We start from the raw sequence: 55,583 nt of genomic DNA on the forward strand, positions 1-55,583 counted from the left end.
GCCGAGCGGATCCGTCCGTCCGACCCCGAGCGCGTCTCCGACATCCGCGACGCGGCGCGGCTGGTCCGGCGCGTCGCCCGCGGCTTGCGCCGGGCCCGCTGGGCCCGGCGCACCGACAAGCCCCCGCAGCCCCGTCCGATCCGCTCGCCCGCGCGCACGGCGCTGCTCGACGTGGACGCGAGCGCCTGGGACACCGCCGCCGACACGTCCGGCGGCACCCCCAACTCGCTCTTCCTCGCCGTCGCCGCGGGCATCGCGCACCGCGCCGGACTCGACTGGCCGGTGCGGATCGCGGTGCCCGTCGACGGCCGCACCGCCGCACCCGGGCTCCCCGGCGCCGGCAACGGGGTGACGATGACGGAGGTGGTGGTCGACGCATCCGACACCCCGGCGTCGATCCGCCACCACGCCCGGGAGGCGTACACCCGAAGTCGGGAGGGGGCACCGCACGGCCTGCCGGACGAGGCGCTGCAACTGCTGCCCGACCGGCTCGCCGCGCGTCTCGCCGCCGGGGCCGGTGAGCGGGACCTGCTGTGCTCCAACATCGGACCGCTGCCCGCGGTGCTCGACGGCTTCGGGCCGCACCGCACCACCGGCGTCGCGACCCGCGCCGTCCATCCGGGTCTCGCGACCGCCCGGGCCGCGACGTCCACCCGGCTCGCCGCATACCTGTGCCGTCAGGGCGAGCGTTACACCCTGGCCCTCGTCGCACTCGACGACGAGTGCTTCCCCACCCGGGCCGCCCTGCGTGCCCACACCGACGCCGAGCTCGCCGCCCACGGCCTGCACGGCCGGCACTGGTAACCGCGGCACCTATGACCGGCCGTCACGTACAGTTCGAGCATGGCGGCCGAGACCCTTGTCACAGTTTTCGACGGCGCCCTGCGGGGCACCCGCATCGGCGACCTCCTCGCCTGGCGCGGAGTCCCCTACGCGGCCCCTCCGGTCGGCCCGCTGCGACTGCGCGCCCCGCAGCCGGTGCAACCCTGGACCGGCGAACGCGACGCCACGCATTTCGGTGCCGCGGCGAGCCAGCACCCACGGGGCCTGACCATCGGCTTCCGGAAGCAGCAGCCCGCGAGCGAGGACTGCCTGACGCTCAACGTGCTGGCACCCGCGACGCCCGCCGCGGCGCCCCGGCCGGTGATGGTGTTCATCCACGGCGGCGCCTACACGCTGGGCACCACGGCGCTGCCGCTCTACAGCGGGGAATCGCTGGTACGCCGCGGTGACCTGATCTACGTGTCGATCAACTACCGGCTCGGCAGCCTCGGCTACCTCGACTTCACCGAATTCTCCACGGCCGAAAGGCCGTTCGACTCCAATCCGGGGCTACGCGACCAGGTTGCCGCCCTGGCGTGGGTGCGCCGCAACATCGCCGCGTTCGGCGGCGACCCCGACAACGTCACGATCTTCGGCGAGTCCGCCGGCGGCAATGCCGTGACCACGTTGCTCGCCACCCCCGCAGCCGAGGGACTGTTCGCCCGGGCTGTCGCCCAGAGTTCGGCACCGAACCTCGTCGTCGATGCCGATCATGCGGCCGAGTGGGCGCGACGTTTCGTCGAACTGCTCGGCGCAGAACGGGATTCCGCGGCCGAGGCGCTCGGATCCGCCACGCCGGTCGAGTTCGGCCGCGCCGCGCGGCGGCTCAGCGGGCGCATCCTGCATGAGACTCCGGGCCTGCACGCGTTCGGCCCCGTCGTCGACGGCGACTACCTCCCCACCAGCCCCATCGAGGCCTACGAAAGCGGTGCCGCCCATCGGGTTCCGCTCATCATCGGCACCAACGCCCGGGAGGGGACGCTGTTCCCGCGGGTCCTCGACGCGCTGCCGACCAATCAACTCCGCATCGAGCAGATGTTCGGGCTCACCGATCCCACGGCCCAGGAACGCATCGTCGCGGCCTATCCCGGCTACCCGGACGCCCGGGCGGCCGTCGACCTCGGCGGCGACCTCACGTTCTGGCATCCCTCGATCGAGATCGCCCAGGCCCACGCCCGCCACGCCCCCACCTACAGCTACCGGTTCGACTACGCACCGCCGCTGCTGCGCTGGACCGGGTTCCACGCCACCCACGCCTTCGAACTGCTCGCCGTGTTCGGACAGGCCGACACCGCCCTGGGGCGGGTGGTCACGGCCGCCGGTGGCCGGCGCGCGCTGCGCGCGGTGAGCGACTCGGTGCAGCGTCAGTGGCTGCACTTCGCACAGGAGGGAGAACCGCTGCCGTCGTGGCCGCGCTACGACGAACGCGACCGCGCCACCGTCGTCTTCGACGACCCGACGCACGTGGAGTACGACCCGTGGCGGGAGCGGCGACTGGCCTGGGCCGGGTACCGCGGCTACCGCGGAGTGGCGCTGCCGCAGGTGTGAGCGCTCACTTGACCACGGTCAGCAGGAACACCACGTCCTCGAGCGCGGTGACGCTGTGCCGGACGGTGGGCAGCACCAGGTAGTCGCCGGTCGAGCCCTTCCAGGAATCGTCCCCGGCGATCAGGGACAGGCGTCCGCTGAGCACCTGCAGCGACCCTTCGCCGGGGCCGTCGTGCTCGGCGAGTTCGTGTCCGGCGAGCAGTGCGACCATCGTCTGCCGCAGATGCCTGGCGTGCCCGCCGAAGATGGTCTGCGAGCTGCGGCCGCTGCTCGATGCCGCCGCCAGCTTCAGTTGCTGTCGCGCCAGAGCCGTGAGGGAAAGCTTGTCCATGGCTGCCCTTCCTGGTCGGGGTACGCCCTCGCAGTATGGCCCACCGGACGCGCCACCGGTCAGGTTCGCGTGTACCGGACGAAGCGGAACCCGATTCCGTCGCCGGATTCCTGCCGCTCACCGACGTCCACGGCCGCCCACTCGGAACCGAGCGGCGGAGCGAAGGCGTCCGCTCCGGTTTCCAGGTCCACCTCCGTGACGAGCAGCTGCGTCGCATGCGGCATCGCCTGCGCGTAGATCTGTCCACCACCCATGACGCAGACGTCACCGTCACCGGCGAGCGCCAGGGCCTCCGGTACGCCGTGGGCCACCTCGGCGCCCGCATCCGACCAGGCCGGGTCTCGGGTGACGACGATGTTGCGCCGGCCCGGCAGCGGCCGGAAGCGCGGCGGCAGCGACTCCCACGTCAACCGGCCCATGATCACCGGCTTCCCCCGCGTCGCGGCCCGGAAGTGCGCCATGTCCTCGGGGATGTGCCACGGGATCGCACCGTCGCGGCCGATGCCACCGGCGCGGTCCTGCGCCCAGATCAGGACGACGTCCCCCGTCGCCGTCATACCGCGACCGGGGCCTTGATCGGCGGGTGGTGCCGGTAACCGGTGACCTGCACGTCCTCGTACTCGTACTCGAAGATCGACCCGCGCCGGTTCAGCTCCAGGGTGGGGTACGGGTAGGGCTCGCGGCCGAGCTGCTCGGCGACCTGCTCGACGTGGTTGTCGTAGATGTGGCAGTCCCCGCCCGTCCACACGAACTCACCCGGCTCGAGGTCGGTCTGCTGAGCGACCATGTGGGTGAGCAGCGCGTAGCTGGCGATGTTGAACGGCACGCCGAGGAACAGGTCGGCGCTGCGCTGGTACAGCTGGCAGCTGAGCTTGCCGTCGGCGACGTGGAACTGGAAGAACGCATGGCACGGCGCGAGCGCCATCTTGTCGATCTCGCCGACGTTCCATGCGGAGACCACGATGCGCCGCGAGTCGGGGTCGGTGCGGATGGTGTCGATCGCCTTGGTGATCTGGTCGATGTGGCCGCCGTCGGGGGCCGGCCAGGACCGCCACTGCACCCCGTAGACGGGACCGAGCTCCCCGTCGGCGTCGGCCCACTCGTCCCAGATGGTCACGCCGTGCTCCTGCAGCCACTTGACGTTCGAGTCGCCGCGCAGGAACCACAGCAGCTCGTACACGATCGACTTCAGGTGCACCTTCTTCGTGGTGATCAGCGGAAAGCCCTGCGCGAGGTCGAAACGCATCTGGTGCCCGAACAGGCTGCGCGTACCGGTGCCCGTCCGGTCCGCCTTCGGCGTGCCGGTCTCGAGCACCAGGCGGAGAAGATCTTCGTACGGAGTGGGCACGGCAGTCACCACGACAGGCTATCGCCCGGGGCACCACGACAGGCTATCGCCCGGGGCACCACGACAGGCTATCGCCCGGGGCACCACGACAGGCTATCGCCCGGGGCACCACGACAGGCTATCGCCCGTGCGTGGTTGTGGTAGTCGGGGCAGCCCGAAGCACGCACGAGCGCGATAGCCTGACTCCATGCCCGAGCTACCCGAGGTGGAAGCCCTGGCCGTGTTCCTGCGCGAGCACGCCGTCGGTGCCGTCGTCGGCCGGATCGACGTGGCGGCGCTCAGCGTCCTGCAGACCGCCGACCCGCCGGTCACCGCGCTGCAGGGCCGCGACGTCACCGGCGTCTCCCGCTTCGGGAAGTTCCTCGCGGTCGACTGCTCCGGACTGTGGCTCGTCGTGCACCTGTCGCGCGCCGGGTGGCTGCGCTGGCAGGACAACCCGTCGCCGGCCCCGCCGAAGCTGGGCCGCGGCCCGCTCGCGCTGCGGGTACATCTGTTCACCCCCGAGGCCGCCACCCCCGCCTTCGACCTCACCGAGGCCGGCACCCGCAAACGTCTGGCCGTGTGGCTCGTCGACCGCCCGCAGCAGGTGCCCGGCCTCGCCGGGCTCGGTCCCGACGCGCTGGCCGTCACCGCCGACGAGCTGGCCGCGCGACTGGCCGGCAGCACCGCCCGCCTGAAGACCGCCCTCACCGACCAGCAGGTGCTCGCCGGGATCGGCAACGCCTACTCCGACGAGATCCTGCACGTCGCACGGCTGTCGCCGTTCGCGCCGGCGGGCCGGCTCGGCGACGAGCAACGACAGGCGCTGTACGACGCGATGCGCACGGTGCTGCTCGACGCCGTCAGCCGTTCCGTAGGGCAGGACGCCGCACGGCTCAAAGGTGAGAAGCGGTCGGGGATGCGGGTCCACGCCCGCACCGGGCTGCCCTGCCCGGAGTGCGGCGACACCGTCCGCGAGGTCGCCTACGCCGAACGCTCCTTCCAGTACTGCCCCACGTGTCAGACCGGCGGAAGGATCCTCGCGGACCGGCGGCTGTCGCGACTGGTCAAGTGAACGGTGCCGTGCGGACCCGTGCCGATCCGAACGGACACCACGGCGGTAACGTGCGGCTGTGACGGTTCTCGACGGTCTCCGCAGGTGCACCCGCACGCTCGACCCCGGCTACTTCGCGCTCGTGATGGCGACCGGCATCGTGTCGATCGGCATGCAGCTGCACGGCCTGACGACGGTGTCGGCGGCGTTGCTACTGGTGTCCGTCGTCGCCTACGTCGTCCTGCTCGCGCTGACCGGGTGGCGGCTCGTGCGATTCCGCGGTGAGATCCGCACCGACCTCACCGACGCGAGCCGCGCATTCGGTTTCTTCACGTTCGTCGCGGGCAGCAACGTGCTGGGGATCCGCCTGACCATGGACGGATGGCACTCGACGGCCGCGGTCCTGCTCGCCGGGGCGGCCGCGACGTGGCTCGTGCTCGGCTACGTCATCCCGTGGACGGCAGTGCTCGGCACCCGCCGGCGCCCGGTGATCGCCAAAGCCAACGGCAGCTGGTTCGTGTGGGTGGTCGCAGCCCAGTCGGTCGCACTCGCCGCGGCAACCCTCGAGCCGATCTACGACGACCTCCGCCGGCCGCTGTCGCTGGTAGCCGTGTTCGCGTGGTCGGTGGGTCTGTTCCTCTACGCCGCGGCGGGCGTGTTCGTCGCGGCACGGATGATGCAGTATCCGCTCCGGCCGGTGGACCTCACACCGTCGTACTGGGTGTCGATGGGCGCTGCAGCGATCACCGTGGTGGCCGGCTCACGCATCGTGGCCATGGAGTCGGCCCCGATGGTCGACGCCACCCGCGGACTCGTCGCCGGGCTGGTGGTGGTGTTCTGGGCGTTCGCGACGTGGCTGCTGCCCGCCCTCGTCGCCGCCGGGTGGTGGCGGCACCGCACCCACCGCATCCGGCTGCGCTACGAGCCGGGCCTGTGGTCGATCGTGTTCCCGCTCGGGATGTACGGCGTCGCCGGCGTCTACCTCGCCGAGGCCGACGAGCTGCCGTGGGTCGGGGTCGTCGGCAGGACGGAACTGTGGGTGGCCGTGACGGTGTGGGCGGCGGTGTTCGCGGCGATGCTCGTGCACCTGTGGCGCACGGTGCTGCGTCCGCGTCCGGCTACCGTGGGCCGGTGACCACCGAGGCCTTCGACGACGATCCGGTGCACGGCGTGCTGCATCGCCCCGGCAGCGTTCCACGCGGTGCGGTGGCCCTGACCCACGGGGCGGGTGGAAACTGCGACGCGGCGATCCTGCGGCAGCTGTGCGGCGCCTTCGCCGAGGCGGGGTTCCTCGCGTTGCGCTTCGACCTGCCGTTCCGGCGCCGACATTCGAAGGGCCCGCCGCAGCCGTCGCGGGCCGCGGAGGACCGGGCCGGGATCGCGGCGGCGGCCGCGGCGATGCGGGCCTGCGCCTCCGGTCCACTCGTGCTCGGCGGCGTCTCGTACGGCGGCCGGCAGACGTCGATGCTCGCGGCCGAGCAGCCCGGCGTCGCGGACGCGCTCGTCCTGCTGTCCTATCCGCTGCACCCGCCGGGCAAGCCCGAGAAGGCGCGCACCGAACACCTGCCCGCGCTCGCCGTGCCGACGGTGTTCACCCACGGTGACCGCGACCCGTTCGGCACCCTGGACGAGATGCGCGACGCGCTGCCGCTGATACCGGCGCCCGTCGCGCTGGTCCCGGTGACGGGCGCAGCCCACGATCTCGGCAAGGCGCGGACCGATCCGGCACCGTCGATCGTGCACGCCGTGTCCGGACTCCTCTCGGACACCTCGTCCCGGGCGTAGCCCCCACGGCCGCGCGCAACGCGTCGGCGGCCGGGTCTCGGGTGGATCCTCGACGACGGCGGTCTCTCGTATCCATCACGAGCCGCTGCAGCCGGGCAGTCGGTTCGGTCCTCCGAACCTCGGACGGGATGCAGAAGCCGGGCGCTAGAGTCGATCACGTCGGACGTGGGGAGCAGGGGAGGTGGGCGGTGCCTACGTCTCGGTTGCAGACCGGCATGAGGACCCTGCCCATCATCCTGGCCCTGTCCCTCGCCTTCACGATCACGGTCGTCGACCCGCTGGTGCTGAGCCTGAATCTGCCGCAGGTGAGCCGGGCCCTCGAGGTGCCACCGCAGTTCGTCGGATTGCTGGGCGGCATGGCGACGCTGGTGATGGCCGCAGCCGTCCTCGCCGCGGGCAATCTCGGCGACGCGTTCGGGCTTCGACGCTTGCTGATGTCGGGACTGGTCGTCGTCACGGTCGCCAACCTGCTCTCGATGCTCTCCCCCAGCTACGTCTTTCTGCTTGCGATGCGGGTCTTGGACGGATTGGGAATGACGGCGCTGCTCGGCGTGCCGCTGGCCCTGCTCAAGGCGTCCGTGACGGAAAAGCAGCGGCCGACGGCCATCGGCGTTTTCGTGGCCGTCGAGATGGTTCTCTGTGGGGTGCTCCCAGCGTTGGCGGGCTGGGCGGTGGCGGCCGTCGGCTGGCGAGTCGTGTTCCTGGTCGCACCGCTGCTCGCCGTGATCTCGTTTCTGCTGACGGCGAGGTACGTGCCGGAGACACCCGTGCAGCATCGCGCTCGGCTGGACGTGGCAGGCGTCGCCCTGGTCGGTACGGCGCTCCTGGCACTCGTCATCGGACTGGCCGCCGTGCAGAACGGCATGTTCCGGCCCGAGACATGGCTGCCGCTGGCTGTCAGCGTGGTCTCAGCCGTGCTTTTCGTTCGCCACGAACGCCGCACCCCCGAACCGGCACTGGACCTGGCTCTGTTCGGAAGCCGACCCTTCAGCGTGGCTCTGGCGGCGGCATTCACGTTGAATTTCCTCATGGCCGGGCTCGGCATCGTCCTGGGGCAGTTCGGCAGTGTGGTGCTCGCGCTCTCCCCGGAGACCATCGGCCTGTTGTTCCTCCCCGGCACGCTGCTGATCGCCGGTTTCGTGGTCTTGTCCGGGAACCTGGTGGGGAAGTTCTCGCCGAGACCGGTGATGGTCGTCGGCCTCCTGTTCATGGCAGCCGCCGGACTGCTGATGGCGGGCACAGTCGGCCCGACGATGGCATTGTGGTTGCTCGTCTCGGCCGTGTGGCTGTACAACCTCGGCTCGATGGTGACCTCCACATCGGTGTCCGAGACGGTGCTCTCCCAGGCGCCGAGCGGGCAGTCCGGAACGGTGGCTTCCGTGCAGTTGGCTTTCGGGATGACCGGCTATGCGTTCGGGCCCACCGTGTACCTGCTGCTCCTCGACGTGTTCTTCCAGCGCGAATGGCTGGCCGACGCCGAGGCACGCGGGCTGACGGCGACCCAGGGCGAGCAGGCCGTGGACGCCGCGCGCAGCGCGGTGGCGCAGAGCCTCGGTGGCGCCGGGTACGACCCGAACCTGCTGCGGCAGGTGGGCGGTCTCGATCTCGGAGCGGACTTGGCCGACGCGGTACGACTCACCATGCTGACTGTCAGCGTCCTGCCCGTCGCTGTGGCGGTGGCGGCCTTCGTGCTCATGTCCCGCCGCAGGAAGCCGACGGTGCGAAAGTGACTACCAGCACGTCCCTACGGGCCGGCTTACCGCGGTCGACGGGTCGGATCGGCGACACACCGTGCCAGGTGCAACGGTCGTCGCCCAGGAGGAAGGTGCCGGGTTCGCGCAGGGTCGTCGTCACGAGTCGATCGCCCTGCGGGCCGAACACCGAACTTTCGCCCCCGACGGCATTGTCGACGCCGATCAACAGGGAACCGACCAGCGTGACACCGTCGCGGTGCACGCCCTCGGGCGTGGGCCGGCCCTCGTTGTCTGCCGATGCGACCACGCGGAACGGATGCACCCAGACCGTCCATACGGAAGCGTCGTCGAGGACCGGCACGATCCGGCCCACCAGCTTCACCGTGCGCTCGAACAGCGGATCTGCGAGGAACACGGCCGTCAGCGGTTCGAACTGGCGGTCTCGTCCGAGGTAGAGAACGTTGGACTCGTCAGGCTGTGCGAATTCCCGGTGCGCCGTCGGCTCCAGTGCGCCGTCGGCCGCCCGGTACCGGAACCGACCGTAGCGCCGCAGCCGGTGCACGCCCTGTTCTGCCGCGTACGGGTCGGGCTCGAGCTCCTCCCAATGCGCGGAGAACCGAACCCAGGTCTCGGCGTCGGCACCGATGGATCGCCACAGGTCTGTCGCCGGCATCAGGAACGTACCCACGGAAGCGAGCGCTCGCCGTGCGGCGTCGACCGGGTCCGCGCCGGCGTCCGTACCCCCACGACATCCTCCCTCACCTACTCAGAGTCGGCCAGGACGCTCCACTGGCGCAACCTTCGCCGGTACAGACGACGCAGCCGCCCTCCGGAAAGGCACCGAACGACATCCATGGGGTCGAAGAGCGAACGCCACCGTCGGCACGGCGAGTGACCCCACGAAGCGACCTCCGCCCATCCGACAGGATCCCGGTCAGGGAGCCTGCCGGTCCCGGCGCAACCGATCGAGATCGTCCTGCACCCGCGCGCTCACCGTCACGGGATACGGCGACCCCGCCTCGTCGAGGGAACGAAGCGCCGCCGGAAGAGCGTCGATCTGCTGCCGTGCACGGCGTCGCGCCTCGTCGAGTCCGGCGTCGTACTGCGCCAGCCGCCGGCCGCTGCGCATCACGGGCACCAGCAACGGCTCACCCGGGAGGTCCTCGTCCGGCCGGCCGATGGTGTCGCCGGCGAACACGCCGCCGTCGGTCCGCCGGTACACCTGCTTGCGCCCGGGATGGAGCACTTTGCCGCTCGACAGCTTCGTACGTCCGACGCCGGCGTATTCGACCAGCTTGTACGCCATGTCGAGGGTCGGCGCGTCCTGGGCGATCGACAGCTGGGTGCCCACACCGAAGCCGTCTACGGGGCAACCGGCGTCCAGCAGTGCTGCGATGCTGTACTCGTCGAGGCCCGACGAGGCGAAGATCCGGACGTCGGGCAGCCCGGCCGCATCGAGCCGGGCGCGCGCGGCCTTCGACAGGGCACCCAGGTCACCGGAATCCAGCCGGATCGCGCGCACGTCGAACCGCTCCCCCAGCCGACCGGCCAGGTCGACGACGAGGTCCACACCGCGCAGGGTGTCGTAGGTGTCGACCAGCAGCGTCGTACCCGGATAGAGCCGGGCGAACGCCTCGAAGGCCTCGGCCTCGTCGTCGAAGGCCTGGACGAAGCTGTGCGCCATCGTGCCGAACGCCGGAATGCCGTACTCCCTGGCGGCGAGCAGATTCGACGTACCGGCGGCTCCCGCGAGGTATCCGGTGCGGGCGACGTGCAGCGCGGCGTCGGTGCCGTGCGCCCGGCGTGCGCCGAAGTCCACCACCAGGCGGCCCCGCGCGGCCTCGACGACGCGCGCGGCCTTGCTGGCGAGGACGCTCTGCAGGTGGATGCGGTTCAGCACGAACGTCTCGACGAGCTGCGCCTCAAGGATCGGTGCGACGACCTGCACGATCGGTTCGTTCGGGAAGACGACCGTGCCCTCCGGCACCGCCCACACGTCGCCGGTGAAGCGCACCGCGGCGAGCTGTCCGAGGAACTCGTCGGAGAACAATCCGAGTCCGCGCAGGTACCGCAGGTCGTCCTCCTCGAACCGGAACGCCTCCAGGAAGTCGAGCACATCGGGCAGGCCGGCGGCCACCACGTACGACCTTCCGGCCGGCAGCTTGCGGAAGAACGTCTCGAACACGGCCGTCTCCGACATGCCCCGGACCGCGTAGGCCTGGGCCATCGTGACCTCGTACAGGTCGGTGAACAGTGCGGCGCCCGGGAATCGCACGACGGCCGTCACCCGAGCCCGGCACGGGCGGGTGTGTTCTCCATACCCGAAATTCTCACACGCCGACGAGGCGCCGGCGGCAGGTTGCACCCGGTGCACGGGAAGGGACCGTCTTCGTCTGCACCTATGCTGACGGTGTGAGCACTACCGGTGACGCTACGAGCGACGGCACCGCCGTCGGTGACTCCAACGACGGCACCGCCGACATCGACGGACTGCTCGCCGAGATCCGGGACCGGCTGACCGACACCGTCACCACCCGCGCGAGCCTGCAGAGCCTGCTCGAGGCGGTGCTCGTCGTCGGGTCGGGCCTCGAACTCGACTCGATGCTCCAGCGCATCGTCTCCGCGGCCGTGACGCTGCTCGACGCCCGCTACGGCGCGCTGGGCGTGCGGGCTCCCGACGGCGGACTCTCGGAGTTCGTCTACGTGGGGATCACCCCCGAGGCGCGCGGTCGCATGGGCCATCTCCCGGAGGGCCGCGGCCTGCTCGGTCTGCTCATCAACGACCCGAGGCCGGTGCGTATCGCGGACCTGTCCCGGCATCCCGCATCGATCGGATTCCCTCCGGGGCATCCACCGATGAAGAGTTTCCTCGGCACTCCGATCATGGTGCGCGGCAAAGTGTTCGGCAGCATCTACCTCACCGAGAAGGTCGGTTCCCCGGCGTTCACCGAAGAGGACGAGGTGATCTTGAAGGTGCTCGCGACCTCCGCGGGCGTCGCGATCGACAACGCGCGCCTGTTCGAGGGGTCCGTCACCCGCGAACGCTGGCTCGAGGCGATGGCGGCGATCAACTCCCGGCTGCTGGTGGGCGGTTCGGTCGACGAGACTCTGGAACTGCTGGTCGACCGCGTGCGCGACCTCGCCCATACCGAAGGCAGCTACGTCGTGCTCGTCGACGGCGCCCAGGGCACGGTCCGGGCCGGCGCCGCACCCGGGCCGCCGTCGGCCGGCGCCCGTCTCGACCTCACCGATTCGCCTGTGCTCGAGGCGATCCGGACGCGCCGCACCCTGCTCACCGACAGTCTCGAGGGCGTTCCGGGCGCGTCGGGCGCCGAAGTCCGCGCCGTCATCCTGCCCTTGTCCGCCACCTCCGGTGCGAGCGGCGCCCTGATCGTGACCCGCGCGGCCCGATCCGACGCGTGGGACGACGAGGACGTCGTCCGGCTCGAATCCATGGCCGATCTCGTCACCGTCGCACTGGAGTTCGCCACGCAGCAACGCAAGAAGCGGTTGCTGGACGTGCTCGCGGACCGCGACCGTATCGCGCAGGATCTGCACGACAACGTGATCCAGCGGTTGTTCGCCACTGGAATGAGTCTGCAGAGCACGCTGGTGCCCGGCACCGACCCCGACCGGGTCACGAATATCGTCCAGCACGCCGTCGAGCAACTCGACCGCACCGTCCGCGAGATCCGCACCACCATCTTCGATCTGCACACCACCGGCGCCGCGGCGTCGACCAGCCTGCGGCGGCGGTTACTGGACGTGGTCGGCGACCTGACCGCCCAGTCGCCGGTGGCGCCGAACGTCCAGTTCTCCGGGCCGATAGACACTCTGGTTCCCGCCCGCATCCATCCGCACGCCGAAGCGGTGCTGCGGGAAGGACTCAGCAACGCGTTGCGTCACTCGCAGTCGGAGAAGATCTCCGTATCCGTCACAGCGGGAGACGAATTCACGATCGAGATCGTCGACGACGGAATCGGGCTGCCGGACGCCCCGCGCCGCAGCGGCCTCGCCAACCTCGACCGGCGTGCCCAGCAGTGCGGCGGGTGCTGCAGCATCGGCCCCGGCGCGACGGGCGGCACGCGCGTGGTGTGGCAGGCGCCGCTCTGACCTCTGCGTCAGACCTCGCGCTGCTTGCGCAACTCGGTGGCGAGCACCGCGGCCTGCGTGCGGCGCTGCATCCCGAGCTTCGCCAGCAGCCGCGAGACGTAGTTCTTGATCGTCTTCTCCGCCAGGAACAACCGCTCGGCGATTTCACGATTGGTCAGGCCTTCGCCGATCAGCTCGAACACCGCCCGTTCCTGGTCGGACAGTTCGGCGAGGGGATCCGCCGTGCGGGACGCGCGGATGCGTTCCATGAGCGCGGCCGTCGCCCGGCTGTCGAGCAGCGAGCCGCCGGCCGCGACGGTCCGGATCGCCGACACCAGGTCGGTACCGAGGATCTGCTTGAGCACGAACCCGGACGCGCCCGCCATGATCGCGTCGAACAGGGCCTCGTCGTCGGCGTAGGAGGTGAGCATGAGAGCGCGCAGCTCCGGCATGCGGGCCCGCAGCTTACGGCACAGTTCCACGCCGTTGCCGTCGGGCAGGCGCACGTCGAGGACCGCGACTTCGGCACCGCTGCCCGGGATGCGGGCCAGCGCCTCGCCGACCGACGCGGCCTCCCCGACGACCGTGAAGTCGGGCACACTGTCGAGCAGGTCGACCAACCCGCGCCGCACGATCTCGTGGTCGTCGACGAGAAATACCCGAGGCATCGTCCCTCACCTTTCCTGGCACCGGTGTTGCGGTGACCATGCTCGCACACCGCCTGCCCCGGGCCGTTCGACGGCAGTTTCGGGACCTTCGGCACATGCGCCCGGCGCAGCCCGCGGGCGATGCTCGGAACGTCGTCCCGATGAGCCGTGCGGGACGACCGACCAGGACGAGGAGGCTGCGATGTCCACGGTGCCCGACACCTGGTCCACGAGCGACACCGAGGTCATCGCGCGTGCCGTGATCGCGGCCCCCTCGATTCACGACACCCAGCCGTGGAATCTGCGACTCCCGGCGCGCACCGCCGAACTGGAGGAGCGGGCCGAGTTCGCAGCGCCCGGTTCGGACCCGCTGCGTCCGGACCGCCTCATCTCGTGCGGGGCCGCCGTCGCCAATCTCGAACTCGGCATCCGCGCGCTCGGCTGGAGCACCCGGACCCTGTTGCTACCGGAGCCGCAGCGGCCCGAGCTGATCGCGCGGATCGAGGCGGCGGCACCGGCCACGCCGTCGAGCACCGATCTGGGGTACTTCGCCGCGATCTCGCACCGGCGCAGCCACCGCGAGTCGTTCGCCCGGATCCCGGTGCCGGCCACCACCGTCGCCGACGTGATGACCGCCGCAGACATCCCTGGCGTCCGCGTCCGCCTGCTGGCATCGGACGAGGCGCCGGCCCTCGCCGACATGCTCACGTATTCGGCCGAGGCGATGCGCCGCAACCCGCACTACCAGCGCGAGATGTTCCGGTGGACGTCGCACTGGCATCCGGAGGGCAACGCCGAGGTGGTGACCGACTGGGGCGCCGATCTGGACGCCGGCGGAGCGGCCGGGCGGGCACTGATCACCACCGGCGTGCCGGACACCGCCGAGCTCGCGGCGGCCATCGACCGGGAGACCGTGCTCGTCTTCTCGGTGCAGTCCGCCGATCCGATCGACCTGGTGCGGGTGGGCATCGCATCCGAGCGGGCGTGGCTGGCGGCGGTCGATGCCCGGCTGTCCGCCTCCGTGCTCACCTATCCACTGCGCGTCGAGGACTCGGCGGCCAGGCTCGCCGAACGGATGGATCTCGACGGTCTTCCGCAACTGATCATGCGGATCGGGTTCTGATCAGACCGAACCGGGCGCCGCAGGGGGGCGCCGCGACCCACCAGAGAGGGAAAACATCATTGTGACAAGGGAACTCACGGACCTGCAGCTGCTCCGAGAGCTCGAGCCGATCGCCGAGGACAACGTCCACCGCCACCTGGCGACGGCGAAGGACTGGCATCCGCACGACTACGTTCCGTGGGACGAGGGCCGCAACTTCGCCGCCCTCGGCGGCACCGACTGGGATCCCACCCAGTCCGCGTTGTCCGACACCGCGCAGGCAGCGATGATCACCAACCTGCTCACCGAGGACAACCTGCCCTCCTACCACCGCGAGATCGCCGAGCACTTCAGCCTCGACGGGGCGTGGGGCACGTGGGTGGGGCGCTGGACGGCCGAGGAGAACAAGCACTCCGTCGTCATGCGGGACTACCTCGTGGTCACCCGGGGGGTGGACCCCGTCGCACTCGAGAACGCGCGCATGGCGCACATGACCACCGGGTTCGACCCGGGTTCGACATCGATGCTCGAGTCCGTGTCGTACGTGACCTTCCAGGAACTGGCGACCCGGGTCTCGCATCGCAACACCGGCAAGGCGTGCGGCGACCCGATCGCGGACCGCATGCTCGCCCGCGTCGCCGCGGACGAGAACCTGCACATGATGTTCTACCGCAACATCGTCGACGGCGCCCTCGACATGGCCCCCGACCAGACGCTGGACGCGATCATGAGCGTGCTGACCCGATTCCGGATGCCCGGTGCGTCGATGGCCAACTTCCGGCGCAACGCCGTCCTGATCGCCAAGGGCGGCATCTACGACCTGCGCCAGCACCTCGACGACGTGGTGCTCCCGGTGCTCCGCAAGTGGCGGGTGTTCGAGCGCACCGACTTCGGCGGCCGCGGCGAGCAGCTGCGCGAGGACCTCGACGTCTTCCTCGCCGATCTGCGGACGAAGGCCGAGCGGTTCGAGGAGGCCCGGGACCGCGCGCTCGCGCGCCAGGCCCGGCGGGGCGAACACGCAGGGGCGAGCGCATGACCAGCGTGCGCGAGCCCGGGACCGGAAACCCCCTGGCCGGAACCACGGACAGCAAGCTCTTCGGCTCGGTTCTGGACATGGCGCGCGCTGCGAAACGCGGCGACGTGTCCGGTTGGCTGACAGCCAAGAGCAGCACCCACCGCCCGGAGGACGTCGCCTACCTGAGCTCGGTGCTGCTGGGGGTCCTCATCGAGAACGACGCGGTCCGTCGCGGCATCCATCCGGCCGACGTCTGGCGCGAACTGCGTGAGCGTGGCCTCGACGACTTCGGCTGACTCGCGGTCCGGGTACGTTCCCGGCGGTCGCGCGCTGCGGTGCTTCCCGCGCGCGTGAGAACGCGCGCGGGAAGCACCCTGCCGCGCAACCACATGCGGCGCAGCCGGAACGGGAAGGCTACTTCTCGCCGTCGGGCCGGACGATCAGCACGGGGCAGTCGGCGGTCTGCATCAGCGCGTTGCTGGTCGACCCGAGCAGCAGGCCCTTGAAACCACCACGACCTCGGGAGCCGACGACGATCAGCTGGGCGCGTTCGGCGTACTCGCTCAGCACCCGCACCGGCCGGTCCCGCGCGACGACGCGTTCGACGACGACGTCCGGGTAGCGCTCCTGGAACCCGGCGAGGTTCTCGGCGAGCACGACCTCCTCGCCCGTCTGGATCCGGCTCCACTGCGGATCCTCGGGCACCGCGCCCAGGGAGGGCTGCACGCTCACGTCGCTCCACACGTTCACCGCGACGAGCGTGGCCTTGCGGGCGGACGCCTCGGCGAACGCCACCTCGACGGCGCGCACCGACGCCTCGGAACCGTCGACACCCACCACGACCGGGCCGTCGGAGGGCGGCGCCCCGTCGAGGGTGCGGCCGCGCACGATCGCGACCGGGCAGTGGGCGTGCGAGGCGAGACCGAGGGTGACGGAGCCGACGAGCAGCCCCTTGACCTCGCCGAGTCCGCGGGAGCCGAGCACGATGGTGTCGGCACGGTGTGAAACCTCGACGAGGGTGGGGACGATCTTGCCCTCGATCTGCTCGGTGGTGATCTCGACCGGGCCCTGCTCGTCGGCGATGCGCTTGGCGAGCACCTCGGCGCTGTCGAGCCGGGCCCGCGCCGTCTCCTTCATCTCCTCGTGGAAGCTCTCCGCGAGGTAGGGCTCGGAGTAGTAGAACGCGGGGATGTGCACGACGGTGACGATGCGCAGCGGCAACGCACGGGCCGCGGCGGCGCGGGTCGCCCAGATCACCGCGGTGGCGGCCGCGTCGGATCCGTCGACCGCGACGACGATCGGTTGGGTATCGGTCATAGGTGTCCCCTTTGTCGGCGGGCCGGCGGCCCGGTTCTCTCGGGCGTCAGTTGCAGATCTCCCGCAGCTGTTCGATCAGTCGGACCCGGCCGGCGGTGTCCTCCGCGATCGGGGTGACGGTGAGGGTGGTGACGCCGGCTTCGGCGAACGCGGCGACCCGCTCCCGGACGTAGCTCTCGGGGCCGATCAGCGAGACGGCCCGCACGAGGTCGTCCGGCACTGCCGCGGCCGCCTCCTCCTTGCGGCCGGCGAGGTACAGATCCTGGATGGTCTCCGCTTCCTTCGCGTAGCCGTAGCGGACGGCGAGATCGTTGTAGAAGTTCTTCCCCTTCGCACCCATGCCGCCGATGTACAACGCCAGGTGCGGGCGCACGAAGTCGAGGAGGAAGTCGACGTTGTCACCGATGGCGAGCGCGGCGCCGACGTAGACCTGCAGGTCGCCCAGCGAGGGATCGCGCTTGGCCTTGCCCCGCGCGAGGGATTCGCCCCAGACGTCGGCGGCCTTCTCCGGATGGAAGAAGATCGGCTCCCAGCCCTCGGCGATCTCGGCGGTCATCTCGACGTTCTTGGGGCCGATCGCGGCGATCAGGACGGGGATGCGTTCCCGCACCGGGTGGTTGATGAGCTTGAGCGGCTTGCCGAGCCCGGTGCCCTTCTCCGGCGGGAGCGGGATCTGGTAGTACTTGCCCTGGTACTGGACCTTCTCCCGGCGCCAGACCTGACGGCAGATGTCGACGAGTTCCCGGGTGCGGCCGAGGGGCGCGTCGTACTTGACGCCGTGGAATCCCTCGATGACCTGCGGGCCGGAGGCACCGATCCCCAGGACGAAGCGGCCGTCGGAGACGTAGTCCAGGCCCGCGGCGGTCATCGCGGTCAGACTCGGCGTGCGGGTGTAGATCTGGAAGATGCCCGAGGCCAGCTCGAGTCGTTCGGTCTTGGCCGCAAGGTAGCCGAGCTGACTGACCGCATCGAACGAGTACGCCTCCGGCACGAAGATGATGTCGAGGCCGGCCCGTTCCAGATCGGCCACCTCCGCCGCAGTCTCGGCGAAGCCGCCGCTGTAGTTCAGTCCCATCCCGATGCGCATCGGCATACCCCGTGATCCGTTGGTGCGTGCCCGGACGGGCACGCTCGTACCGTTTTCCCGGTACCCTACCGCCGGGGCGCGGCACCGATCCTCAGGACTCGTCGGGGCGCACGACCATCACGGGGCAGTGTGCGTCCCGGATCAGCGAGTTGCTGGTGGACCCGAGCAGCATGCCGGTGAATCCGCCACGTCCGCGGCTGCCGACCACCAGCAGTTGCGCCTTCTCGGACCAGGCGAGCAGGTGAGCGCGCGGCCCGTCGACGTACACTTCGCGGCGCACGTTCACGTCGGGGTAGCGATCGTGGAACCCGGCGAGGCGCTCGGCGAGCAGGGCCTGCTCGGATTCCGCGAACGCGTCGGGATCGATCGAGACCTCCACGGCCTCGTCGAACGTGCCGCGCCGCATGTCGCTCCACACGTGGACCGCGACGAGGTCGACGCCCCGCAGACCCGCCTCCTCGAACGCCGCGCGCACGGCCTTCTCGCTGAGCGTGCTGCCGTCGACCCCGACGACGATGGGCCGGGTGTCGGGCAGGGACTCCGGAGCCTCGCCCCGGACGACGACGACGGGGCACCGACCGTGGCTGGCCACGGCGACCGGGGTGGAGCCGAGCAGGGCCTCGCCCACCCGGCCGGTGCCGGAGGAGCCGAGCACGAGCATGCGCGCGTGAGCGGACAGGTCGATGAGCCAGCGGGCGCTGCCGGTGGCGGCGAGACGGGTGGTGATCTCGAGTGCCGGGGCGACGGTGCGGGCGACCTCCTCGGCCCGTTGCAGCAGCGTCTTGCCCTCGTCCTCGATCCATTCGAAGACCTGTGCGGTCTGGATGAACGGCGCCCCGCTGTACCCGCTGGGGGCGAAGTCCAGAGCGTGCACGATGTGCAGCGGGAGTCCGCGGTCGGCGGCGGTCGCAGCGGCCCACCGGACGGCGTCGTCGGAGGCCGGAGAGCCGTCGATCCCGACCACCACGGTGTTCGACCGCACCGACTCGTCGTGCGCGGGCTCGTGGTGCGTCTTGCTGCCGGGGAACTTCACGTCGGTCACCGCTCTCGTCGCAGGGATCGTCCTCGGGGTCGAGGTTAGCCCGCTCCCCCTGAGGCAGGAATGGTCTTTGGTCCTTCTCCGGGAAGTCCGGAGCCACTGGTCCGGCGGGGTGGATTCGGCCACAATCGTGAGGAGAGGAGGCGCATCATGTCCGGTGGACCGATCCGTGTGACGGATGCCGCGGCCCGCAAGGTCCGCGCGGCGGACGTGATGAGCACGCCGGTACTGGCGGTGACGGTGGACGCCACCTTGGAGCGGGCCGGGGAGGTGCTGGCGCGCAACGGTTTCACCACGCTTCCGGTGGTGGACGAGCACGGCAGCCTGTGCGGTCTGATCACCGAGGAGGCCCTGGCGGGAGCGCATCTGGCGCGGCTGTCGGTGTACGCCGATCTGCCCGAGCCGATCGTGAGCGCGATCCGCCGGCCGCTGACGGTGCGGGCGGTGGCGCTGCCGCCCGTCGCCCTCGACGCGGACGCGGAGTTGTTCGACATCGCGCGGGCGATGCTGCAGATGCGGCTGCGGTCCGTGCCGGTGGTGCGCGACGGCCGGCCGATCGGAATCGTCAGCTGGCGCAATATCCTTCCCCTGCTCGAGCGCTGAAGACCGGGAAGCGATCTGCGTCACATTAAATTGTCATCCGGGATGACAATTATCTAGTCTCGAGTCATGCAACTCACCCAGTTCACCGATCTCGGACTGAGAGTTGTCATGTACCTGGCGGCCACCGCGCCAGACAGCTCCCCCAGCACCAGACGCGTTGCCGAGCAACTGGAGTTGTCGTACGCCCACACCACCAAGGTGGTCGCACGACTGAGCGAACTCGGCGTCGTCACGACGCGCCGCGGCCGCGGCGGCGGACTGGCCATCACCGAGCTCGGCCGGTCCGCCACCGTCGGATGGCTCGCCCGGCAACTCGAAGGCGACGACGAGGTCGTCACCTGCGAGGGCGACAAGCCGTGTCCGCTGCGCGCCGGGTGCAGCCTCCGGGGCGCACTGCGGCGCGCCCAGGAGGCGTTCTACACCACCCTCGACGGTGTCACCGTCGCCGACCTCGCCCGCCCGCCCACCCGCACCGTCCTGCTCGAACTCACCCGCCCCGCCGTCTGACCGCCGGGTTCACAGCCCGTGAACCCGCCCAGCCCGATCGAAACGGAGTCCACGATGCCGCTCTCAGCCGAGTCCAAGGAAGTCGTCCGCGCCACCCTCCCCGCCGTGGGCGCCGCCATCGGCGACATCACCCCCCTGTTCTACAAGAAGATGTTCGCCGCGCACCCCGAACTCGAGCGGAACCTGTTCAACCGCGGCAACCAGAAGCAGGGCGAACAGCAGAAGGCCCTCGCCGGCTCCATCGCCGCGTTCGCGACCCTGCAGCTCGACCCCGATCCCGCCCGGGTCGAGGCCATCCTGTCGCGCATCGCGCACAAGCACGCCTCCCTCGGCATCAAGCCCGACGAGTACTGGATCGTCCACAAGCACCTGTTCGAAGCCATCGTGGAGGTGCTCGGCGAGGCCGTCACCCCCGAGGTCGCCGCGGCCTGGGACGAGCTGTACTGGCTGATGGCCAACACCCTCATCAAGCTCGAGGACGACCTGTACAAGGCCGCAGGCGTCGCACCGGGCGACGTGTGGCGCACCGTCCGGGTCGCCGAGCGCCGGCACCAGTCCGCCGACACCGTCTCGTTCGTCCTGACCTCGCTCGACGGCGCCCCGCTGCCCACTTTCCGCCCGGGCCAGTACCTCTCGGTGGGCGTCGAGCTCCCCGACGGTGCCCGCCAGATCCGCCAGTACAGCCTGACCAATGCGCCGTCGCAGGGGGACTGGCGCATCACCGTCAAGCGGATCCTGGCGACCTCCACCCCCGACGGCACGGTCGCGCCGGCCGGTGAAGTGTCGAACTTCCTGTACGACAACGTCTTCGAGGGTGACGACCTGCAGGTCACCACCCCGTTCGGCGACCTGGTGCTGCCCGACGACGGCGCTCCGCTGCTGCTGGCCTCCGCCGGCATCGGCTGCACCCCGATGATCGGCATGCTCGCGCATCTCGCGGAAACCGGTGATGGACGCAAGGTTTCGGTGCTGCACGCCGACCGCTCCGTCGCCAACCACGCACACCGGCAGGAGCTCGCGACCCTCGTCGAGCGCATCCCGTCCGCCGAGGTGCACCGCTGGTACGAGGATCTCGGCGCCCGCGAACCGCTCGAGACCGTGCGCGTGGGCCGGGCCGACGTGTCCGATCTGCCGCTCGACCCGAACACCAAGGCGTACCTGTGCGGTCCGCTGCCGTTCATGCTCTCGCTGCGCGAGGCCCTGATCGAGCGCAACGTGCCCGCCGAGAACATCCACTACGAGGTGTTCGGCCCGGACAGCTGGGCGCCCACCGCCTGAGTCCCGTCCGACCGTGCCCCGGCCCCGCAGCCGGGGCACGGTCGTCTCCACGATCCGGCGCTAGGCTCGCTCGCATGGACGACGTCGCGGTCCCCGCCCGTGCGGACACGCCCCGCGGTCCCGCCCGGATCGGACTGCTCGTGCTGCTCCTCGTCGCGCTCGCGGCCACGCTGCGGACCCCGGTGGAGCCCGCACCGGCCGACACCGCGCCCACCGAGTTCAGCGCCGCCCGCGCGACGGCGCACGTCGAGGCGGTGTCCTCGCAGCCGCGCCCGCCCGGCTCGGCCGGCCACGCCGCGGCGCGGGACTACCTGGTCGGTGTCCTCGACGGGCTCGGCTGGTCCGTCCGCGTCGACGACGGTGTCGGCTGGTCGGCGGCCGCCGTGCAGGGCACCCAGCGCGGCGGCCGGGTCGCCAACGTGGTCGCCACCCTGCCGGGCACCGACCCCACCGGTTCCGTCGTGCTCGCCGCGCACTACGACACGGTCGCCGGTTCCCCAGGCGCGGGCGACGACGGAATAGGGATCGCCACGGTGCTCGAGGCGGCCCGGGCCCTGTCCGCCGCCCCCCGTCCCCGGAACGACGTGACGGTGCTCGTCACCGACGGCGAGGAACGCGGCCTGCTCGGCGCCGAGGAGTACGCGAGGCGGCAACCGGCCGGCGCGCGGCCGACTGTGGTGCTCAACCACGAGGCCCGCGGGAACGGCGGCGTCCCCGTCACCTTCCGGATCTCCTCCCCCAACGCGGGTCTCGTGGATGTGCTGGCCGACGTGCCCGGCACGACCGCGGACTCGTTCACCCAGACGGCGTTCGAGCTGCTGCCCAACGACACCGACTTCCGTCGCCTCACCGAGGCCGGCCTGCACGCCGCGGACACCGCGGTCGCCGGTGGCGGCGCCTACTATCACAGCCCCCTCGACACCGCGGACCGGCTCGACACCGCGTCGCTGCAGCACATGGGCGACACGACCCTCGCTGCGGCGCAGCGATTCTCGTCCATCGACCTGGCGGAACTCGGTTCCGGCGGCGACGACGTCGTCGTCACCCTGGCCTGGGGACCGGTGCACTACCCCCGCTGGCTCGAGATCGCGCTGACCGCGCTGCTCGCGGTCGCCACCGGGGTTCTCGTGGCCCGGCGGATCCGGGACGGCACCGCCTCGGCGGGCCGTCTCGCGGCATCGGGCGTGATCTCGATCGCCGTGGCGACCGCGGCGGCGGGCGCGGCGTTCGTCCCGTGGTGGCTCGCGCTGCGGATCGCCCCCGGGCAGGCCTCGGCGGTCCTGCGGGAACCGTACCGGCCGGTGCCGTATCAGGTCGCCGCGGTGGCCGCGGCCGTCGCCGTCCTGCTCGCGGCGTACCCGGCGGTGCGCCGCCGCGTCGGCCCTGCCGCGTTCGCGACGGGTGCGCTGCTCGCCGTCACGGTCACCGCCGTGGCCGCACTGCCCTTCCTGGGAGTCGCGACCGTCCTGGTCCTGCCGGCGCTACCGGCCGCGCTCGCCGCGCTCGTCGTGGACCGGCTGCCCGCCGACCAGCGCGGGTGGTGGGTGCCCGTGACGGTTGCCGGGACCGTGCCGGCGGTCGTGGTGCTCGTGCCCGGCGCGGTAGCCTCGTTCGACGCCGGCCTGCTCACCGGAGCGCCGCTCGCGGGGGTGTTCGTCGCGGTGCTGTTCGCGCTGGCGCTGCCGCTCGTCGACGCCGCCGGCGACCCGTCGCAGCTGCGGTTCGCCGCGATCGCCGCCGCGGCGCTCGTGGTGGTGGCCGCGCCGGTCGGGGGCTGGGTCAACCGCGACGGCGCCACCCCGCCCCGGCAGGAACAGCTGCTGTACGCACTGAACGCCGACACCGGCGCCGCCGTGTGGGCCTCGCCGCGCGCCCCCGCGTCGGACTGGAGCCGCGCCCTGCTGACCGAGGCGCCGGCCACCCTGCCGGACGCGTTCCCGTGGCGCAGCGAGACCAGGTTCGCGCACGGCCCGGCACCGGCCGCGCCGCTGCCCGCGCCCGGGCTCGACGTCGTCGCGGACGTCGCCGACGGCGACGAGCGGACGCTGACGCTGCGGCTGACGTCACCGCGCGGGGCGTCGACGGTCGGGCTGTGGGTGGACGAGACGACCGCGGAGGTGCGGGAGGCCACGGTGGCCGGCCGGAACGCCGCACCGGCCGCGCCGTTCGGGTTCCTGTTCTCCGGGACCCCGGCCGAGGGCATCGAGGTGCGGCTGACCGTCGTTCCACGCGCCGGTGCGACCGTGCTGCACGTCGCCGACGTCACCGACGAGTTGACGGTCGTCCCGGGATACCGCGCGCCGGACGACCGGGCCGTGGTCACCCCGGCAGTCGCGGTGACCCGCACCGTCCGGTTGTGATCACACCGCGCCGAGCGGCCACTCGTGAACGGGCTTGCCACTGAGCATGTTCCGGATGTAGTCGCGCATCATTCCGTGGAGGGCGGTGCGCCGGTCGGCGCCGGCGTCCTCCCGTTCGACGACCTGCGCGCGCTGCCACGCCGCACCGGTCTGCCGGTTCAGGCAGCGGCCCTCGATGATGCCCAGGTACCTGTCCCGCGCCTGCTGCGACAGACCGAAGGCGGTCAGCCCCGCGTCCGCCATCGGCAGCAGCCGGCGCAGCACGAGTTCGTCGGCCCCGACCCACCCCAGTCCGGGCCAGTACAGTCGTGCGTCGAGACCGTACTTGGCCCCGATCCCGAGGTTCTCGCGCGCGGCATCGAAGCTCATGAACCGGCACAGCGGCACATCGGCGTCGACGAGGGCCCGCAGCGCCCCGTAGTAGAACGCGGCGTTGGCCATGATGTCGAGCACCGTCGGGCCCGCCGGCAACACCCGGTTCTCGAGCCGCAGGTGCGGGTGGTCGTCGGCGACGTCGTAGACGGGCCGGTTCCAGCGGTAGATGGTGCCGTTGTGCATCTGCAGTTCGCGCAGCGCCGGAGTCCGTCCGGCGTCGAGCTCGGCGAGCGGGTCGACCTCGGAGACCTCGGGAAGCAGTGCCGGAAAGTACCGCGAGTTCTCCTCGAACAGGTCGGTCACCGAGTCGATCCAGCGCTCGCCGAACCACACCCGCGGACGCACCCCCTGGTTCTTCAGCTCCTGGGTGCGGGTGTCGGTGGCCTGCGCGAACAGCGGGATCCGGCTCTCGTGCCACAGCGCCTTGCCCGCGAGGAACGGTGAGTTGGCGGCGAGCGCCACCTGCACCCCCGCCAGGCACTGGGCGGCATTCCAGTGCTCGGCGAAGTCTTCCGGGGCCACCCGCAGATGCAGTTGCAGCGACGTGCACGCCGCCTCCGGCACGACCGAGTTGGCATCGGCCCGCAGCTGTTCGGCGGCGCCGTCACGGCCTGGGAGAGGCACGCCGTCGAGATCGAGTTCGATGTCCTCCCCGCGCGCGGCGAAGATCTGCTCGTTGAGGGCCTCGTAACGCGGATTGGCGGTGATGCGCTCCCGGTCGAGGTGGGCGAGCTCGAGCGTCGGCAGCATGCCGATCATGACGAGCTGGGCGTCCTGCCGGTGCATCCGGGTGTCGGCGCGGCGCAGCGACTCGCGCAGGGAGTTCTCGATGTCGAGGACGGAGTCACCGGCGAACGGCCCGGGATCGACGTTCATCTCGACGTTGAACTGGCCGAGCTCGGTCTGGAACACGGCGTGATCGTCGATCGCCTGCAGCACCTCGAGGTTGCACATGGCCGGTTCCATGTCGTCCTGGACGAGGTTGAACTCGATCTCCATGCCCAGGAGCGGCTCCGGACGTTCGCGCGCATCGGTGAAGGCGCCGTCGCGCAGCATCCGATCGAGGGCGGCCAGGCAGGCCTGCACCTTGGTGCGGAACTCGCGCCGGTCGGCGCGGGTGAAGGAGCGAGCCTTGATCTGCGTGCCCATGGAGCCGTGTCCCTCTCCCCGCTAGGTGATGATTCGTCAGCCTAGCGGCCGAGCGACCACGGGTGGGGGCGAGCGTCAGACGGCGCGGTAGCTGCTCCAGTCGGCGACGACGCCGCGGGTGCTGAGCCAGGCGTTGGGGTCGGTCTTGCCCCCGGCCTGATCCCACACCTCGAAGTGCAGGTGCGGGCCGGTGGACCAGCCCCGGTTGCCGACGGTGGCGATCTGCTGGCCGGCGGTGACCCGCTGGCCGGCGCTGACCTGGTAGGTGTCCACGTGGCCGTAGACGGCGGTGGTGCCGTCGTCGTTGAGGATGCGCACCCACTGGCCGTAGCCGGAGGCGGCGCCGGCGTCGACGACGGTGCCGTCGGCGGCGGACTTGATGGGGGTGCCGATCGGGGCGGCGATGTCGATGCCGCCGTGGTGGCTGCCCCAGCGGGGACCGAACTCCGAGGTGAGCGTGCCCGAGACGGGCTGCACCGTGGCGGGCTTGGCCGGGTTGAGGTTGTTCAGCCAGCCCTGGCCTGCGGCGAACTGGTCGACCAGGGTGCCGAGCTCCGGCGGCAGGGCGGGAGCGGCGGCGTGCTCGTGGCCGTGGTCGTCGGCGGGGGCGGGCGCGCCAGGCAGCTGCGGAAGCTCGAAGCCCTCGGGCAGCAGTCCCTGGGGCACCTCGAACGGCAGGGTGCCGGTCTGAGCGGGGGCGGGTGCGGCACTGGCCGTGCCGGCGGTGAGCTGCGCGCCGACGGCGAAGAAGGCGCCGGTGGCGGCGGCCACGGTTGCGGCCTTCACGGGTGCCGACGGGCCGGTGGGCTCGACGCGGTGCCGGCCGCGGCCGGAGGACGCACCGGGCAGGTCCATCTCGAAGGTGGTCGCCTCGTCGCCTGCCCGCTGGTGCCGTCCCACAGTTGCTACCTCATCCGTCGTCCGTTGCGCGCCGAGTGTGCCCCGGCCGTTTCTGGCGACTCAAAGTAACAAAACGATATAGGGCAGCGCCAGCGTTACGTTTCGGACACCGTCGCCCTGGGTAGGACGGTCGACGCCGCGGTACCGTCGGCGACCGTCGCGCGTTTCCGGCCTCGCGAACAGCGGAAACCCGCCCTCCCGTTCGGCCGGGACGGCGCGCACGCCGACCGGACCCGGACGCGGCGTCGCGCGTCCGGACCACCGTCGGCGGACGACTCCGGTTATGTGATTGTGATCACAGCGGTGCGCCTGTCGAGTCAGCCGACATACGCGAGGGGCGCGTCGGGGACATAGTCGACGCACGAGAGCAACGGCGTGGGCGAGGGGCTGAGATAGCCGGTGTCGAATGCCTGGATGCGCTGCTCGACGGTGCCGTGAGTGCGCTCCGGCCCCTTGTCCTCACCGACCGCGGCGAACGCCCGTCCCAGGGACGCCAGGTCGGCCTGCTCGATCGTGACGCCGAGGTCGCGCTCGGAGTACGCGACGAAGGCGCCCGAGCCACAGTCGGCCTGGTTCTCGTACGGGATGGCGCTGTTGGGTTCTGCCGGATCGGGCTGCGGCAGCGCCAGCATCGTCTGGAAGTGATGCGTCACCTCATGGCTCAGCACCGCAGCGACGGCGATCTCCCCGTAGCCGTTCACCAGTTCCGCCGCCGCCTTCTCGCCGATGTAGAGGCTGCGGTCGGCCGCGCAGTACATCAGCGAGTTCTCGTTGTATGCGCAGCCGGGCGCCGCCTCCCCCGACGTCCCCGCAGCCACCGCGTAGTAGGCGGTCGGATGCGGCATGTCCGTGTAGGTGGCATCGATCCACGACTCGATCGAGGGAAGGAAGCACTGCACATACGGTCCCATCATCTCCGTCGTGTACTGCCCGGTGCTCTCGGCAGAGAACGGGCACTCCGCCGTGGGTGAAAGCTGTTGCAGTGCAGCCTCGTCCTCCGCGGCGGCCGGAGCGACGGCACCGAGGGCGGGCACCGCGGCGGCAACGGCCACGGCGGCGAGACGGATCGTGCGCGAAACGGAACGAGGCATGAGCACTCCCGGGGGACGAGGATTCGGCTTGCGGATCCACCCTCCGGCGTGCGGGGGCCTCGTTCCAGGACTCTTCGGGCTGCACCCGTCACCCCGAGGGGGACGTTTCCCACCCCCGGGAGCACTGGCCACACCTCCGCCGGGATGCCGCCCCGCTGCCGCCGCCAGGATGCGCCCGACCGCAGCCGGATGCGCCCGACCGAATGTCACATGGGTTCGATTGGATCGACGGCATGTGACATTCGGTCAGGCGGAGCGGCCGGATGCGACCACTGCGCCGCTGGTCTGCGACCGTTGCACACCGGCACCACGATCCCGGCTACACTCACACCGCGCATCGAATCGAACCGGTTCACCGCGCGCCGCCCTCGTAGCTCAGGGGATAGAGCACGGCTCTCCTAAAGCCGGTGTCGCAGGTTCGAATCCTGCCGGGGGCACACGAGAACACCGGCCGAGTTCTGCTGTCGGCGCTCGCTCAGTCGACCTTCGCTTCGGAGGCGACGTCGAGCCGCAGGTACGACCGGACGCCGAACAGGCGGTGCATCCTTCTCGATGCCGGTGACAGATGCGGTTCCGCTTCGGCCGCGGGCACGATCACGGGAGCGACGACGTCGTAGCGCTCGCCGTCCTGCTCGAGGATGCAGCCTCCACCGGCCAGGACGTTGCGGCACCAGTCGACGTCGGTGCCGTAGGGCAGATGGATGAAGAACGACTGTCCGGCTCGTTCCGCCCATACCGGGGTGACGTATGCCTTCCCGGAGCTGCGACCCACGTGGTGCACCGCGGTGACCGTCGCCCCTCCCCTCTTCAGGATCACCGGGTTGAGGACGAACTTGTTGTACCGGCGCACGGCATTCAGGGCGGGCTTCCAGCGCGAGCGCCACACGGCGACACGTACCACGGTGAAGACCGTGTCGACCACGAGCACCGTGCCGTCGTACACCCGTTCCGCCACTCGCCGGAGCACGGCCCGGTCGGTCACAGCCCTGCCCTCGTCGTTCATGGGGAATCTCGGCCCGGCGCACTGCGTGGCGCCGAGCGGCGGTCGGTGTCCGGTCCGTCCGCGGAGTTCGCCCACCGGAGGAACCTCGCTGCGAGGTCGGCACGGAGTTCCGCGAGGAGATCGCCGTCCCGAGCGGGGTCCAGTTGCTCGACAGTGTCCAGGTACGCCCGTACCGTCACGGATTCGTCGCCGCGAAGGCTTGCGAACCACCGCTCCACCGGGCCGGGCGGAGCGGGAACCGGACGGGGTACCACCACGTACTTCTCGAAGACGTTCCGGAACCGCTCCCAGCATTCCTGATCCTGCTGCAGCAGGTACCACGGCCACTCGACGACCCGCCCCCGGAGGCACACCCTCGTCGAGGGGCCGTACTCGAGCGGATTCCACTGAGGCGGACGCGTGAACACAACCTGCAGGTCCACACAGTCCTGGTCGCTGCCGGGCGTGCTCGTCAACGAAATGGTGTGCAGGTTCCTACCGTCCCCGGGACACCGGTACCGGATCGTCGGCGCTCCCTGACAGGGCGCGTAGTAGCCTGCCGGCACGATCGCCGCGCCGTTGACGATCCAGCCGATCGACAGATTCTCGGGGTCGTGCTCGAAGGAGATCAGCACGGTTTCGGAGAAATCGATCTGCCGGCCGACCCACACCCCGTGACGGCAGAGCGACGGCGTCTTCGTGTAGTCCTCGATCGCGAGATGCCGTCCGGTTTCCGAGCGTTCCCGGGTCTTCTCCACGAGCGGGTAGGTCATTGCTCCCCCTCTCGGCCGACTCGACTCCACGGTAGATCGAAGAGCAGGCCGGGGAGGCGGTTTCCTGCCGCAGAGCGGATCGCTATCTGCTCATTCGGACGACTCGTATGCCGCCTGTTCCGCTGCCACGGCCTCGGCGACGTACGCTTCGGCGGCGGCGCTGTCCACCTCGAGACCGCCGAGAACCCCGCCGCCGTTCTCGTGGTCGAGCAAGGCGAGGAGGATGTGCTCGGTGCCGATGTAGTTGTGCCCGAGCCGCAGCGCCTGCCGGAAGGTCAGTTCCAGTACTTTCCGGGCGCGCGCGTCGTAGGGGATCAGGTCGGGCACGTCCCCGGTGGCCGGCGGCAGCGCCTCCCCCACGGCACGACGGACCGCCTCCGGCGACACGTGCTGTGCGAGGAGCGCACGCATCGCGAGGGCACCGGGCTCGCTCAGCAGACCGAGTACGAGGTGTTCCGGGACGATCTCGGCATTACCGGCCGCCCGAGCCTCGTTCTGTGCCGCCATGACGACGTTCCGGGCACTTTCGGTGAATCGGCTGAAGCCCTGCTCGGGATCGAGATCTGCGGAACCCTTTGCTACGAAACGCTTCTGGGCTGCCTGCTTCGAAACACCCATACTGCGGCCGATGTCGGTCCAGGACGCGCCGGAGCGACGGGCCTGGTCGACGAAGTGGCCGATCAGGTGGTCGGCGACCTCTCCGAGATGCTCGGCGGCGAGGACCGCGTCGGCCAGTTGTTCCAGGGCGTCGGAGTGGACCTTCTTGATGGCATCGATGAGGTCGTCCAGCCGCACGGGATTGCTCATGGGGATCGGATTCGTCATGCGTCAACCTTAGGTTGACGCATGACTCTCGTCAACGTTCGGTTGACGATGACCCCAGTGTGGCTCGTGCGCGCGCCGACTCCGGGTACCGTCGTCGCATGGACTCCGATGTCCGCACCGGCTCCGATCGCCGCCCGCGGCGCGAGCCCCTCATCGCGCCCAGCCTGGCCTCCGGCGATCTGGCGCGCCTCGCGGACGAGGCACGGATCGTGACCGGTGGATCCGACCGCGGAGCCGACTGGCTGCACGTCGACGTGATGGACGGACACTTCGTCCCCAACATCACCTTCGGGCTGCCGGTCGTGCGATCCCTCGCCCGGCACACGTCGCTGCCACTCGACTGTCACCTGATGATCGAGGATCCCGACCGATGGGCAGTCGACTACGCGGAGGCCGGCGCGTACAACGTCTCCGTGCACGTCGAGGCGACGGGCGACCCGATCGCTCTCGCCGGCCGGCTACGAGCCGCCGGTGCCCGCGCCGGTCTCGCGTTCGCACCACACATCCCGCTCGAACCGCACCTCGGCACGCTCGCGCACTTCGACACGCTCCTGGTGATGAGCGTGCCGCCGGGCTTCAACGGTCAGCGGTTCATTCCCGAGATGCTCCACAAGGTGCGCGTGGCGCGACGCCTGGTCGATGCAGGAGAACTCGACGTGCTCATCGAGGTCGACGGTGGAGTGAACCTCGGCACCATCGGGGCTGCCGCGGCGGCCGGTGCCGACTGCTTCGTGGCCGGCACCGCCGTCTACGGGACGAACGACCCGGCGCGCGCGGTACGCCTCCTGCGCGCGAAGGCCCGGGCGGCATACGAAGGCGGTTGACACACGCGGGCGCCGAGAGAGATCTCGGCGCCCGTCTCGACGTGGCTCAGCTGCCCAGTGCGTCGATCGCCGCCTGCAGCCGTCGCGCGGCCTCGTCGGCGACCGGCTGCAACTCGGGATCCTCGGCCACCTGCACCATCAACTGGGGATTCATGGCTTCGACATGCACCGTGCCGGAGTCCTCCGGATCACGACGGACGACGACGTTGCACGGCAGCAGCAGCCCGATCTGCCGGTTGGCGGACACCGCCTGGTGTGCGAGCGGCGGGTTGCACGCCCCGAGAATGACGTACGGCTCCATGTCGACGTCGATCTTGGTCTTCAGGGTGGCCTGCATGTCGATCTCGGTGAGCACCCCGAAGCCCTGCTCCTTCAGCGCCTCACGAGTGCGCTCGACGACGTCGTCGAGCGGGGCGCGCAGCGTGGTGGCGAGGGCGAGTGTCATAACGCTCCTTCGTGATTCGCTGATGTCAGGCGAGCGCGAGGAAGAGCTTCTCGAGTTCCTCCTCGGTCAGCTTGTCGACGCAGGTGTCGTCCTGCTCGTCGAGGACGCACTGCCGCAACCGGGTGGCGACGATCTTGAAGCCGGCGCGATCCAGGGCACGCGAGACGGCTGCGAGCTGGGTGACCACCTCGCGGCACTCGCGCCCGTTCTCGATCATGGAGATGACCCCGGCGAGCTGGCCCTGAGCCCGGCGCAGCCGGTTGAGGACCTGGGTGGTGGATTCTGCGGCATTCACGGTGTTAACTGTCATGGTCGGCCCCTTCATACTGAAGATGAACCCATCATACCCCGTGGGGTATTCCCCTGCCCATCGTCCGACTCGGCACCGCTTCCCGGATCTCGGGGCACTCGATCCTGCGTCGCCGTCAGCGGCGACCGCTCCCGACCATCCGTTCCCCGGACCGGCACCCGGCGGCGGACCGCACGTCGACGAGGACCGCCCCGGCGGCGGGCAGCTCGCGTGCGCGACGGACGTCGACCGTCTCGGGTAGGCTCATCGGGTGCCGCCCTGCTCGACCGGGTGACCGGCCTGCAACCAGCCCTTGGTGCCGCCGGCAACCGAGACCGCAGGCCGTCCGGACGCGGACACGATGTCCGCGCCGCGCAGGCTGCGGTTACCGGAGGCGCAGACGACGTAGACGAGGTCGGTTCCCGGGATCTCGGCGAGGCGGGGCCCCAGTTCGCCGAGCGGAATCCACTGGGCGCCGGGCACGTGTGCCTGCTCGTACTCGTAGTCCTCGCGCACGTCGACCACGGTCGCGCCGGACTTCCACGCGTCGGCGAATGCGGCGATGTCGATTTCCCTCATTGTCCACTCCTCGGCCCACATCAGGCGGGCATCGTGCCGTTGTTCGAGGTTCATACCCCGCGGGGTACTACATACCCTAGGGGGTATGTGGAAATCTGTCCACCGTCCCGCTCGGGCGACGGTCGCTCAGGTCCGGCGCGGCCGCCGTTCCGGTAGCGTCCGAGACGATCCCCGACCCGACGCACCTGTGAGGAATCGCCGATGAGCGAGGGACCCGTGACGCCGCAGCCCGGCGCGGGCCGTGCCCGTCAGAACGTCATCTACCGGGCCGGGGTGCTCGGGCGCACTCCCCCGGTGCCGACCGACTTCGCGGGGCTGGAACGCCTGGCGCGACGGAAGACGAGCCGCCGTGGTTGGGCCTACATCGCCGGGGGCGCCGGTGAGGGCGCGACGATGCGCGCCAACCGGGAGGCGTTCGACCGCTGGAAGATCGTCCCCCGCGTCCTGCGCGACGTGTCCCACCGCGACCTGAGCGTCGAGCTGTTCGGCCGCACCCTGCCCGCCCCGGTCCTGCTGGCGCCGGTCGGCGCCGCCGAACTCGCGCACCCCGACGCCGACGTCGCGATCGGCGGCGCGGCGGCCGAACTCGGTGTGCCCTACATCCTCTCCAACCAGGGCTGCGCCCCGATGGAGGCCACCGCGGCGGCGATGGGGGAAGCTCCGCGCTGGTTCCAGTTGTACTGGAGCAGCGACGACGACCTCGTCGACAGCCTGCTCGCCCGCGCGCAGGCGATCGGCGCGGACGCCGTGGTCGTCACCTTGGACACCACCCTGTTGGGCTGGCGGCCTCAGGATCTCAACCTCGGTTCCCTGCCGTTCGCCCGCGGCGAGGGGATCGCCCAGTACACCTCGGACCCGACGTTCGTGCGCATCGTCCGCGAGCGCATCGCGGCCGCCGCCGGTGCCCGTCCCGAGGTGGAGGTGACCCTCGGCGCGATCAGGTCACTGCTCTCGATGAGCCGGCGCTACCCCGGCCGCCTCCTCGACAACCTCCGCTCCCCCGAACCCCGGGCCGCGGTCGAGACGTTCCTCGACATCTACTCCCGACCCTCCCTGACGTGGACGGAAATCGAGTCGCTGCGCGAGCGCACCGATCTCCCCGTGCTGCTCAAGGGCATCCTCCACCCGGACGACGCCCGCCGCGCCCTCGACGCCGGGGTCGACGGCATCATCGTCTCCAACCACGGCGGCCGCCAGGTCGACGGCGCGATCGCCGCACTCGATGCCCTGGTCGGCATCGCACCCGTCGTCGAAGGCCGGGTGCCGGTACTGCTCGACAGCGGAATCCGCACCGGATCGGACGTGTTCAAGGCGCTCGCACTCGGCGCCGACGCGGTCACCGTCGGCCGCCCGCACGTGTACGGGCTGGCCGTCGGCGGCCGGGACGGAGCCCGCGACGCCGTCGCGAACATCATTGCCGAGTTCGATCTGACGCTCGGGCTCAGCGGCCTGACGTCCGTGAAGGAGATCACCGCGGACGCGGTGACCCGCACGTGACCGGTGCCCACCGGATGCCGATCTTCGACGCCCACTTCCACATCGTCGATCCCCGCTTCCCGGTGACCCCGAACCAGGGGTACGTGCCCCCGGCTTTCACGGTCGCCGACTATCGCGAGCGGGTCCGCGGGCTCGGCGTCACCGGGGGCGCCGTCGTGTCCGGCTCCTTCCACGGCTTCGACCAGAGTTGTCTGCTGGACGCCCTCTCGCTGCTCGGACCCGGCTTCGTGGGGGTCACGCAGCTGCCGGCGACCGTGACCGACGACGAGATCACGCGGCTGAACGACGCCGGGGTGCGGGGCATCCGGTTCAACATCCGCCGCGGCGGTTCGGAATCCGTCGACCACCTCGGCACGCTCGCCCGCCGAGTGCACGACGTCGCCGGCTGGCACACCGAGTTGTACGTCGATGCGCGCGCACTGCCCGAACTCACCGGGACGATCGCCGCCCTCCCGGCGGTGAGCATCGACCACCTGGGCCTGTCCGCCGCCGGACTGCCGCACCTGGCGGCCCTGGTCGACCGAGGGGTCCGGGTCAAGGCGACCGGTTTCGGCCGAGTCGACTTCGACGTCGCCCCAGTGCTGCGCGCGGTGGCCGACCGGAACCCGCATGCCTTGATGTTCGGCACCGACCTGCCGTCCACCCGGGCCCCGCGGCCGTTCCTCGACGCGGACGTCGAGATCGTCACCGACGCCCTGGGCCCGGAACTCGCCACGCGGGTACTGCACGACAACGCCGCGCAGTTCTACCGCGTGCGTTGACATCCCCGGCAACCAAGATCCGCGAAACGTCGTATGCGCCGCCGTTCGCGATCTACACTCGGGGGCGTCATTCGGTGCGCGGGGCGCGCCGCCGGCGGGGCGCGGCGGTCGGCACCCGGACGTGACATTCCGATCCCAGGAGCATCAGCATGAGCGCCGCCCGAACCACCCGAGCAATCCTCGCCACCGCCGCGCCGATCGCGGCGGCCGTCCTGTTCGCCGGCAGCGCCGGCGCCGCACCGCCCCAATCCCTCGGCACGGCACTGACCTTCGGATGCCTGAACCAGGGCAGCCTGGCCTCGATCACGGCGGTCACCGCGCAGGCCGGGCCGGAGGCGAGTCCCGGGATCCCACCCGGTCACGTACTTTTCTCCACCGCACCGGGACTGGGCCCCATTCCTGCCGCCGGGCAGGTGTCGGTCGCCTGGCTCAACCAGAGCACCGGCCAGGCGGGGATCGTCGACCTCGAGGGGACGTACCCGAACCTGGCGAAGGTGGTGAACACCGGGCCGGGCAACGTGCTCACCACCGTATTCGGTTCGGTGAACCTGAGCAGCGGCCCGATCTGCAACTCGACACCGGCCGTGGGGACGGTGACCGTCGGCTGACCGCGCCGGAATTCAGCGCGGGCTGTACATGATCAGCGCCACGCCGAGCAGGCACACCAGCGCCCCGGCCACATCCCAGCGGTCGGGGCGGAAGCCGTCGACGATCATCCCCCACCCGAGCGATCCGGCGACGAACACTCCACCGTAGGCGGCCAGGATGCGGCCGAAGTTCGCGTCCGGCTGCAGCGTTGCCACCATCCCGTACGCGCCGAGGGCGATCACCCCGGCGCCTACCCAGATCCAGCCGCGCTGCTCCCGGATTCCCTGCCACACGAGCCAGGCGCCGCCGATCTCGAACAGCGCTGCCACGGCGAACAGGGCTAGGGACTTCGCGATACTCACGGGAAGCACCCTACGGCGTTGCACGGCTCCGGTGCGGATCGTCCGCACCGGAGCCGGCCCGGAACATGGTCAGGTTCGGCTCATCGCGCGCGGGCGCGGAACCAGCCGGGGCACGCGGGCACTGTAGTCGCGGTACCGGTCGCCGAATGTCTCGGTCAGATCGTGTTCCTCGAACCGCAGTGCGACGAGGATGTATCCGGTGGTGACCGCGGCGAACAGCAGGTGCCCCACGCTCATCGTCGGCGCCACCCAGAACGCGATCAGGAAGCCCAGATACAGCGGATGTCGCACCACCCGGTACAGCATCGGAGTGCGGAACTCGGTTTCGGCGGGCGGCTTCCCGGCGAAGTTCCGCAGCACCTGGCGCAGGCCGAACAGGTCGAAGTGGTCGATCGCGAAGGTCGATGCGAGCACGAGACCCCATCCGGCGAACGACACCGCGTACAGGACCACGCGCACCGGGGTCGCGTCCACGTCCCAGATCTCCTGCGGCAGCGGACGCCACTGCCACATCACCAGTGCGAGGGCGGCGGTGGCGAACAGCACGAACGTCGAGCGCTCGATCGGTTGCGGGACGATGCGGGTCCACCGGCGCTTGAACCACGGCCGGGCCATCACCGAATGCTGAACGGCGAAGACGGACAACAGGGCCAGGTTCACCATCACGGCCACGACGACGGGCGTCTGCGGCCCCTCGTCGATGGTGCGGGGTACCACGAGACCTTCGACCCACCCGATCGAGTACAGGAACACCGCGAAGAACACGGCGTAGGCGACCGCGCCGTACGCGGTCATCAGGGTACGGCCGAGGCGGCCCCTGTCGGTCGTCTGCAACATCGTGAACCTTCCTCCTCCGGGCGCGCCGCCCGTGCCACAGTCGGCGGATGTGCCGTGTGACCACGGTGCGCCGGTGCGGCGGAGGACGACAGGCACCCCGGGGTGAGGTTTCCGTACCCCCGGCGGTCGTCCACCACCCGGACTTGCTCGCATCTTCGGAATCTGCCCACGCCGTGGCCTGCGCGGATTCCGAAGATGCGAGCGAGTTCTTCCCGGTGCGGGTGTGCAGGAGCCTGCACGCGAGACGCTCTGCCGCGCAGCGTGTCCGGGCGGCGTGCCGCAGGTCCGACCGTCGCGGCCGGCTACCAGTATCGGTGCCGCTCTCCGTCGGTGTCGGCGACGAAGACGATCGCGTCGGCACCGTCCAGGTCGGCCGGGCCCAGCGGGATGTGGCCGGGCACGATCGGTGCGCCCGGGACGATCGACGGGTCGAGCGCGGCGCGCAGAGCCGGCGCCGGGAACAGGGCGCGCCGGGTCGTCGCCTCGGCCAGCACCCGCTGGAGGGTGCCCGGGTCGCTGTGCGGGCCGGCGTCGGTTGCCACGAAGACGTACCGCTCGCCGAGGACGAGTCCGACGTGCGCGCCGGCGCTTCCCCAGTGCGCCTCGTCCTCGCCGGCCTGCATGCGGGACTGCGCGCGCTGCAGGTGCACGATGTGCGCGAACACCAGGACGGGTCCGCGTTGCTGCTCCTGCGCGACGATCGCGAGCAGGTTCTCGGCCATCATCTCGGCGCGCACGCCGAGCAGGTCGGCGATGCGATCGGGGCCGGGATGGGCCATGGCCGCGTGATAGCGCAGCAGGCCCTGCGCGGTGCGCGCGTGCGCGACGGCCCGGTCGTAACCGGTCGGGTCGGCGGGACGCAGGGCCGGTGCCGCGCGACGCAGGGCGCCGGCGACGTCGTCGGCGACGATGCGCAGGGCCCGGGCACGATCGGAGTCTCCGATGGACGCGGCCGGGTCGAACATGGCCGCCTGGTCGGTCCAGTCCGCGTCCTCGCCGAGGAGTGCGTCGAGATCGTGGACCGATCGGGGTCGCAGCGCCGCGGGCAGGTAATCCCCGGCCCGGACCAGGGCGTGTCGCGGGCTCGGTGCACCGGAGTACTCCACCGGCGCATCGAACCCGTGGAAGCGAACCCGATCCTGCGGCGCACACCCGGCATTGTGCGTACGGAGCCAGTCGACGAGTTCCCGGTTACCCGGCACGGCGCCGAACCCGTGGCTGAACCCGGTCGCGAGCACCGTGTCGATCTCTCCTGGCGCCCCGGCCACGTAGTCGTCGACCACGGACGCGGCGAAGAAGTCGGTCTCCAGGACGATCGACCGGAACCCCCGTCCGACGAGGTGACCGAGGAGTTCGTTACGCAGCAGCGGGAACGCCTCGATCCCGTGGGTCGGCTCGCCGAGGGCCAGCAGGACCGGCGGCTCGCTCCGCGCGGCGAGCAGCTCGTCGAGGGCATGGTCCACGCCGGCCGGGTCGTCGAGCGGACGGGCGATCTCGCGTAGTGAGGCGGTAGATGACATGACACTCCTCTCGCGGAAGGAACTGCCCTCGACGATATCGTTGAAGAATCGAGTGAAACTTCTGCGACCTCGACCTGCGATCCGCAGGTCGAACCTTCAATCGGAGGTGCACGGTGCGACCTGTCGACCTGGCCCGGGAACACGGGTTGTCCGCGCAGGCGATCCGCAACTACGACGCTGCGGGCATCCTCCCACCGGCCGAGCGCAGCGAGTCCGGCTATCGGCGCTACACGTCCTTCCATGCACAGGCGCTGCGGACCTTCCTCGCGTTGCGCAGCGGCCACGGGCACCGGCAGGCGACGGAGATCATGCACGCGACCAATCGCGGCGACACCGAATCCGCCTACCGGCTCATCGACGCCGCGCACGTCGCGCTGCTCGCCGAACGCGACACCCGCCTCGAGGTGGCGACCGCTCTGGACGCCCTGGCCACCGCGACGTCGACCCCCGTGCGCGGTCGACCGCTGACGGTGGGTGAGCTCGCACGCCGACTCGGCATGCACCCGGCCACGTTGCGCACCTGGGAAACCCAGGGCATTCTGCGGCCCGACCGCGACCGGGCCACGGGCTACCGCGAATACGGGCCGGATTGCGTGCGCGATGCCGAGATCGCACGGCAACTGCGCCGGGGCGGCTGTCCGCTGGCCCAGGTCGCCCGGTTCGTCGACTCGCTGCGCACGGCAGGCGGTGCCGGCGCGTCGACGGCTTTCCTCGACTCCTGGCAGGATCGGCTGACCGAGCGCAGCCGCGCCCTCCTCGCCGGTGCGGCCCAGCTCGACACCTACCTCAGGATGCTCGAGCGGGCACGGCAGAGGTAGCCGACGACCCGGCGCGGCCAGGGTCCGGCAACTACTGCTCGGGCATCCGCACGTCCCGGGGGTCGATGTCGTCACGCAGCCCGCGCCAGCTCGGATGCCAGAGCTTGCCGGCGTCGGTCCATTCCCGGAACCGCACCTCCCCCACCAGTTTCGGGGTCACCCACACTGCATCCCGCGCGTCCTCGCGCGGAACGTCGCCGACGAAGGGGGTGGTGCGGCGCCGCAGACCGGACAGGGCGGCCGACAGTTCGGCGAGCTGCGGTTCGTCGAAGCCGGTGCCGACACGGCCGACGTACTCCAGTCCGGCCTCGCCGTGCACGCCGAGCAGCAGCGAGCCGAAAGTGCCGGCACGAGCCCCCTTCCCGAGGCGCCAGCCGCCGATGACGACGTCCTGCGTGAGCCAGTTCTTCGACTTCACCCAGTCGGGGCTGCGTCGGCCCGGCACGTACACCGAGTTCCGCCGCTTGGCCACCACACCTTCCCAGCCGCGCCGGGTGCTCTCCTCGAGCGCCTCGGTTCCGTTGCCGCGCAGCAAGTCCGGCACGATCAGCCCGTCGGCTGCGGCCGCGAGCGCATCGAGCACCCGTCGCCGGTCGGCGTAGGGCTTGCGGTAGAGGGTCACCCCGTCGAGGTAGAGGACATCGAACACGAAGTACTGCGGGGTGCCACCGGTCCGTAGCAACGGAAAGCTCGTGACGCCGTGGGAGTCGCACGCGACCACCTCCCCGTCGAGGACGACGTCGTGTCCGTCCAGGATGCGGGTGAGGTCGGCCAGGGCGGGGTAGTCGCCCGTGATGTCGCGACCGGACCGCGAATGCAGCCGCAGCTGCCCGTTCTCGATCTCGGCGACGGCGCGGTAGCCGTCCCACTTTCCTTCGAAGGCCCATTCGTCGGCGTCGAGCCCGGTCACCTCACCCGGTGTCGCGAGCATGGGCTCGAGGTCGCGCGGCAATCCCGTCGACGGACCCGCCTGCACGCCCTGGTCCTTCATGCGGTGGGCGAGCCACTGGTTGCCGGCCGTGCGGATCAGCGCATACCTGCCCTGCACCCGCCCGCCGTGCAGGCGCACGATCACCTCGTCGTCGCGCCACTTCTCGGTCTCGTAGGTGCCGGTGTCCCAGATCGTCATGCTGCCGGCGCCGTACTCCCCCTTGGGGATGACGCCGTGGAAGGTGAGGTACTCGAGCGGATGGTCCTCGGTGCGCACCGCGAGGTTGTTGCGGCCCGGGCCGTCCGGCAGGTTCTTCGGTACCGCCCACGACGCGAGCACCCCGTCGCGTTCGAGCCTGAGGTCGTAGTGCAGCCGGCGAGCGTGGTGTTCCTGGATGACGAACGAGTCGCCCGGCCCGGAACCCACTGCGGAGGGAACGGGTTCGGGCGTGCGGGACGGATCGCGTTTGCCCCGGTACTCGGTCAGGGCGTCGGGCTCGGGCAGCGGCGGGTCGAGGTCGGCGAGCGGGTCGGGTCCGGTGTCGAGTCGCGCGAGCACCTCGTCGAACCGCAGCTGGCGCAGTCCGGGATCGTCGAGTTCGTCCCAGGTGCGGGGTGCGGCGACCCACGGTTGCTCGCGACCGCGCAGGGAATACGGGGCGATGGTCGTCTTGGCCTGGTTGTTCTGGCTCCAGTCGAGGAACACCCGGCCGCCGCGCGCGGCCTTGGCCATCGTCGCGGTGACCAGGTCCGGATGCAGCGTCTCGAGGTTGATCGCCACCTGCTTGGCCACGGCCGACGCCCCACCCGGCGCGAGTTCGCGGTCGAGCGGAACATACAGGTGTATCCCCTTGCTGCCGCTGGTGACCGGGTAGGCCGGCCAGCCCAGCCCGCCGACCATGTCGCGCACCAGCCGGGCCACCTCGGCGCACTGGACCAGCGTGACCCCCTCCCCGGGGTCGAGGTCGAACACGATCCGCGTCGCAGGGCCCGGAACGGAACCCGCGAACCGCCACTGCGGCACGTGCAATTCGAGTGCCGCCTGCTGCCCGAGCCAGGCCAGGGCCGCGACGGAGTCGAAGACCGGATAGGTGACCGACCGCTGCTTGTGGTGAACCGTCTTGCGGGTGAGCCACTTCGGCGCGTGGGAGGCGACGTTCTTCTCGAAGAACGACTCGCCGCCGACACCCTCGGGCCACCGCTTGCGGGTGCCGGGCCGGCCCGCGACGTGCGGCAGCATCACCGGGGCCACGGCCATGTAGTAGTCGACCACGTCGGCCTTCGTGGTGCCCGTGTCCGGGTAGAGCACCTTGTCGAGGTTCGTCAGGTTCAGACGACGGCCTTCGAACGTGCGGGTCGTCATCGCCTCATTGTGCCGAGCGGAGCCGGCGAGCGGGCAGTTCTCGCGCCGGCCTCCGCGTGTCGCCCGCGAAAAGTGAATCCTCGGCGCAGCTCATGGGCGACTCAGCCGTACAACTCGGCGAACCGGCGCAGCGAGGCTTCGATGTCGCCGTGCAGAGCCCGCGCGACACCGGAACCGATCGGCCCGAACAGCGGCGCCCCGCCCAGGTCGATGTTCAGGCTGAGCACGGAACCGACCCCGGCCGCCCGGACCGTCATCCGCAACTTGAAGCGGGTGCCGCCCTTACCGGAACCGTGCAGGACGAGATGGTGCGGCGAGTCGATCTCGCGGACGGTCCACGCGACCCGGTTGCGCATGCCCTTCACCGACACGACCGACTCGGCGGTGGTGCCGACGACGAGTTCGCTCGGCAGGTCGCTGCGCCACCCGTCGTGGATGGTCAGCCATTCGTCGAACCCGTGCAGATCCGATGCGCGCACCCAGGTCACGTGCGGTTCGAGCGGGAGATCGGTCGATACCTCGAGTTTGGCCATGCCCGGCAGCGTAGACGCCGAAGCGCGGGCCCGGGGTGATCGACCCCGAACCCGCGCTTCGTGGGTGTTGCCTAGTGGGCGACAGCCTTTTCGACACCGACACCGGTGAGCGAGCGGACCTCCATCTCGGCCTGCTTGGCCGGGTCCTCCAGCTTGCGGCGGCCGATGAAGGTGCCGACGACGCCGAGGGCGAAGGCCAGCGGGATCGACACGATGCCGGGGTTGGCGAGCGGGAAGAGGGCGAAGTCCACGTTCGGGAACATCGAGGACGGCTTGCCGGACACCGCCGGGGAGAAGGCGATGAGCAACAGGCAGCTGATCAGGCCGCCGTAGATGCTGAACAGGGCGCCGGTGGTGTTGAACTTCTTCCAGAACAGCGAGTACAGCAGCGTCGGCAGGTTGGCGGACGCGGCGACCGCGAAGGCCAGCGCCACCAGGAAGGCGATGTTCTGCCCCATCGCCAGGATGCCCAGCACGATCGAGACCACACCGATGACCACGACGGTGATGCGGGAGACCCGCACCTGGTCCTCCTCGGAGGCGTTGCCGCGCTTGATCACGCTGGCGTAGATGTCGTGGGCGAAGGATGCGGACGCGGTGATCGCGAGGCCGGCGACGACCGCGAGGATCGTGGCGAACGCGACGGCCGAGATGATGCCGAGGAAGATGGTGCCGCCGAGTTCGAAGGCGAGCAGCGGGGCGGCCGAATTCTCCTTGCCGGGGGCGCCGAGGATGACGTCCGGTCCGACCAGCTTGGCGGCGCCGTAGCCGAGCACCAGGGTGAACAGGTAGAACCCGCCGATGAGGGCGATGGCCCAGGTCACCGAGCGACGTGCCTCCTTGGCGGTGGGCACGGTGTAGAAACGCATCAGCACGTGCGGCAGGCCGGCGGTGCCGAGCACCAGGGCGATGCCGAGCGAGACGAAGTCGAGACGGGTCATGTCGCTGATGCCGTACTTGGCGCCCGGAGCGAGCACGTCCCGGCCGGCGACGGCCTCGTTGGTGGAGCTGTTGACCATGGCCTGCGCGTCGGCCAGCAACTGCGAGAAGTTGCCGCGGACCGCGAACAGCACGAGCACGAACATGATGCCGGCGCCGGCGACGAGCAGCACGGCCTTGACCATCTGCACGTAGGTGGTGCCCTTCATGCCGCCGACGAGCACGTACACGATCATCAGGACACCGACCACGGCGACGACGATGCCCTGGCCGAGCTTGCCGTCGATGTTGAGCAGCAGCGCGACGAGGCCACCGGCACCGGCCATCTGGGCCAGCAGGTAGAACAGCGACACCGCGAGGGTGGACAGCGCGGCGGCCATACGCACGGGCCGCTGCTTGAGCCGGAAGCTCAGCACGTCGGCCATGGTGAATCGGCCGGTGTTACGAAGCAGTTCGGCGACGAGCAGCAGGGCGACGAGCCAGGCGACGAGGAAGCCGATGGAGTACAGGAAGCCGTCGTACCCGTAGACCGCGATGGCGCCGGCGATGCCGAGGAACGACGCGGCCGACAGGTAGTCACCGGCGATCGCGAAGCCGTTCTGCGGGCCGGAGAACTGCCCGCCGCCGGTGTAGAAGTCGGAGGCCTTCTTGGTCGAGCGGCTGGCACGGATGACCAGGCTCATCGTCACGACGACGAACGCGACGAAGATCGCGATGTTGAACAGGGGGTTACCGACGTCCGTGGCCCCCTGGGCCAGAACTGTCACATGCGCGAGCGCATTCGTTGTCACTGGGCCGGTCCTTCCAGCTCTTCGCGGATCGCGGCGGAACGCGGATCCAGGTCACGATTGGCGAACCGCACGTAGAGCGCGGTGATGACGAACGTCGAGACGAATTGGCCGAGTCCGAGGATCAGGCCGAGGTTGATGTTGCCGAGCACCTTGGTCGCCATGAAGTCGGCGGCGTAGGTGGCCAGCAGGACGTACACGAAGTACCAGGTGAGGAAGAGAGCCGTCATCGGGAAGACGAACCGCCGGAGCCGGCGGCGCAAGTCCTGGAACTCCGGACTCGCCTGCATGTCGACGAAGTCCTGCGCATCGGGCGTGCGGCGTTCGATCGCCCCGCCCTTGCCGAGGTGAGCTGTGGTCACTGTCGACTCCTTGGTCGTGGCTTCAGGGATCGCCCCTGTGAGGCGTACTACCAGTAGAACGTAATGAGACGCGAGTCACACGGGAAGAAGGTGGCACCGGTCACACGGTGAGCTGTCGCCCGGTGCGGCGAACGGTCTGCCGGGCGCGACGAGTGGCGGCTCAGCGGTCTCCACGCGGGGACGGCCGTCCCGGTCCGCGAGGCTCCGCCGCAACGCCGGTGTCCTCGAACGCCCCGAGTTCCCGGTCCCTGCCCATCCCGAGCCGCTCGGGCACGTGCATGCGGGAGAACACCCGGCCGACGTCCGCCGGGACGCGGGTGCGGGTGGCGAGGCTGACGACGACCATGGTGACGAACGCGAGCGGCACACTCACCGCGGCCGGGTAGCCGACGAGGGCGGCGACCCACCCGCCACCGGCCTCGGGATCGATCCGTACCAGCACGACGACCAGCGCCGCGCCCCCGGCCACCACCGCGCCGGTCACCATGCCGGCGGCCGCGCCGACGGCGGTGAGCCCGCGCCACCAGATACCGAGCATCAGCAGCGGGCACAGTGTGGAGGCCGCCACCGCGAACACCAGGCCCACGGCCCGCGACAGGTCCAGCGACGTCACCGCCAGCGACAGCCCGAGGGGCACCAGACCGGCGAGGACGGCCGCGATCCGGAAGTCACGCACGCGTCCCCGCAGCACGTCGGTGGAGAGCACGCCGGCGACGCTGACCAGCAATCCTGAGGACGTGGACAGGAACGCCGCGATCGCCCCTGCCGCGACGAGCGCGGCGAGCAGCTGTCCGCCCAATCCGGAGAGCACCGACCCCGGCAGCAGCAGCACGGCCGCGTCGGAGCGGCCCGTGATGAGCAGTTGCGGCACGTACAGGCGTGCGAACACCCCGAGCAGCGTCGGGAACAGGTAGAACACCCCGAGCAGGGCGATCACCGCGAGCGACGTCATGCGGGCCGCACGCCCGTCCGGGTTGGTGTAGAAGCGCACCAGCACGTGCGGCAATCCCATCGTGCCGAGGAAGGTGGCGAGGATCAGCGAATACACCTGGAACATGGGGTGGGCGCCCCCGATCCCCCCGCCGGGGGCAACCCAGTCGTCGTTGGTGGCCGGCGCCCCGGCCACTACCGGCACGGCCGCACCGGGTTCGAGCACCAGCGCCGTGCCGGCGGCCACCTCGTGCTCGCCGGGCGCGAGCAGCACGGTGCCGTCCACGGTCCGTCCGTCGACCCGGCCGGTGGCTGTGACCGCGAGGGGTTCGCCGACCTGGACGACGACATCGGTGGTGACGTCGACGGTGGTGCGCTCGGTGACCGTCGGCGGTGCCGGCTGTCCGACCGCGCGGTCGTCGTCGAAGAAGTGGACGGCGAGCACGAGGGCGGGCACCGCGACGGCGGTGAGCTTGAGCCAGTACTGGAACGCCTGGACGAAGGTGATCGAGCGCATGCCGCCGCCGACGACGTTGCCGACGACGATCAGGGCGACCGCGACGACGCCGACCCAGTCGGGAACCCCGAGCAGGATGTTCAGCGTCAGTCCCGCGCCCTGGAACTGGGGGACGAGGTAGAGCACACAGACGACGGCGACGATCACCATCGAGAGGGTGCGCAGCCACCGCGCACCGAGCCGGAACTCCGCGAAGTCCGGCACGGTGTAGGCGCCGGACCGGCGCAGCGGGGCGGCGACGAACAGCAGCAGACCCAGGTAGCCCGCGGTGAAGCCCACCGGGTACCACAGGGCGTCGGCGCCGTACTTGGCGATGAGTCCGGCCACGCCGAGAAACGAGGCGGCGGAAAGGTATTCACCGGAGATCGCGGCGGCGTTCCACCGGGGTCCGACGCTGCGGGAGGCGATGAGGAAGTCGGAGGTGGTGCGGGCCAGCCGGACTCCGTAGATGCCGATCGCGACGGTGGCGGCGGCAGCGGCGACGAGACCGACGACGGTGGCGACGGGGATCGAACCGGTATCCATGAGCCGCTCAGTCGTCGACCAGGTCGGTGAAGTCCTGCTCGTTGCGTTCGGCCAGGCGGACGTAGAGCCGGCCGATGCCCAGCAGCAGCGGATATCCGACGAACCCGAGCAGCAGCCACGGCAACCGGATGCCGAGCACGGTCACGTCCGTCAGGTGCGGCACGAAGTGGAACAGCACGGGCAGGGCGCACAGCAGGCACACCGCGACGAGCGCGAGCCGCGCGGCGAGGCCGAGCTGGGCGCGGACCAGGCCGCGCACCATCGCCTCCCCGACCTCGGTCTGTTCCTGGACCTCCACGCGGGTGCGCACCATGCGGGCGCCGCGGCGCTGGGCGAGCACCACCCGTTCCCGCGGCGGCGGGCCGCCCGAACCACGCGGCGGCGGGCCGCCCGAACCACGCGGCGGCGGGCCGCCCGAGCTGCCGCCCGAGCTGCGCGAGGGTGAGCCGCCGGACGCACTCATCTGCTCGTCCAGGTCTGCATCGGGCCGCGGATCAGGCGGTCCTTGAGTTCGCGGGTGTGACGACGGCTCACCGGCAGTTCGACGGCCGGCTTGCCCTCCTCGGCGCGCAGGCACACCACGAGGCCGGAACCGACGCTGCGGATGCCGGTCACCAGGGGCAGCGCCACGAGGTAGGAGCGGTGCACCCGCAGGAACCCGGCGTCGGCCCAGCGGCTCTCGAGCGTGGAGATGGGGATGCGCACGAGGTGGGAGCCGGTGCCGGTGTGCAGGCGTGCGTAGTCGCCGTCGGCCTCGACCCACTGCACCGACGACCGCGGCACCAGGGTGGTCACGCCGCCGAGTTCGACGGGGATCACCTCGTCCGAGGTCGCTGCACCCGTGGCAGCGGATTCGGTTCCGCGGGTGCGGCGCTCGGCGATGCGGCGCACCGCCTCGGCGAGCCGTTCCTCGCGCAGGGGTTTGAGCAGGTAGTCGACGGCCCCGAGGTCGAACGCCGCCACGGCCCGGTCGTCGTGTGCGGTCACGAACACGACGGCGGGCGGGTTCGCGAAGTTGCGCAGGATGCCGGCGAGCTCGAGGCCGTCGAGGCCGGGCATGTTGATGTCGAGGAACACCGCGTCGATTCCGCCGTCGCGCAGCAGCCGCAGCGCGGTGGTCGCCTCGCCCGCGGTGTGGACGTGGCCGATCTCCTCGCGCCGCCGCAGCAGGTACGCGAGCTCGTCGAGGGCCGGCGGTTCGTCGTCGACGGCCAGCACGGTGAGGGTGTCGGTGGTGTCGTTCACAGCCGGTCCATCGTGCCATGCCGGACCGCCCGAGCGGAGCGGACCGGGCCACTCGCGCACAGGGTGACCGGGTGACGGAAGGGTCGCGTCATGCCCGGATCCCGGGACGGAACTTCGGTACCCGCATGCTGACCTTCGTCCCGGCCCCGGGCGCCGTCTCGACGACGAGGCCGTAGTCGTTGCCGAACGCCGCGCGCAGGCGGTCGTCGACGTTGGCGAGTCCCACGTGCGCCGCCTCCTTCGCGCTGGTGCGACCTTCCCCCTCGGCGTCGAGGTCGCCCGAGCGCAGGAGTTCGGGATCCATTCCGACGCCGTCGTCCTCGACGCTGATGACGCAGTCGGTGCCCTCGTCCGCGGCGACAATGCTGATGGTGCCGGTGCGGGTGCTCTTGCCGGCGATGCCGTGCCGCACGGCGTTCTCGACGAGGGGTTGCAGGGCGAGGAACGGCAGCACCACGTTCAGGACCTCCGGCGCGACCTGCAATCGCACTTCGAGGGCGTTGCCGAAGCGGGCCCGTTCGAGCGTGAGGTAGCGGTCGATGTTGCGCAGTTCGTCGGCGAGCAGCGTGTACTCCCCGGCCGCCCGGAAGGAGTACCGGGTGAAGTCGGCGAATTCGAGGAGCAGTTCGCGGGCGCGTTCGGGGTCGGTGCGCACGAAGGACGCGACGGTGCCGAGGGCGTTGTAGATGAAGTGCGGGCTGATCTGCGCGCGCAGGGCCCGCACCTCGGCGCGGTCGAGGCGGGCGCGGGAGGCGTCGAGTTCGGCGAGTTCGATCTGGCTGCAGGCGTAGCGGGCGACCTCGGTGAGCACACCGAGCAGGGCCGGCCCGGGTTCGGTGGTCGTGACGACGCCGAGCGCGCCGACGACCCCGACGCCGTCGATGACGAGTGGCTGTACGACGACGGCCCGGGCAGCCTGATCGTCGGCGCCGCGCCGGAGGTCGCCGTGGCCGACGAGGACGCGCCGGTCCTCGTCGATCGCGCGGTGTGCGGCGGCGAGCAGCTGCTCGGACAGCCCCTCGAAGGGGCCGCTCCACGCCAGGCAGGTGCCGTCTGCATCGACGAGCGCGACGGCGGGCGTGCCGGTGAGGGAGCGCAGGTGCGGGGCGGCCTCCTGCGCGGACGTCGCGTCGAGGCCCCGCCGCAGCGGCCGCGCGGCGAGCGACGCGGTGTGCAGGGTGGCGTGCACGGCGCGCTCGGCCGGGGTGGTCAGGCCGCGCCGGGTGCGCAGCCACAGTGCGGCGACACCGGCGACGACGAGCATCGCGACGGCGAGCAGCGCGACGACCGTCCCGTTCACTGCGTCACCGGTTCCGGCCGGTGTTCGGGCATCCGGCCGGAGACGAGGGCTGAGCGCGTGCACGGTCGAGCGGGTCGGTCATGGCTCCACGCTACGAGTTGCCGCATGTGCAGAGCACGGGAAGGGGCAGGAAACCGAAGCCGGCGCGGCCACGAACCGGCCGTGGGAGACTTCCGGGGGTGACCGCTCGACGTGGGCCCCGCCCGTTCGACTACTCGCTCGACTACGCGAATCTCGACCTGCGCCGGCAGCCGCACCTCTACCGCGTCGGCCGTGGGGAGCAGGGCGTGCTGAAGGTCGAACCGTACAAGTCGGAGCTGCTGCCGCACTGGCGATTCGCGACGGTCGAGCAGGCCCGGGCGAGTGCCGAGACGATCCTGACGATGTTCTTCTCGTATCTCGACGAGGGGGATTTCGTCGGCGCGGACATGGCCCGCAAGTTCCTCCAGATGGGGTACACGCGGGCGCGGCGGTATGCCGCTCGTCCGGGTGGCCGCAAGTACGACGGACCCGTCCCGCGGGACCGCCGGGGCCGCAGCGGTGCGCACGGCCGCGCGGAGCTCCCCCGGGGTCCCGAGGACGAGGAGAAGGCTGCGGCCGCAGAGGTGTTCAAGCAGGCGTGGGACCGTGCCGCGGCGGAGCCCCGGTACGTCGAACAGCGGCGGAAGCACCGGGACCTGTACGGCTGATCGTCTGCCGGCCTCCGGGCGAACGGTCAGCGGCGCCGCCGGTTGATCCGTTCCTCCGCGGCCGCCTCCTCGATGTCGAGTCCCTCCAGCACCGTGCGCAAGGTCTCGTCGTCGAGGTCGCCGTCGTCGCGCGCGGCGATCAGAGCCTGCCGCTGGGCACGCAGCACCGAGCGCCGGAGCGTTTCGAACAGTGCGGCCGCATGCAGCACGGACGGGTCGCGCTCCCCCGCGTCCTCCACCTGCTGTGCCTCGGCGCGGGCCTGCATCGACCTGTTCACCCGGTCGAGGATGCGCTTCAGGTCATCGGCGGCCACGCCGGCCGGAGGATTCGCTCCGAGCTCGGCGAGATGTTGTTCTGCCGCCGTGGTCGAGATGGTCCGCGCGAGCTCGAGCTGTTCCTCGGTGTAGAGCTGCTCGTACGGGTCGGCGACGTTCAGCGCGCGGATGAGTGCCGGCATCGTGGCGCCCTGGATGAGCAGCGTGCCCACCGCGACGACGAATGCGATCACCTGGACGATCTCGCGACCGGGAAACGGCTCACCGGACGCGAGGACGAACGGGATGCCGCCGGCAGCTGCGAGAGTCACGACCCCGCGCATCCCGGCCCAGGAGATGACCAGGTATTCACGTCCGCTGAACTGGTCCCGGCCCAGCCGGTCCAGGCCGATGCTCCGGGTGAGGCGTCGCCGCGCCCAGTGCAGCAGCACCCACAGGGGGCGCACGGCGATCACTACGCCGAGGATCGCGAAGCCGTAGAGGAAGGCGATGTGGACGTCGAGTCCGTTGTCGCGGACCTCGTCGATCACGAACTTCAGTTGCAGACCCATATAGGCGAAGACGAACATCTCGAGCAGAATGTCGAGGCTTTCCCAGACGGCCCGCTCCTGGATCCGGGTGGCCACCGACGCGTCGGTGGCGCGGTGCCCCATGTACAGCCCGGCTGCGACGACGGCGAGGACGCCGGAGGCCCCGATCTCCTCGGCGGCGAGGTAGGCGGTGAACGGAAGGACCAGCCCGAGCACGGTTTCCAGCGGCGAGTCGTACATCCGGCCGCGGATCAGGTGCACGACGGTGGCGAGCAGCAGGCCGATCGCCACGCCGCCGATCACCTCGTAGCCGAAGAACGCCACCGGGGAATCCGTGGCGAACACCCGGGTGCCGGCGACCGCCGACACCGCGACCGCGAACAGCGTCAGTGCGGTCGCATCGTTGACCAGGCCCTCACCGGTGAGAACTGCGATCACCCGCTTGGGCAGGCCGAGCTTCCGTCCCACGGCGACGGCGCTGACCGCGTCGGTCGGCGCGACCACCGCACCGAGCACCAGCGCCGCCCCGAGGGTCAGCTCCGGGACCAACCAGGACGCGGAGAGCGCGACGGCAAACGCCGTCGCGAGGACCGTGAAGATGCCGAGCCGCAGGATCGGGGTGAGGTGCCTGCGGAACGTCGCGACGGAGAAGCGCAGTGCCGCGGAGTAGAGCAGCGGGGGCAGCACCACTCCGAGGATGACGTGGGGGTGGAGTTCGAGCCGCGGCATTCCCGGAATGAAGGATGCGAGCGAGCCGATGGTCACGAGGACGAGGGGGGCCTGCAGGTTGCTCCGGTTGGCGAGACCGGTGACTGCGATGGCGGCGATGACGACGAGCAGAATCCAGGTCCCGTTCACCCGTCGATTGTGACGTGGGCGGGGGCCCGGCGCCGTCGGACGAGCCGGTGGCCGGCGCGCACGGGCGGACGACCCCCACGCCCGGCCAGCGGCGCGGCCTATTCGGCGCGCAGGGCCTTCCTGGCCGCGTCCTGCGCCTTGTCGACCTGCTCGGCGTACTTGCCGCCGGTCTTCCGGTCCGCGAGGTCACCGGCCTTCTCGATCGCGTTGTCGATCTGGTCGGGGTTCTGTGCCGCGAACTCCTTGCCCTTGTCGACGATCCCCTTCACCGAATCCATGAAGCCCACGTCGCATCCCTTTCGTCCGAATGAGCGAGCGGGCCCAGCCTGCCACACAGCAGGCTGCGACCGGACGTGGGCTCTGTCGCCGACTCGCTATCGGACGTCGGGCCCGGGTTCCGGGCCGGGCCCGCGACGTTCGGTTCCCAGGGTCTTCTTCACCGCGTCCTGCGCCTTGCCGACGTGCCGGGAGTACTTTCGCGGTCCCTTGGTCCGGGCGAGATCCCCGGCCTTGTCGATGGCGCGATTCACTGTGTCCGGGTTCTTCCGGGCATAGTCCTTGCCCTTGCCGACCAGACCCTTGACCGAATCCATGAATCGCATCGCAGGCTCACCCCTTCTCCGTGTGCATTCGTGGGTCCTCACCAGCGTGCCACCGGCAGAGCCGACCGTGCCACCAGCTCGGCGGGAGATCCCCAGCCGGGGTCTCCCGCCGAGCACGTGTGCAACTACGGCGTGCGTGGACCCGGTTGCGCCTGCGGTCCGGGGTCCGCCTCCGGACCGGGCTGCCCTCCGGGCGCCGGGGTCGTTCCGGGGACGGGATCGTCTGCGGTGCCGAGGTGCTTCTTCGCGGCATCCTGCACCTTGTCCACGTGCTGGGCGTACTTGCCGCCGGTCCGGGCGTCGGCGGCGTCGCCCGCCTTGTCGACGAACCGGCCGGCCTTGTCCGGGTTCTGCTCCGCGTAGGCCTTGCCCTTGTCGACCAGGCCCTTGATGGAATCCTTGAAACCCATCTGCCTGCTCCTTCCGCTCGGGGATCGATGCCTCAGCGTGCCACCGCAGGCCCGTTCCCAAACATGCCGCGGTCGGCGTAGTGACCTCGTCCCCGGTCAGTGCTCGCCGGGCAGCAGGTCCTCACTGGCGGCGAACAGCCGACGGTGCTCACCGTGGATCCGCCCGGTCACCCACCACGAGACCTCCACGAGGACCACGCCGATCGCCCCGCAGGTGAACGCCGTGACCATGGCACCGACGTTCGACACGTCGAGGGCGAAGAACTCGCGGGCGAACGGGAAGGCGAACAGGACGACGTAGCCGAGCACCGAACCGGCCAGCAGCACCAGTTTCCACCACACGTACGGCCGGGCCACCACGGCGAGCACCCACAACGCGATCATGATCAGGGTGATCAACGCCGCGGTGCCGGCCTGCATCTTCTGCGCCTCGGTCTGGTCGGGCCCGGCGTACACCAGCAGGTAGCAGACGAAGGTGCTGATCCCGATGATCACACCCGACGGGATCGCCAGGCGCATCACGCGCGAGACGAATCCGGAACGGGCCCGTTCGTTGTTGGGCGCGAGCGACAGGATGAACGCGGGGACTCCGATGGTGAACCAGGCCGCGATCGTCACGTGCCGCGGCAGGAACGGATACGGCAGCGGCTCGTAGTCGAACACCTGGGACAGCGCGCCCGACAGCCCGACCAGGAAGGCCAGCAGCACGGAGTACACGGTCTTGGTGAGGAACAGGTTCGACACCCGCTCGATGTTGCCGATCACCCGGCGCCCCTCGGCCACGACGTAGGGCAGGGTCGCAAACTTGTTGTCCAGCAACACGATCTGCGCGACCGCGCGGGTGGCCGGGCTGCCGGACCCCATCGCGACCCCGATGTCGGCGTCCTTGAGCGCCAGCACGTCGTTCACGCCGTCGCCGGTCATGGCGACGGTGTGCCCGCGCGACTGCAGCGCGCCGACCATCGCGCGCTTCTGGTCGGGCCGCACACGTCCGAACGTGGTGGCCGAGTCGAGGGTGTCGGCGAGCCGGTCGCGGTCCTCCGGCAGGGCGCGCGCATCGACGGGATGCTCGGCGTGCGGCAGGCCGAGCGACGTCGCGACGGCGCCGACCGAGACGGCATTGTCGCCGGAGATGACCTTGACGTCGACGTGCTGGCTCGCGAAGTACTCGAGGGTGGGCTTGGCGTCGGGCCGTACCCGCTGTTCGAGCACCACGAGGGCCTGCGCTGTGACGGTGCCGGGGGCCTGCGGGTCGTCGACGGCGCGCTCGCATCGCCCGAGGAGCAACACCCGCAAGCCCTGCGCGCCGAGCTCCTCGGCGTGCCGCGCCGTCGCCGAGGCCGGATCGAGAAGCACGTCGGGGGCGCCGAGCACCCAGTTGCCGTGAGCGCCGTAGGACTGACCGCTCCACTTCTTCGCCGACGAGAACGGGGCGACGGCGGTGGCATCGCCCCAGCCGGGGTCGTCGGGCAGGGCCTCGCGTACGGCGAGGACGCTGGCGTTGGGACGCGGATCGTCGGCCGCCATCGCCGCGAGGGCGGCACGGACGGCCGTCTCGTCGCTGCCGTCGACGAACACCAGGTCTGCCAGGCGCATGCCGTTCTCGGTGAGCGTGCCGGTCTTGTCGGCACACACCACGTCGACGCGGGCGAGCCCCTCGATGGCCGGCAGTTCCTGCACGAGGCACTGCCGGTGACCGAGACGGATCACGCCCACGGCGAACGCGATCGACGTCATCAGCACCAGCCCCTCGGGGACCATCGGCACGAGGGCTGCGACCATGCCGCTGAGCGCGGGACCGAGGGGCTGGCCGCTGGAGAACAGCTGGTTGTAGATGATGAGCAGGCCGGCCGGAATCATCAGGTAGGTGATGAATTTCAGGATCTTGTCGATTCCCGAGCGCAGTTCCGAGTGCACGAGCGTGAACTTGCTGGCTTCCTCGGCGAGCCGGGCCGCGTACGCATCGCGGCCGACCTTCGTGGCGCGGTAGGCGCCGCTGCCCGCCGCGACGAAGCTGCCCGAGAGGACCCGCGCGCCGAGTTCCTTGTGCACGGGGTCGGCCTCGCCGGTGAGCAGAGATTCGTCGAGTTCGAGTCCCTCGGTCTCGACGACGACCCCGTCGACCACCGCCTGGTCGCCGGGTCCGAGTTCGATGATGTCGTCGAGCACGACGTCGTGCGGCGGCAGCTCGGCCACGACGCCGTCGCGGCGGACGAGGGGCTTGGCCTGGCTGACGATCGCGAGCCGGTCGAGGGTCCACTTGGCGCGGATCTCCTGCACGATGCCGATGGCGCTGTTGAGGATGATCAGCAGGCCGAACATGCCGTCGATGATCGATCCGGTGGCCAGGACGATGGCCAGCAGGACGCCGAGGATCGCGTTGATGCGGGTGAAGACGTTGGCGCGGACGATCTCTCCGACGGACCGCGACGCCCGGTCCGGCACGTCGTTGGTGGCGCCCCGGGCCACCCGTTCGGCGACCTGCTCGGTGGTCAGACCCAGCTCGACGTGCCGCGCGTCGGTGGGGGGCACAGCTGCCTGGTCGGCGACCACGGTGGGCTCCTCTGCTGCCATGGGAAACAGGCTAAGCCACCCGTTGCGATCCGCCCCCACACCGTGACGCGGCTCGCGACCCGGCTCAGCGGTCCGGGCGGACGAACTCGGGCTGGTCGAGCACCCGCAGCCAGCTGCCGTCGGGTTGGCGGCGGGCCACCTGGGCCCGAGCGCCGGCGCCGTCCTTCGGCGGTGTGGCGGTCAGCGCGAGGTCACCGCTGATCAGGGTCGGCAGCGGCGGCTCGGGCTCGAAACGGGGCGCGTGCTCGAGCACCTGTTCCCACAGGCGGCGGATGGCCTCGCGTCCCACCGTGCGGCTGCCCGGCGGGTAGGCCATCACGGCGTCCTCCTCGTACAGGGCGGCCACCCCCGCGGCGTCGCCGGCGTTGGACCGCTCGACGAACAGGCGGGTGAGATCCTCGGGCTGCCAAGCCTTCTCTGCATCAGACACGACGGTCCTCTCTGCGAACGGACGTGGACACCTCCAGGGTCCGCCGCGCGCTTCGAGAAGTCCAACAGATCGTATCGATGAGATCTAGAATCCTGGGTTATGGAACTGCGGCAATTCGAGTACTTCGTCGCGGTGGCCGAGGAGGCGAACTTCACCCGTGCCGCTCACCGCGTCCACATCAGCCAGTCCGGGATCAGCGCCCAGATCCGCCAGCTCGAGCACGACCTCGGCGCCGCCCTGTTCGACCGTTCCACCCGTGCCGCCACCCTGACCACGGCCGGGAAGGCGGCACTGCCGCACGCCCGGGCGGCGTTGGCGTCCGCCGCAGCCGCCCGGCAGGCGGTCGAGGAGGTGACGGCCCTGCTCCGGGGACGGCTGGTGGTCGGCATGGTCACCGCCTGCACCGTCACCGGACTGTTCGACGCACTGGCCGCGTTCCACCACGCGCACCCCGGCGTCGAGATCACCCTCGTCGAGGATGCCTCCGACCGGCTCGTCGAGCGGGTACGTGCCGCCACGGTGGACCTCGCCCTCGTCGGCACCGCCGCCGCCCCGCCCCCGGGTCTCGAGGCGCTCACCCTCGTCAGCGAACCGATCGTCGCCGCCGTGCCGCCCGGTCACCCGCTCACCGAACGCGCCCATCTCACCCTCGCGGACGTGTGCGCCCACCCCGTCGTGTCCATGCCCCCGGGCACCGGCATCCGGACCGTGTTCGACCGGGCGTGCGCCGCCGCCGGCCTGCGCCCCGACATCGCCCTGCAGGCCAGTTCGCCGGACACCGTCGCCGACCTCGCCGTCCGCGGACTGGGCGTGGCGATCCTCAGCCGCTCGATGGCCGAGCACTTCGAGGAGCGGTTGTGTGGCCTCACCGTGGACGACGCCACCGCGCCCGCGGTGCTGTCGCTGGTCTGGTCGGATACCGGCGCTCCGGCACTGCGCGAACTCGTCCGGCACAGCCGTCGCGCGTTCGCGCGCGCAGGGACCTTGGACACTTCCCGGGCGGCGGGTCGCGGCCGAGAATAAGGGGCGCGGCCGGCCGGCCGGAGTCGAATCCACGACGGACAGGGGGCGGAAGTGAATCTCGAGGAACTGATGGCCAAGGCGCGCGACACGGTGACCGTCAAGCGCGTGTACTCGGAACCGGTCGAGAAGGACGGCCTGACCGTCATCACCGCGGCCGTGGTCTCCGGCGGGGCCGGCGGCGGTGGGGGCTACTCACCCGACGGGGAGAACGGTGAGGGCGGCGGCTTCGGGGTGGGTGCTCGCCCGGTGGGCGCGTACGTCATCAGCGGCGGCAAGCTGTCGTGGCAGCCGGCCGTGGACGTCAACCGGCTGGTGCGCACCGTCGCGAGTGTGGCGATCGCCTTCTTCGTCACCCGGGCACTCGTCGAACGCAAGCGGGCCGCCGCGACGAGCTGACGCCGCTCACAACGTCGCGAGGACGAACGAGAGCACGAATCCCGCGGCGGTGCTCAGCGCCACCGTGGGACCGCCCTTCTCGTAGGCCTCCGGCATCAGGGTGTCGGCCAGCGAGGCCAGCACCGCGCCCGCCGCGAACG

General features: G+C 70.8%; 58 protein-coding genes, 1 tRNA gene and 1 pseudogene (1 of these 60 running past the window's edge). 23 read left to right on the forward strand and 37 right to left on the reverse strand.

Annotation, left to right across the window (positions count from 1 at the left end; all coding sequences use genetic code 11):
* Together QYS60_RS07725 and QYS60_RS07730 are read left to right on the forward strand one after the other, a co-directional pair.
* Positions 1–804: pseudogene (locus QYS60_RS07725) on the forward strand (hypothetical protein); the annotation flags it as partial.
* A 39-nt stretch (positions 805–843) separates the two neighbouring features.
* The gene (locus QYS60_RS07730) at positions 844–2,370 is read left to right on the forward strand and encodes a carboxylesterase/lipase family protein (protein ID WP_371382845.1); all 1,527 of its coding nucleotides are present in this window, start codon (positions 844–846) and stop codon (positions 2,368–2,370) included.
* Between the two features lie 4 nt (positions 2,371–2,374).
* Here QYS60_RS07730 and QYS60_RS07735 read toward each other — a convergent pair whose 3' ends face one another.
* From QYS60_RS07735 to QYS60_RS07745, 3 genes are read right to left on the reverse strand one after another with little or no spacing between them, the layout of a single operon-like run.
* Positions 2,375–2,701: a cupin domain-containing protein gene (locus QYS60_RS07735; protein ID WP_010593051.1), complete on the reverse strand. Its 327-nt coding sequence runs from the start codon at positions 2,699–2,701 to the stop codon at positions 2,375–2,377.
* A 59-nt stretch (positions 2,702–2,760) separates the two neighbouring features.
* The gene (locus QYS60_RS07740; RefSeq protein ID WP_371382846.1) at positions 2,761–3,258 is read right to left on the reverse strand and encodes a dihydrofolate reductase; all 498 of its coding nucleotides are present in this window, start codon (positions 3,256–3,258) and stop codon (positions 2,761–2,763) included.
* Positions 3,255–4,049, reverse strand: a complete 795-nt coding sequence (locus QYS60_RS07745) for a thymidylate synthase (protein WP_040783202.1) — start codon at positions 4,047–4,049, stop codon at positions 3,255–3,257. The genes QYS60_RS07740 and QYS60_RS07745 overlap by 4 nt, the downstream gene beginning before the upstream one ends.
* 187 nt (positions 4,050–4,236) lie before the next feature.
* On the opposite strand from QYS60_RS07745, the gene QYS60_RS07750 reads away from it, so the two are divergent.
* The 4 genes from QYS60_RS07750 (at position 4,237) to QYS60_RS07765 (ending at position 8,597) form a co-directional block, all read left to right on the forward strand.
* Positions 4,237–5,103, forward strand: a complete 867-nt coding sequence (locus QYS60_RS07750; protein WP_371382847.1) for an Fpg/Nei family DNA glycosylase — start codon at positions 4,237–4,239, stop codon at positions 5,101–5,103.
* A 58-nt stretch (positions 5,104–5,161) separates the two neighbouring features.
* On the forward strand, positions 5,162–6,217 hold the full coding sequence (locus QYS60_RS07755; RefSeq protein WP_289380949.1) for a tellurite resistance/C4-dicarboxylate transporter family protein: 1,056 nt from the start codon (positions 5,162–5,164) through the stop codon (positions 6,215–6,217).
* The gene (locus QYS60_RS07760; RefSeq protein ID WP_371382848.1) at positions 6,172–6,867 is read left to right on the forward strand and encodes an alpha/beta family hydrolase; all 696 of its coding nucleotides are present in this window, start codon (positions 6,172–6,174) and stop codon (positions 6,865–6,867) included. The genes QYS60_RS07755 and QYS60_RS07760 overlap by 46 nt, the downstream gene beginning before the upstream one ends.
* A 203-nt stretch (positions 6,868–7,070) precedes the next feature.
* Positions 7,071–8,597, forward strand: a complete 1,527-nt coding sequence (locus QYS60_RS07765) for an MFS transporter (protein ID WP_371382893.1) — start codon at positions 7,071–7,073, stop codon at positions 8,595–8,597.
* Here the strand turns inward: QYS60_RS07765 and QYS60_RS07770 are convergent.
* Complete coding sequence (locus QYS60_RS07770) at positions 8,560–9,234, reverse strand: 2OG-Fe dioxygenase family protein (protein WP_371382849.1); 675 nt, start codon at positions 9,232–9,234, stop codon at positions 8,560–8,562. The genes QYS60_RS07765 and QYS60_RS07770 overlap by 38 nt on opposite strands.
* 261 nt (positions 9,235–9,495) lie before the next feature.
* Positions 9,496–10,836 carry a nicotinate phosphoribosyltransferase gene (locus QYS60_RS07775; RefSeq protein ID WP_289380944.1) on the reverse strand — a complete coding sequence of 447 codons (1,341 nt, stop codon included), beginning with the start codon at positions 10,834–10,836 and terminating at the stop codon, positions 9,496–9,498.
* A gap of 206 nt (positions 10,837–11,042) precedes the next feature.
* Here QYS60_RS07775 and QYS60_RS07780 point away from each other — a divergent pair, with 206 nt between their 5' ends.
* On the forward strand, positions 11,043–12,674 hold the full coding sequence (locus tag QYS60_RS07780; RefSeq protein WP_289380961.1) for a GAF domain-containing protein: 1,632 nt from the start codon (positions 11,043–11,045) through the stop codon (positions 12,672–12,674).
* 8 nt (positions 12,675–12,682) lie between these two features.
* Here the strand turns inward: QYS60_RS07780 and QYS60_RS07785 are convergent, their stop codons facing one another.
* A complete protein-coding gene (locus QYS60_RS07785) occupies positions 12,683–13,321 on the reverse strand; it encodes a response regulator transcription factor (protein ID WP_289380942.1) in 639 nt (212 codons plus the stop codon).
* 181 nt (positions 13,322–13,502) lie between these two features.
* On the opposite strand from QYS60_RS07785, the gene QYS60_RS07790 reads away from it, so the two are divergent.
* The 3 genes from QYS60_RS07790 to QYS60_RS07800 all read left to right on the forward strand — a co-directional run bounded on the left by QYS60_RS07790 (position 13,503) and on the right by QYS60_RS07800 (position 15,713).
* A complete protein-coding gene (locus QYS60_RS07790; protein WP_289380939.1) occupies positions 13,503–14,423 on the forward strand; it encodes a hypothetical protein in 921 nt (306 codons plus the stop codon).
* Between the two features lie 61 nt (positions 14,424–14,484).
* Positions 14,485–15,438, forward strand: coding sequence for an acyl-ACP desaturase (locus QYS60_RS07795; protein ID WP_289380937.1), 954 nt, complete (start codon positions 14,485–14,487; stop codon positions 15,436–15,438).
* The gene (locus QYS60_RS07800; protein ID WP_054373056.1) at positions 15,435–15,713 is read left to right on the forward strand and encodes a hypothetical protein; all 279 of its coding nucleotides are present in this window, start codon (positions 15,435–15,437) and stop codon (positions 15,711–15,713) included. The genes QYS60_RS07795 and QYS60_RS07800 overlap by 4 nt, the downstream gene beginning before the upstream one ends.
* A 118-nt stretch (positions 15,714–15,831) precedes the next feature.
* On the opposite strand, the gene QYS60_RS07805 is transcribed toward QYS60_RS07800, so the two are convergent.
* From QYS60_RS07805 to QYS60_RS07815, 3 genes are all read right to left on the reverse strand, one after another.
* Positions 15,832–16,734, reverse strand: a complete 903-nt coding sequence (locus tag QYS60_RS07805; RefSeq protein WP_054373055.1) for a universal stress protein — start codon at positions 16,732–16,734, stop codon at positions 15,832–15,834.
* Between the two features lie 46 nt (positions 16,735–16,780).
* Entirely contained in the window at positions 16,781–17,821 is a 1,041-nt protein-coding gene (locus tag QYS60_RS07810) for an LLM class F420-dependent oxidoreductase (protein ID WP_054373078.1), read from the reverse strand.
* A 91-nt stretch (positions 17,822–17,912) separates the two neighbouring features.
* Entirely contained in the window at positions 17,913–18,863 is a 951-nt protein-coding gene (locus QYS60_RS07815) for a universal stress protein (protein ID WP_371382850.1), read from the reverse strand.
* Between the two features lie 147 nt (positions 18,864–19,010).
* Here QYS60_RS07815 and QYS60_RS07820 point away from each other — a divergent pair, with 147 nt between their 5' ends.
* The 4 genes from QYS60_RS07820 to QYS60_RS07835 all read left to right on the forward strand — a co-directional run bounded on the left by QYS60_RS07820 (position 19,011) and on the right by QYS60_RS07835 (position 23,608).
* Complete coding sequence (locus QYS60_RS07820) at positions 19,011–19,463, forward strand: HPP family protein (protein ID WP_003937727.1); 453 nt, start codon at positions 19,011–19,013, stop codon at positions 19,461–19,463.
* A 66-nt stretch (positions 19,464–19,529) separates the two neighbouring features.
* Complete coding sequence (locus QYS60_RS07825; protein ID WP_371382851.1) at positions 19,530–19,970, forward strand: Rrf2 family transcriptional regulator; 441 nt, start codon at positions 19,530–19,532, stop codon at positions 19,968–19,970.
* A 54-nt stretch (positions 19,971–20,024) separates the two neighbouring features.
* Complete coding sequence (locus tag QYS60_RS07830; RefSeq protein ID WP_371382852.1) at positions 20,025–21,248, forward strand: globin domain-containing protein; 1,224 nt, start codon at positions 20,025–20,027, stop codon at positions 21,246–21,248.
* 74 nt (positions 21,249–21,322) lie between these two features.
* On the forward strand, positions 21,323–23,608 hold the full coding sequence (locus tag QYS60_RS07835; protein WP_371382853.1) for a M28 family peptidase: 2,286 nt from the start codon (positions 21,323–21,325) through the stop codon (positions 23,606–23,608).
* On the opposite strand, the gene QYS60_RS07840 is transcribed toward QYS60_RS07835, so the two are convergent.
* From QYS60_RS07840 to QYS60_RS07850, 3 genes are all read right to left on the reverse strand, one after another.
* Complete coding sequence (locus QYS60_RS07840) at positions 23,609–25,132, reverse strand: glutamate-cysteine ligase family protein (RefSeq protein ID WP_371382854.1); 1,524 nt, start codon at positions 25,130–25,132, stop codon at positions 23,609–23,611.
* A 75-nt stretch (positions 25,133–25,207) separates the two neighbouring features.
* The gene (locus QYS60_RS07845; RefSeq protein ID WP_289377676.1) at positions 25,208–26,032 is read right to left on the reverse strand and encodes a M23 family metallopeptidase; all 825 of its coding nucleotides are present in this window, start codon (positions 26,030–26,032) and stop codon (positions 25,208–25,210) included.
* 317 nt (positions 26,033–26,349) lie between these two features.
* On the reverse strand, positions 26,350–27,123 hold the full coding sequence (locus QYS60_RS07850) for a neutral zinc metallopeptidase (RefSeq protein WP_235157268.1): 774 nt from the start codon (positions 27,121–27,123) through the stop codon (positions 26,350–26,352).
* Positions 27,124–27,487: 364 nt separating this feature from the next.
* Here QYS60_RS07850 and QYS60_RS07855 point away from each other — a divergent pair.
* Positions 27,488–27,560 (forward strand) — tRNA-Arg (locus QYS60_RS07855).
* 38 nt (positions 27,561–27,598) lie between these two features.
* Here QYS60_RS07855 and QYS60_RS07860 read toward each other — a convergent pair.
* The 3 genes from QYS60_RS07860 to QYS60_RS07870 all read right to left on the reverse strand — a co-directional run bounded on the left by QYS60_RS07860 (position 27,599) and on the right by QYS60_RS07870 (position 29,703).
* Entirely contained in the window at positions 27,599–28,105 is a 507-nt protein-coding gene (locus tag QYS60_RS07860; protein WP_371382855.1) for a nitroreductase family deazaflavin-dependent oxidoreductase, read from the reverse strand.
* A gap of 17 nt (positions 28,106–28,122) precedes the next feature.
* Positions 28,123–28,878: a hypothetical protein gene (locus QYS60_RS07865; RefSeq protein ID WP_371382856.1), complete on the reverse strand. Its 756-nt coding sequence runs from the start codon at positions 28,876–28,878 to the stop codon at positions 28,123–28,125.
* Positions 28,879–28,968: 90 nt separating this feature from the next.
* Complete coding sequence (locus QYS60_RS07870) at positions 28,969–29,703, reverse strand: Clp protease N-terminal domain-containing protein (protein ID WP_289377679.1); 735 nt, start codon at positions 29,701–29,703, stop codon at positions 28,969–28,971.
* Positions 29,704–29,801: 98 nt separating this feature from the next.
* Here QYS60_RS07870 and rpe point away from each other — a divergent pair, with 98 nt between their 5' ends.
* On the forward strand, positions 29,802–30,527 hold the full coding sequence (gene rpe / locus QYS60_RS07875; protein ID WP_003936325.1) for a ribulose-phosphate 3-epimerase: 726 nt from the start codon (positions 29,802–29,804) through the stop codon (positions 30,525–30,527).
* Between the two features lie 46 nt (positions 30,528–30,573).
* Here rpe and QYS60_RS07880 read toward each other — a convergent pair whose 3' ends face one another.
* From QYS60_RS07880 to QYS60_RS07895, 4 genes are all read right to left on the reverse strand, one after another.
* The gene (locus QYS60_RS07880; protein WP_003936326.1) at positions 30,574–30,972 is read right to left on the reverse strand and encodes a DUF302 domain-containing protein; all 399 of its coding nucleotides are present in this window, start codon (positions 30,970–30,972) and stop codon (positions 30,574–30,576) included.
* Between the two features lie 25 nt (positions 30,973–30,997).
* Positions 30,998–31,282: a metal-sensitive transcriptional regulator gene (locus tag QYS60_RS07885; RefSeq protein WP_037201469.1), complete on the reverse strand. Its 285-nt coding sequence runs from the start codon at positions 31,280–31,282 to the stop codon at positions 30,998–31,000.
* Positions 31,283–31,397: 115 nt separating this feature from the next.
* Entirely contained in the window at positions 31,398–31,529 is a 132-nt protein-coding gene (locus QYS60_RS07890) for a hypothetical protein (RefSeq protein ID WP_289377682.1), read from the reverse strand.
* Positions 31,526–31,840: a rhodanese-like domain-containing protein gene (locus tag QYS60_RS07895; RefSeq protein ID WP_289377683.1), complete on the reverse strand. Its 315-nt coding sequence runs from the start codon at positions 31,838–31,840 to the stop codon at positions 31,526–31,528. The genes QYS60_RS07890 and QYS60_RS07895 overlap by 4 nt, the downstream gene beginning before the upstream one ends.
* Before the next feature lie 201 nt (positions 31,841–32,041).
* Here QYS60_RS07895 and QYS60_RS07900 point away from each other — a divergent pair, with 201 nt between their 5' ends.
* The 3 genes from QYS60_RS07900 (at position 32,042) to QYS60_RS07910 (ending at position 34,706) form a co-directional block, all read left to right on the forward strand.
* Entirely contained in the window at positions 32,042–33,337 is a 1,296-nt protein-coding gene (locus QYS60_RS07900) for a lactate 2-monooxygenase (protein WP_371382857.1), read from the forward strand.
* On the forward strand, positions 33,334–34,098 hold the full coding sequence (locus QYS60_RS07905; protein WP_371382858.1) for an amidohydrolase: 765 nt from the start codon (positions 33,334–33,336) through the stop codon (positions 34,096–34,098). The genes QYS60_RS07900 and QYS60_RS07905 overlap by 4 nt, the downstream gene beginning before the upstream one ends.
* Positions 34,099–34,247: 149 nt before the next feature.
* A complete protein-coding gene (locus QYS60_RS07910) occupies positions 34,248–34,706 on the forward strand; it encodes a hypothetical protein (RefSeq protein WP_003936332.1) in 459 nt (152 codons plus the stop codon).
* A 12-nt stretch (positions 34,707–34,718) separates the two neighbouring features.
* On the opposite strand, the gene QYS60_RS07915 is transcribed toward QYS60_RS07910, so the two are convergent.
* From QYS60_RS07915 to QYS60_RS07925, 3 genes are all read right to left on the reverse strand, one after another.
* Positions 34,719–35,048, reverse strand: a complete 330-nt coding sequence (locus QYS60_RS07915) for a YnfA family protein (protein ID WP_040782206.1) — start codon at positions 35,046–35,048, stop codon at positions 34,719–34,721.
* Between the two features lie 69 nt (positions 35,049–35,117).
* A complete protein-coding gene (gene mddA, locus QYS60_RS07920; RefSeq protein WP_289377686.1) occupies positions 35,118–35,885 on the reverse strand; it encodes a methanethiol S-methyltransferase in 768 nt (255 codons plus the stop codon).
* A gap of 302 nt (positions 35,886–36,187) precedes the next feature.
* Complete coding sequence (locus tag QYS60_RS07925) at positions 36,188–37,405, reverse strand: erythromycin esterase family protein (RefSeq protein ID WP_371382859.1); 1,218 nt, start codon at positions 37,403–37,405, stop codon at positions 36,188–36,190.
* Positions 37,406–37,518: 113 nt separating this feature from the next.
* On the opposite strand from QYS60_RS07925, the gene QYS60_RS07930 reads away from it, so the two are divergent.
* A complete protein-coding gene (locus QYS60_RS07930) occupies positions 37,519–38,223 on the forward strand; it encodes a MerR family transcriptional regulator (RefSeq protein ID WP_371382860.1) in 705 nt (234 codons plus the stop codon).
* Between the two features lie 31 nt (positions 38,224–38,254).
* On the opposite strand, the gene QYS60_RS07935 is transcribed toward QYS60_RS07930, so the two are convergent.
* The 8 genes from QYS60_RS07935 to QYS60_RS07970 form a co-directional block, all read right to left on the reverse strand.
* The gene (locus tag QYS60_RS07935) at positions 38,255–40,516 is read right to left on the reverse strand and encodes an ATP-dependent DNA ligase (protein WP_371382861.1); all 2,262 of its coding nucleotides are present in this window, start codon (positions 40,514–40,516) and stop codon (positions 38,255–38,257) included.
* A gap of 101 nt (positions 40,517–40,617) precedes the next feature.
* The gene (locus QYS60_RS07940) at positions 40,618–41,049 is read right to left on the reverse strand and encodes an SRPBCC family protein (protein WP_003936338.1); all 432 of its coding nucleotides are present in this window, start codon (positions 41,047–41,049) and stop codon (positions 40,618–40,620) included.
* 71 nt (positions 41,050–41,120) lie between these two features.
* Positions 41,121–42,755 (reverse strand): cation acetate symporter, encoded by a 1,635-nt coding sequence (locus QYS60_RS07945; protein ID WP_054375054.1) that lies wholly within the window; start codon positions 42,753–42,755, stop codon positions 41,121–41,123.
* Between the two features lie 20 nt (positions 42,756–42,775).
* Positions 42,776–43,138, reverse strand: coding sequence for a DUF485 domain-containing protein (locus QYS60_RS07950; protein ID WP_054375053.1), 363 nt, complete (start codon positions 43,136–43,138; stop codon positions 42,776–42,778).
* 160 nt (positions 43,139–43,298) lie between these two features.
* Complete coding sequence (locus QYS60_RS07955) at positions 43,299–45,110, reverse strand: cation acetate symporter (protein ID WP_289377690.1); 1,812 nt, start codon at positions 45,108–45,110, stop codon at positions 43,299–43,301.
* Positions 45,111–45,117: 7 nt separating this feature from the next.
* The gene (locus QYS60_RS07960; protein ID WP_235157280.1) at positions 45,118–45,423 is read right to left on the reverse strand and encodes a hypothetical protein; all 306 of its coding nucleotides are present in this window, start codon (positions 45,421–45,423) and stop codon (positions 45,118–45,120) included.
* Positions 45,424–45,569: 146 nt separating this feature from the next.
* The gene (locus tag QYS60_RS07965) at positions 45,570–46,355 is read right to left on the reverse strand and encodes a LytTR family DNA-binding domain-containing protein (protein ID WP_289377691.1); all 786 of its coding nucleotides are present in this window, start codon (positions 46,353–46,355) and stop codon (positions 45,570–45,572) included.
* An 88-nt stretch (positions 46,356–46,443) separates the two neighbouring features.
* On the reverse strand, positions 46,444–47,655 hold the full coding sequence (locus tag QYS60_RS07970; RefSeq protein ID WP_289377692.1) for a sensor histidine kinase: 1,212 nt from the start codon (positions 47,653–47,655) through the stop codon (positions 46,444–46,446).
* Positions 47,656–47,834: 179 nt separating this feature from the next.
* Between QYS60_RS07970 and QYS60_RS07975 the strand changes: the two genes are divergently transcribed.
* Positions 47,835–48,344 (forward strand): DUF4385 domain-containing protein, encoded by a 510-nt coding sequence (locus QYS60_RS07975; protein WP_289377693.1) that lies wholly within the window; start codon positions 47,835–47,837, stop codon positions 48,342–48,344.
* Between the two features lie 26 nt (positions 48,345–48,370).
* Here QYS60_RS07975 and QYS60_RS07980 read toward each other — a convergent pair whose 3' ends face one another.
* From QYS60_RS07980 to QYS60_RS08005, 6 genes are all read right to left on the reverse strand, one after another.
* Entirely contained in the window at positions 48,371–50,008 is a 1,638-nt protein-coding gene (locus QYS60_RS07980) for a Na+/H+ antiporter (RefSeq protein WP_371382862.1), read from the reverse strand.
* Between the two features lie 98 nt (positions 50,009–50,106).
* Entirely contained in the window at positions 50,107–50,295 is a 189-nt protein-coding gene (locus QYS60_RS07985) for an antitoxin (protein ID WP_289377695.1), read from the reverse strand.
* An 87-nt stretch (positions 50,296–50,382) separates the two neighbouring features.
* Positions 50,383–50,610: an antitoxin gene (locus tag QYS60_RS07990; RefSeq protein ID WP_054372900.1), complete on the reverse strand. Its 228-nt coding sequence runs from the start codon at positions 50,608–50,610 to the stop codon at positions 50,383–50,385.
* Between the two features lie 125 nt (positions 50,611–50,735).
* On the reverse strand, positions 50,736–51,020 hold the full coding sequence (locus QYS60_RS07995) for an antitoxin (RefSeq protein WP_371382863.1): 285 nt from the start codon (positions 51,018–51,020) through the stop codon (positions 50,736–50,738).
* Positions 51,021–51,116: 96 nt separating this feature from the next.
* Positions 51,117–53,594, reverse strand: a complete 2,478-nt coding sequence (locus QYS60_RS08000) for an HAD-IC family P-type ATPase (protein ID WP_289377698.1) — start codon at positions 53,592–53,594, stop codon at positions 51,117–51,119.
* Between the two features lie 64 nt (positions 53,595–53,658).
* Positions 53,659–54,024, reverse strand: coding sequence for a nuclear transport factor 2 family protein (locus QYS60_RS08005; RefSeq protein ID WP_054372903.1), 366 nt, complete (start codon positions 54,022–54,024; stop codon positions 53,659–53,661).
* Between the two features lie 99 nt (positions 54,025–54,123).
* Between QYS60_RS08005 and QYS60_RS08010 the strand changes: the two genes are divergently transcribed.
* Together QYS60_RS08010 and QYS60_RS08015 are read left to right on the forward strand one after the other, a co-directional pair.
* Positions 54,124–55,047, forward strand: coding sequence for a LysR family transcriptional regulator (locus tag QYS60_RS08010; RefSeq protein ID WP_289377699.1), 924 nt, complete (start codon positions 54,124–54,126; stop codon positions 55,045–55,047).
* A gap of 51 nt (positions 55,048–55,098) precedes the next feature.
* Positions 55,099–55,443: a hypothetical protein gene (locus QYS60_RS08015; RefSeq protein ID WP_003936366.1), complete on the forward strand. Its 345-nt coding sequence runs from the start codon at positions 55,099–55,101 to the stop codon at positions 55,441–55,443.
* 6 nt (positions 55,444–55,449) lie between these two features.
* Here the strand turns inward: QYS60_RS08015 and QYS60_RS08020 are convergent, their stop codons facing one another.
* Positions 55,450–55,583: the final stretch of a ZIP family metal transporter gene (locus tag QYS60_RS08020; protein ID WP_289377700.1), read on the reverse strand. The gene runs 631 nt beyond the window's last position; 134 of the gene's 765 nt are visible here — the last part of the coding sequence; the start codon falls outside the window, past its right edge — the gene reads right to left on this strand; its stop codon occupies positions 55,450–55,452.

The organism is Rhodococcus sp. GXMU-t2271, assembly GCF_041414735.1.
Taxonomy (GTDB): domain Bacteria; phylum Actinomycetota; class Actinomycetes; order Mycobacteriales; family Mycobacteriaceae; genus Rhodococcus; species Rhodococcus indonesiensis.

Excerpts from the sequence above, each read along its gene's own strand:
- QYS60_RS07730 (WP_371382845.1), top strand. The coding sequence starts at position 844 with ATGGCGGCCGAGACCCTTGTCACAGTTTTCGACGGCGCCCTGCGGGGC.
- QYS60_RS07735 (WP_010593051.1), bottom strand. The coding sequence starts at position 2,701 with ATGGACAAGCTTTCCCTCACGGCTCTGGCGCGACAGCAACTGAAGCTG.
- QYS60_RS07740 (WP_371382846.1), bottom strand. The coding sequence starts at position 3,258 with ATGACGGCGACGGGGGACGTCGTCCTGATCTGGGCGCAGGACCGCGCC.
- QYS60_RS07750 (WP_371382847.1), top strand. The coding sequence starts at position 4,237 with ATGCCCGAGCTACCCGAGGTGGAAGCCCTGGCCGTGTTCCTGCGCGAG.
- QYS60_RS07770 (WP_371382849.1), bottom strand. The coding sequence starts at position 9,234 with ATGCCGGCGACAGACCTGTGGCGATCCATCGGTGCCGACGCCGAGACC.
- QYS60_RS07785 (WP_289380942.1), bottom strand. The coding sequence starts at position 13,321 with ATGCCTCGGGTATTTCTCGTCGACGACCACGAGATCGTGCGGCGCGGG.
- QYS60_RS07790 (WP_289380939.1), top strand. The coding sequence starts at position 13,503 with ATGTCCACGGTGCCCGACACCTGGTCCACGAGCGACACCGAGGTCATC.
- QYS60_RS07800 (WP_054373056.1), top strand. The coding sequence starts at position 15,435 with ATGACCAGCGTGCGCGAGCCCGGGACCGGAAACCCCCTGGCCGGAACC.
- QYS60_RS07805 (WP_054373055.1), bottom strand. The coding sequence starts at position 16,734 with ATGACCGATACCCAACCGATCGTCGTCGCGGTCGACGGATCCGACGCG.
- QYS60_RS07810 (WP_054373078.1), bottom strand. The coding sequence starts at position 17,821 with ATGCGCATCGGGATGGGACTGAACTACAGCGGCGGCTTCGCCGAGACT.
- QYS60_RS07820 (WP_003937727.1), top strand. The coding sequence starts at position 19,011 with ATGTCCGGTGGACCGATCCGTGTGACGGATGCCGCGGCCCGCAAGGTC.
- QYS60_RS07825 (WP_371382851.1), top strand. The coding sequence starts at position 19,530 with ATGCAACTCACCCAGTTCACCGATCTCGGACTGAGAGTTGTCATGTAC.
- QYS60_RS07830 (WP_371382852.1), top strand. The coding sequence starts at position 20,025 with ATGCCGCTCTCAGCCGAGTCCAAGGAAGTCGTCCGCGCCACCCTCCCC.
- QYS60_RS07835 (WP_371382853.1), top strand. The coding sequence starts at position 21,323 with ATGGACGACGTCGCGGTCCCCGCCCGTGCGGACACGCCCCGCGGTCCC.
- QYS60_RS07840 (WP_371382854.1), bottom strand. The coding sequence starts at position 25,132 with ATGGGCACGCAGATCAAGGCTCGCTCCTTCACCCGCGCCGACCGGCGC.
- QYS60_RS07850 (WP_235157268.1), bottom strand. The coding sequence starts at position 27,123 with ATGCCTCGTTCCGTTTCGCGCACGATCCGTCTCGCCGCCGTGGCCGTT.
- QYS60_RS07865 (WP_371382856.1), bottom strand. The coding sequence starts at position 28,878 with ATGACCTACCCGCTCGTGGAGAAGACCCGGGAACGCTCGGAAACCGGA.
- QYS60_RS07870 (WP_289377679.1), bottom strand. The coding sequence starts at position 29,703 with ATGACGAATCCGATCCCCATGAGCAATCCCGTGCGGCTGGACGACCTC.
- rpe (WP_003936325.1), top strand. The coding sequence starts at position 29,802 with ATGGACTCCGATGTCCGCACCGGCTCCGATCGCCGCCCGCGGCGCGAG.
- QYS60_RS07880 (WP_003936326.1), bottom strand. The coding sequence starts at position 30,972 with ATGACACTCGCCCTCGCCACCACGCTGCGCGCCCCGCTCGACGACGTC.
- QYS60_RS07885 (WP_037201469.1), bottom strand. The coding sequence starts at position 31,282 with ATGACAGTTAACACCGTGAATGCCGCAGAATCCACCACCCAGGTCCTC.
- QYS60_RS07890 (WP_289377682.1), bottom strand. The coding sequence starts at position 31,529 with ATGAGCCTACCCGAGACGGTCGACGTCCGTCGCGCACGCGAGCTGCCC.
- QYS60_RS07895 (WP_289377683.1), bottom strand. The coding sequence starts at position 31,840 with ATGAGGGAAATCGACATCGCCGCATTCGCCGACGCGTGGAAGTCCGGC.
- QYS60_RS07900 (WP_371382857.1), top strand. The coding sequence starts at position 32,042 with ATGAGCGAGGGACCCGTGACGCCGCAGCCCGGCGCGGGCCGTGCCCGT.
- QYS60_RS07910 (WP_003936332.1), top strand. The coding sequence starts at position 34,248 with ATGAGCGCCGCCCGAACCACCCGAGCAATCCTCGCCACCGCCGCGCCG.
- mddA (WP_289377686.1), bottom strand. The coding sequence starts at position 35,885 with ATGTTGCAGACGACCGACAGGGGCCGCCTCGGCCGTACCCTGATGACC.
- QYS60_RS07925 (WP_371382859.1), bottom strand. The coding sequence starts at position 37,405 with ATGTCATCTACCGCCTCACTACGCGAGATCGCCCGTCCGCTCGACGAC.
- QYS60_RS07935 (WP_371382861.1), bottom strand. The coding sequence starts at position 40,516 with ATGACGACCCGCACGTTCGAAGGCCGTCGTCTGAACCTGACGAACCTC.
- QYS60_RS07940 (WP_003936338.1), bottom strand. The coding sequence starts at position 41,049 with ATGGCCAAACTCGAGGTATCGACCGATCTCCCGCTCGAACCGCACGTG.
- QYS60_RS07955 (WP_289377690.1), bottom strand. The coding sequence starts at position 45,110 with ATGGATACCGGTTCGATCCCCGTCGCCACCGTCGTCGGTCTCGTCGCC.
- QYS60_RS07960 (WP_235157280.1), bottom strand. The coding sequence starts at position 45,423 with ATGGTGCGCACCCGCGTGGAGGTCCAGGAACAGACCGAGGTCGGGGAG.
- QYS60_RS07990 (WP_054372900.1), bottom strand. The coding sequence starts at position 50,610 with ATGCGATTCATGGATTCGGTCAAGGGTCTGGTCGGCAAGGGCAAGGAC.
- QYS60_RS07995 (WP_371382863.1), bottom strand. The coding sequence starts at position 51,020 with ATGGGTTTCAAGGATTCCATCAAGGGCCTGGTCGACAAGGGCAAGGCC.
- QYS60_RS08000 (WP_289377698.1), bottom strand. The coding sequence starts at position 53,594 with ATGGCAGCAGAGGAGCCCACCGTGGTCGCCGACCAGGCAGCTGTGCCC.
- QYS60_RS08010 (WP_289377699.1), top strand. The coding sequence starts at position 54,124 with ATGGAACTGCGGCAATTCGAGTACTTCGTCGCGGTGGCCGAGGAGGCG.